General features: G+C 70.5%; 50 protein-coding genes (1 of these 50 running past the window's edge). 18 read left to right on the top strand and 32 right to left on the bottom strand.

Annotation, left to right across the window (positions count from 1 at the left end; genetic code table 11):
- Window positions 1–347, top strand: a 347-nt coding sequence (locus AB0L53_RS51875; RefSeq protein WP_364012063.1) for a cytochrome P450, incomplete at its 5' end; no start/stop codon positions are given.
- Window position 348: 1 nt separating this feature from the next.
- Here AB0L53_RS51875 and AB0L53_RS51870 read toward each other — a convergent pair.
- From AB0L53_RS51870 to AB0L53_RS51850, 5 genes are read right to left on the bottom strand one after another with little or no spacing between them, the layout of a single operon-like run.
- Window positions 349–1,089 (bottom strand): SIS domain-containing protein, encoded by a 741-nt coding sequence (locus AB0L53_RS51870; protein WP_364012060.1) that lies wholly within the window; start codon window positions 1,087–1,089, stop codon window positions 349–351.
- Window positions 1,086–2,303 (bottom strand): hypothetical protein, encoded by a 1,218-nt coding sequence (locus tag AB0L53_RS51865; RefSeq protein ID WP_364012057.1) that lies wholly within the window; start codon window positions 2,301–2,303, stop codon window positions 1,086–1,088. The genes AB0L53_RS51870 and AB0L53_RS51865 overlap by 4 nt, the downstream gene beginning before the upstream one ends.
- Window positions 2,300–3,280, bottom strand: coding sequence for a BadF/BadG/BcrA/BcrD ATPase family protein (locus tag AB0L53_RS51860; protein WP_364012054.1), 981 nt, complete (start codon window positions 3,278–3,280; stop codon window positions 2,300–2,302). The genes AB0L53_RS51865 and AB0L53_RS51860 overlap by 4 nt, the downstream gene beginning before the upstream one ends.
- A gap of 19 nt (window positions 3,281–3,299) precedes the next feature.
- On the bottom strand, window positions 3,300–4,376 hold the full coding sequence (locus AB0L53_RS51855; RefSeq protein ID WP_364012051.1) for an AraC family transcriptional regulator: 1,077 nt from the start codon (window positions 4,374–4,376) through the stop codon (window positions 3,300–3,302).
- A 9-nt stretch (window positions 4,377–4,385) separates the two neighbouring features.
- A complete protein-coding gene (locus AB0L53_RS51850) occupies window positions 4,386–5,189 on the bottom strand; it encodes a fumarylacetoacetate hydrolase family protein (RefSeq protein ID WP_364012048.1) in 804 nt (267 codons plus the stop codon).
- Between the two features lie 163 nt (window positions 5,190–5,352).
- Here AB0L53_RS51850 and AB0L53_RS51845 point away from each other — a divergent pair, with 163 nt between their 5' ends.
- Entirely contained in the window at window positions 5,353–6,654 is a 1,302-nt protein-coding gene (locus AB0L53_RS51845; protein ID WP_364012045.1) for a glutamate-1-semialdehyde 2,1-aminomutase, read from the top strand.
- 36 nt (window positions 6,655–6,690) lie between these two features.
- Here AB0L53_RS51845 and AB0L53_RS51840 read toward each other — a convergent pair whose 3' ends face one another.
- Window positions 6,691–7,809, bottom strand: coding sequence for an alpha/beta hydrolase (locus AB0L53_RS51840; protein WP_364012042.1), 1,119 nt, complete (start codon window positions 7,807–7,809; stop codon window positions 6,691–6,693).
- 133 nt (window positions 7,810–7,942) lie between these two features.
- Here AB0L53_RS51840 and AB0L53_RS51835 point away from each other — a divergent pair, with 133 nt between their 5' ends.
- From AB0L53_RS51835 to AB0L53_RS51810, 6 genes are all read left to right on the top strand, one after another.
- Complete coding sequence (locus AB0L53_RS51835) at window positions 7,943–9,112, top strand: histidine kinase (RefSeq protein ID WP_364012040.1); 1,170 nt, start codon at window positions 7,943–7,945, stop codon at window positions 9,110–9,112.
- The gene (locus AB0L53_RS51830) at window positions 9,109–9,753 is read left to right on the top strand and encodes a response regulator transcription factor (protein ID WP_364012037.1); all 645 of its coding nucleotides are present in this window, start codon (window positions 9,109–9,111) and stop codon (window positions 9,751–9,753) included. Before AB0L53_RS51835 ends, AB0L53_RS51830 begins: the two co-directional genes overlap by 4 nt.
- Before the next feature lie 126 nt (window positions 9,754–9,879).
- Complete coding sequence (locus tag AB0L53_RS51825) at window positions 9,880–10,374, top strand: SRPBCC domain-containing protein (RefSeq protein WP_357942228.1); 495 nt, start codon at window positions 9,880–9,882, stop codon at window positions 10,372–10,374.
- A gap of 118 nt (window positions 10,375–10,492) precedes the next feature.
- On the top strand, window positions 10,493–11,527 hold the full coding sequence (locus AB0L53_RS51820) for a hypothetical protein (protein WP_364012034.1): 1,035 nt from the start codon (window positions 10,493–10,495) through the stop codon (window positions 11,525–11,527).
- Window positions 11,524–12,702 carry a histidine kinase gene (locus AB0L53_RS51815; protein ID WP_364012031.1) on the top strand — a complete coding sequence of 393 codons (1,179 nt, stop codon included), beginning with the start codon at window positions 11,524–11,526 and terminating at the stop codon, window positions 12,700–12,702. Before AB0L53_RS51820 ends, AB0L53_RS51815 begins: the two co-directional genes overlap by 4 nt.
- A complete protein-coding gene (locus AB0L53_RS51810; RefSeq protein WP_364012028.1) occupies window positions 12,699–13,304 on the top strand; it encodes a response regulator transcription factor in 606 nt (201 codons plus the stop codon). The genes AB0L53_RS51815 and AB0L53_RS51810 overlap by 4 nt, the downstream gene beginning before the upstream one ends.
- Window positions 13,305–13,312: 8 nt before the next feature.
- On the opposite strand, the gene AB0L53_RS51805 is transcribed toward AB0L53_RS51810, so the two are convergent.
- Window positions 13,313–13,873, bottom strand: a complete 561-nt coding sequence (locus tag AB0L53_RS51805; protein ID WP_364012025.1) for a helix-turn-helix domain-containing protein — start codon at window positions 13,871–13,873, stop codon at window positions 13,313–13,315.
- Between the two features lie 68 nt (window positions 13,874–13,941).
- On the opposite strand from AB0L53_RS51805, the gene AB0L53_RS51800 reads away from it, so the two are divergent.
- The gene (locus tag AB0L53_RS51800) at window positions 13,942–14,847 is read left to right on the top strand and encodes an alpha/beta hydrolase (RefSeq protein ID WP_364012022.1); all 906 of its coding nucleotides are present in this window, start codon (window positions 13,942–13,944) and stop codon (window positions 14,845–14,847) included.
- 67 nt (window positions 14,848–14,914) lie between these two features.
- Window positions 14,915–15,301 (top strand): nucleotide pyrophosphohydrolase, encoded by a 387-nt coding sequence (locus AB0L53_RS51795; RefSeq protein ID WP_364012019.1) that lies wholly within the window; start codon window positions 14,915–14,917, stop codon window positions 15,299–15,301.
- Here AB0L53_RS51795 and AB0L53_RS51790 read toward each other — a convergent pair.
- Window positions 15,261–15,878, bottom strand: coding sequence for a TetR/AcrR family transcriptional regulator (locus AB0L53_RS51790; RefSeq protein ID WP_364012016.1), 618 nt, complete (start codon window positions 15,876–15,878; stop codon window positions 15,261–15,263). The two genes, AB0L53_RS51795 and AB0L53_RS51790, sit on opposite strands and share 41 nt — an antisense overlap.
- A 75-nt stretch (window positions 15,879–15,953) precedes the next feature.
- On the opposite strand from AB0L53_RS51790, the gene AB0L53_RS51785 reads away from it, so the two are divergent.
- Window positions 15,954–16,376: a hypothetical protein gene (locus tag AB0L53_RS51785; protein WP_364012013.1), complete on the top strand. Its 423-nt coding sequence runs from the start codon at window positions 15,954–15,956 to the stop codon at window positions 16,374–16,376.
- A 2-nt stretch (window positions 16,377–16,378) separates the two neighbouring features.
- On the opposite strand, the gene AB0L53_RS51780 is transcribed toward AB0L53_RS51785, so the two are convergent.
- Window positions 16,379–17,548 (bottom strand): FAD-dependent monooxygenase, encoded by a 1,170-nt coding sequence (locus AB0L53_RS51780; RefSeq protein ID WP_364012010.1) that lies wholly within the window; start codon window positions 17,546–17,548, stop codon window positions 16,379–16,381.
- A gap of 14 nt (window positions 17,549–17,562) precedes the next feature.
- On the bottom strand, window positions 17,563–18,027 hold the full coding sequence (locus AB0L53_RS51775) for an SAM-dependent methyltransferase (RefSeq protein ID WP_364012007.1): 465 nt from the start codon (window positions 18,025–18,027) through the stop codon (window positions 17,563–17,565).
- A 109-nt stretch (window positions 18,028–18,136) separates the two neighbouring features.
- On the opposite strand from AB0L53_RS51775, the gene AB0L53_RS51770 reads away from it, so the two are divergent.
- A complete protein-coding gene (locus AB0L53_RS51770; protein WP_364012004.1) occupies window positions 18,137–21,073 on the top strand; it encodes an AAA family ATPase in 2,937 nt (978 codons plus the stop codon).
- Between the two features lie 72 nt (window positions 21,074–21,145).
- Here AB0L53_RS51770 and AB0L53_RS51765 read toward each other — a convergent pair whose 3' ends face one another.
- Window positions 21,146–22,738 (bottom strand): MFS transporter, encoded by a 1,593-nt coding sequence (locus tag AB0L53_RS51765; protein WP_364012001.1) that lies wholly within the window; start codon window positions 22,736–22,738, stop codon window positions 21,146–21,148.
- Window positions 22,739–22,797: 59 nt separating this feature from the next.
- Here AB0L53_RS51765 and AB0L53_RS51760 point away from each other — a divergent pair, with 59 nt between their 5' ends.
- On the top strand, window positions 22,798–26,010 hold the full coding sequence (locus AB0L53_RS51760; protein ID WP_364011998.1) for a BTAD domain-containing putative transcriptional regulator: 3,213 nt from the start codon (window positions 22,798–22,800) through the stop codon (window positions 26,008–26,010).
- Window positions 26,011–26,058: 48 nt separating this feature from the next.
- Here the strand turns inward: AB0L53_RS51760 and AB0L53_RS51755 are convergent, their stop codons facing one another.
- From AB0L53_RS51755 to AB0L53_RS51745, 3 genes are all read right to left on the bottom strand, one after another.
- Window positions 26,059–27,222 carry a histidine kinase gene (locus AB0L53_RS51755; RefSeq protein ID WP_364011995.1) on the bottom strand — a complete coding sequence of 388 codons (1,164 nt, stop codon included), beginning with the start codon at window positions 27,220–27,222 and terminating at the stop codon, window positions 26,059–26,061.
- Between the two features lie 88 nt (window positions 27,223–27,310).
- Window positions 27,311–28,345, bottom strand: a complete 1,035-nt coding sequence (locus tag AB0L53_RS51750) for an alpha/beta hydrolase-fold protein (protein WP_364011992.1) — start codon at window positions 28,343–28,345, stop codon at window positions 27,311–27,313.
- A gap of 101 nt (window positions 28,346–28,446) precedes the next feature.
- Window positions 28,447–30,483 (bottom strand): transposase, encoded by a 2,037-nt coding sequence (locus AB0L53_RS51745; RefSeq protein ID WP_364011989.1) that lies wholly within the window; start codon window positions 30,481–30,483, stop codon window positions 28,447–28,449.
- A gap of 626 nt (window positions 30,484–31,109) precedes the next feature.
- On the opposite strand from AB0L53_RS51745, the gene AB0L53_RS51740 reads away from it, so the two are divergent.
- Window positions 31,110–31,802 (top strand): helix-turn-helix domain-containing protein, encoded by a 693-nt coding sequence (locus tag AB0L53_RS51740; protein WP_364011986.1) that lies wholly within the window; start codon window positions 31,110–31,112, stop codon window positions 31,800–31,802.
- Window positions 31,803–31,968: 166 nt separating this feature from the next.
- Complete coding sequence (locus AB0L53_RS51735) at window positions 31,969–33,075, top strand: serine hydrolase domain-containing protein (protein WP_364011983.1); 1,107 nt, start codon at window positions 31,969–31,971, stop codon at window positions 33,073–33,075.
- Between the two features lie 16 nt (window positions 33,076–33,091).
- On the opposite strand, the gene AB0L53_RS51730 is transcribed toward AB0L53_RS51735, so the two are convergent.
- From AB0L53_RS51730 to AB0L53_RS51680, 11 genes are all read right to left on the bottom strand, one after another.
- Complete coding sequence (locus AB0L53_RS51730; protein ID WP_364011980.1) at window positions 33,092–33,847, bottom strand: hypothetical protein; 756 nt, start codon at window positions 33,845–33,847, stop codon at window positions 33,092–33,094.
- A 16-nt stretch (window positions 33,848–33,863) separates the two neighbouring features.
- Window positions 33,864–35,573, bottom strand: a complete 1,710-nt coding sequence (locus tag AB0L53_RS51725) for an ABC transporter ATP-binding protein (RefSeq protein ID WP_364011977.1) — start codon at window positions 35,571–35,573, stop codon at window positions 33,864–33,866.
- Window positions 35,570–36,421, bottom strand: coding sequence for an ABC transporter permease (locus AB0L53_RS51720; RefSeq protein WP_357942271.1), 852 nt, complete (start codon window positions 36,419–36,421; stop codon window positions 35,570–35,572). Before AB0L53_RS51720 ends, AB0L53_RS51725 begins: the two co-directional genes overlap by 4 nt.
- Window positions 36,418–37,377 carry an ABC transporter permease gene (locus AB0L53_RS51715; protein ID WP_358536786.1) on the bottom strand — a complete coding sequence of 320 codons (960 nt, stop codon included), beginning with the start codon at window positions 37,375–37,377 and terminating at the stop codon, window positions 36,418–36,420. The genes AB0L53_RS51720 and AB0L53_RS51715 overlap by 4 nt, the downstream gene beginning before the upstream one ends.
- Window positions 37,374–38,993, bottom strand: a complete 1,620-nt coding sequence (locus tag AB0L53_RS51710; protein WP_364011972.1) for an ABC transporter substrate-binding protein — start codon at window positions 38,991–38,993, stop codon at window positions 37,374–37,376. The genes AB0L53_RS51715 and AB0L53_RS51710 overlap by 4 nt, the downstream gene beginning before the upstream one ends.
- A gap of 278 nt (window positions 38,994–39,271) precedes the next feature.
- Window positions 39,272–40,804, bottom strand: a complete 1,533-nt coding sequence (locus tag AB0L53_RS51705) for a multicopper oxidase family protein (protein WP_364011969.1) — start codon at window positions 40,802–40,804, stop codon at window positions 39,272–39,274.
- Window positions 40,805–40,864: 60 nt separating this feature from the next.
- Window positions 40,865–41,224, bottom strand: a complete 360-nt coding sequence (locus tag AB0L53_RS51700; RefSeq protein WP_364011966.1) for a hypothetical protein — start codon at window positions 41,222–41,224, stop codon at window positions 40,865–40,867.
- A 32-nt stretch (window positions 41,225–41,256) separates the two neighbouring features.
- Entirely contained in the window at window positions 41,257–42,975 is a 1,719-nt protein-coding gene (locus tag AB0L53_RS51695) for a VanW family protein (RefSeq protein ID WP_364011963.1), read from the bottom strand.
- A 211-nt stretch (window positions 42,976–43,186) separates the two neighbouring features.
- Entirely contained in the window at window positions 43,187–44,560 is a 1,374-nt protein-coding gene (locus AB0L53_RS51690) for an MFS transporter (RefSeq protein WP_364011960.1), read from the bottom strand.
- A 361-nt stretch (window positions 44,561–44,921) separates the two neighbouring features.
- On the bottom strand, window positions 44,922–45,794 hold the full coding sequence (locus tag AB0L53_RS51685; protein ID WP_364011957.1) for a F510_1955 family glycosylhydrolase: 873 nt from the start codon (window positions 45,792–45,794) through the stop codon (window positions 44,922–44,924).
- A gap of 42 nt (window positions 45,795–45,836) precedes the next feature.
- Window positions 45,837–47,009: an FAD-dependent oxidoreductase gene (locus AB0L53_RS51680; protein ID WP_364011954.1), complete on the bottom strand. Its 1,173-nt coding sequence runs from the start codon at window positions 47,007–47,009 to the stop codon at window positions 45,837–45,839.
- Between the two features lie 77 nt (window positions 47,010–47,086).
- Between AB0L53_RS51680 and AB0L53_RS51675 the strand changes: the two genes are divergently transcribed.
- Complete coding sequence (locus AB0L53_RS51675) at window positions 47,087–47,287, top strand: heavy metal-associated domain-containing protein (protein ID WP_357942286.1); 201 nt, start codon at window positions 47,087–47,089, stop codon at window positions 47,285–47,287.
- A 102-nt stretch (window positions 47,288–47,389) separates the two neighbouring features.
- On the opposite strand, the gene AB0L53_RS51670 is transcribed toward AB0L53_RS51675, so the two are convergent.
- Entirely contained in the window at window positions 47,390–48,502 is a 1,113-nt protein-coding gene (locus tag AB0L53_RS51670) for a hypothetical protein (protein WP_364011950.1), read from the bottom strand.
- A 39-nt stretch (window positions 48,503–48,541) separates the two neighbouring features.
- Window positions 48,542–49,171 (bottom strand): TetR/AcrR family transcriptional regulator, encoded by a 630-nt coding sequence (locus tag AB0L53_RS51665; protein WP_364011948.1) that lies wholly within the window; start codon window positions 49,169–49,171, stop codon window positions 48,542–48,544.
- A 109-nt stretch (window positions 49,172–49,280) separates the two neighbouring features.
- Here AB0L53_RS51665 and AB0L53_RS51660 point away from each other — a divergent pair, with 109 nt between their 5' ends.
- Entirely contained in the window at window positions 49,281–49,970 is a 690-nt protein-coding gene (locus AB0L53_RS51660; RefSeq protein ID WP_364011945.1) for an AraC family transcriptional regulator, read from the top strand.
- A 54-nt stretch (window positions 49,971–50,024) separates the two neighbouring features.
- The gene (locus tag AB0L53_RS51655) at window positions 50,025–51,437 is read left to right on the top strand and encodes a hypothetical protein (protein WP_364011943.1); all 1,413 of its coding nucleotides are present in this window, start codon (window positions 50,025–50,027) and stop codon (window positions 51,435–51,437) included.
- On the opposite strand, the gene AB0L53_RS51650 is transcribed toward AB0L53_RS51655, so the two are convergent.
- From AB0L53_RS51650 to AB0L53_RS51630, 5 genes are all read right to left on the bottom strand, one after another.
- Window positions 51,399–52,541: a HoxN/HupN/NixA family nickel/cobalt transporter gene (locus AB0L53_RS51650; protein ID WP_364011940.1), complete on the bottom strand. Its 1,143-nt coding sequence runs from the start codon at window positions 52,539–52,541 to the stop codon at window positions 51,399–51,401. The genes AB0L53_RS51655 and AB0L53_RS51650 overlap by 39 nt on opposite strands.
- Before the next feature lie 121 nt (window positions 52,542–52,662).
- Window positions 52,663–53,457, bottom strand: a complete 795-nt coding sequence (locus AB0L53_RS51645; RefSeq protein ID WP_357943100.1) for an amino acid ABC transporter ATP-binding protein — start codon at window positions 53,455–53,457, stop codon at window positions 52,663–52,665.
- A 14-nt stretch (window positions 53,458–53,471) separates the two neighbouring features.
- Entirely contained in the window at window positions 53,472–54,119 is a 648-nt protein-coding gene (locus AB0L53_RS51640) for an amino acid ABC transporter permease (RefSeq protein ID WP_364011937.1), read from the bottom strand.
- A 15-nt stretch (window positions 54,120–54,134) separates the two neighbouring features.
- Entirely contained in the window at window positions 54,135–54,968 is an 834-nt protein-coding gene (locus tag AB0L53_RS51635; protein WP_364011934.1) for a transporter substrate-binding domain-containing protein, read from the bottom strand.
- A 253-nt stretch (window positions 54,969–55,221) separates the two neighbouring features.
- On the bottom strand, window positions 55,222–55,459 hold the 3' portion of the coding sequence (locus AB0L53_RS51630) for a methyltransferase domain-containing protein (RefSeq protein ID WP_364011931.1). Its footprint extends 392 nt past the window's final position; the window shows 238 of its 630 coding nt (coding positions 393–630); its start codon lies off the right edge, out of view; the stop codon is at window positions 55,222–55,224.

Raw genomic sequence — 55,459 nt, 5'->3', positions numbered from 1 at the left:
CGATACGGACCGCGCTGGAGGACATCGAGCTCGGCGGGGAACTGGTCAAAGCGGGGCAGACGCTCGTCGTGTCGATACCCGCGGCCAACCGCGACTCGGCGCGCTTCCCTCACCCCGACACGCTCGACCTGCGCCGCCAGGCCACCGGCCACATGGCGTTCGGCCACGGCATCCACCAGTGCCTGGGCCAGCAATTGGCCCGCGTCGAGATGCAGGTCGCGTTCCCGGCGCTGTTCCAGCGGTTCCCGACCCTGCGCCTGGCCGTCCCACCCGAAGAGGTCCCCCTGCGCACCGACATGGCGATTTACGGCGTGCACCGCCTTCCGGTGACCTGGGACGAGCCCTAGTTCAGGCGTCGCCGAGGCGGACGCGGGAGCCGTACACCTCCAGCAGCCTGTCGTTGTACGCGTCCCCGCCGGGTGTGTTGGCGGACCTGAAGACGGGCGGGGCTTGCCCGGCGGCCAGGAAACGGCCGGCCACCTCGGCGACCAGGAGCTGGGCGATCAGCACGCCGGTGAGGTTCGAGACTGGGCAGATGGCGCCGCCGCCGGGCAGGGGCAGGGCCGCGTCCCCGTACGGGGCGCCGTTGTCGATGACCACGTCGGCCAGGTCCGCCAGCCGCTCGTCCACGGAGAGCTCGGCGGTGTGGGCGCGTGAGGTGATGGCGATGACGCGGTGCCCACTCGTCCTGGCCAGGCGGGCCATCTCCACGATGGACGCGTTGCCACCAGAGTTCGAGATGATCACGAAGATGTCCTCCGGCCTGATGTCGGCCAGTTCCCAGATGCGCAGCGCGAGACTCGGCTCACGCTCGATCTTCGGGTCGAGGATGTCCCGCGGCGAGGCGTCACCGTAGTAGGCGACGTCGCGGATGCCGAGCTGATTGGCCGGCACCAGGCCGCCGGCCCGGCCCACGAGCTCGAGCGCGACCGACCTCGAATGACCGGTGCCGAAGGCCTGCAGCACTCCGCCCGCCCGCAGCGCCGCGAAGATCAGGCCGCCGGCCTCTTCGATCACGGACCGCTCCGTGTCGAGCAACCGGTTCACGGCGTTCCGTGCGGTTTCGGCGTACGCGTTCTGGTCGATCAAAATTCCTCCAACAGGTGTCGTGCGGTCTCGGCGAGCAACTCGGCGCTGCCCGGGGCCACCGGGCTGGCCAGCACCTCGTACTCGGTCCGCTGGTAGGCGTCGATGGTGGGCAGGTAGCCGGGATAGCCGTTGACGTAGCCGAGGACGACCACCGGCTCCCGGTGATCCGGGGCACGGAGGCTCTCGGCGACGGCGAGGAACGGCTCACCGGGCAGCCCGACCATGGTTAGCCCGCCTAGGCGGGCGGCGTGCACGGTCACACCGATCAGGGCGGGGGGCGCGCCCCCCGGCCCGCTGCGTGCCCGTACGCCTTCCAGCCTGCTGCGGGCCAGGCGGGTGGCGACCGGGTCGCCCGCGGCCAGCGCCGCCTCGTAGTCGGCGGTAAGCGCCGCTGGGTCGGTCGCCACGGAGGCGGGCTGGAGCGTCAGGCGCCGGTCGGCCGAGGAGATCCGCGAGTCCGCCGACCAGCCCTGGGTCGCGGGCCCGGCGAGCAGTTCGGTGCAGCGATCCGCGACGACCCCGCCGAGTCGGTCCAGCTCGGCCGGGTCCTGACCCCGCCGGGTGTGCCGGGTGCTGATGTCGCCGGCCGCGCCGGTGGCGACCACGACCCACACGTCCTCGCCGAGCCGTTCCCGCAGGCTCCGGCGTACGGCCCCCACCAGGTCGGCACTGGTCAGGCGGTTCGCCGCAGGCAGCACGGTGGGGTGGACGGGTAGCACCACCAGGACTCCGGCGAGCTCATCTGTTCGGATGGCGACCAGGTCGAGCGGCACCGCCGCCTCCGCCGACGGTCTGCTCCGGTCGGCGCCGACCCCGCGCAGCTCGCCGTGGTGCGCCGTGCCCGCGCACGGCTGCTCGCCGTCGATCGCCTGCCGTACGGCGGCTCGGGTCGCCTCGGCGATCCGGTCGAGCCACGGCTCCGGCGTCGGCCCGCCGCCGGGCACGCAGCCGGTCTCGGGTCCCGCGTGCGTATGGCTGGCGGCGAGCCACAGCTCACAGCTCGCCAACTGCCTGGCTCGCCGGGCCAGGTCCTCGTTCACGCAGATGACGTCGGCGGTGGCCAGTGCGAAGCGGCGCTCTCCGTCGAACCAGGTGACCGCGCTGACCTCCAGCGGGTCGAGCCGGCCGGTGGACGGTCCGGGGCGGTCGAGGTAGCCGCCCATCGGAGTGCCGTCCGGCACGGTGAACTCGACTCTGCCGTATCCCACTCTCATCGCCGTACCGTCCTGATCATCGTGTTGTAGCGCCCGGGGTCGTCGGCGGCGGCCAGCAGGGCGGCGCCCGCGAGGCTGTCACCCGTGGGCGGTCGCAGGCGGGCCTGGGGCAGCCGCCGCGCCAGCTCGGCCTCGAACCCGGCACGCAGCACGGGGTCGCGTAACAGACGGCCGGTCCAGGCGACGGGCACCGTGGCGCCCGCCGGGAAACAGCGGGCGGCGGCGGCCACCGTGCTCGCCAGCTCGCGGCCCGCCTCCTCGACGATGGCACGGGCCGTAGGGTCTTCGGTCAGGTCCAGGACGTGCACGGCGAAGCGCGCGACCCGCGCCACCGCGTCCGGAGCCAGGTAGAGCTTCGCGGGGAGTTCGGCGAGGTCGCCGAAGACGGCGCGGGCGCGCTCGGTGAGCGGGCCCGGCGTGGAGCGGCCGTCGAACCCTCGGTAGGCCGCGTCGAGCCCGCGACGGCCGATCCAGAACCCACTACCCGCGTCACCAAAGAGGTAGCCCCAGCCATCCGCCTGCCGGATCTCGCCGCGCACACCCGTGCCCGCGCCTTCGCCCACGCCCACGCCCACGCCCATGGCGATGGCGCCGGTGCCTGCGGCTAGCACCACGCCCGGCCCGCCGGAGAACGCGCCCGCGTGTGAGGTGACCACGTCGGTGGTGATCAGCACGCGCCGGGCCATCGTGAGGAGGCGGGCGGCCAGCTTGTCGGGGTCGTCCAGGATCGTGGTCAACCCCAGGCAGATCGTGTCGACCTCGCCCCAGCCCGCCCCGATCCGGTCGGTCGTACCCCAGTCCGTACCGCTCCGATCAGCGGCCTCGCCCCAAGCCGTCTCGATCCGGGCGAGTACGGACTCGACCGGCGAGCCTGCCGCGTACGACAGGCCGGGGACCTCTCGAACCTCCCGGACCTGTCCGGCCACCGCCAGGCCCAGCCGCAGCCCCGTCTGGCCGCCGTCGATCGCCACATCCATCTTGGGCCTCACTCCCCGGTCACGGTCCGGACTGGAATCTGTTCCGGCGGTACTCCGTCGGAGAGCAGCCGACGTGTCGCCGGAAGGCGGCGCGCAGCGCCTTCGTACTCGGATAGCCGGTGTGCGCGGCGATCACGTCGATGGGCAGGACGGAGGTGGACAGCAGCCTGCGCGCGTGCCGCAGCCGCAGCCCGGTCAGGTGGCGCAGGAACGTCGTCCGCCGCTCCCCGGCGAACAGGTGCGAGATGTAGAACGGGCTCGCGCTCACCGCCCCGGCCACCGTCGCCAGGCGCAGGGCCGGGTCGGTGTAGTGCTCGGCCATGTACGCCTCGGCCAGCGCCAGCACATCCCGGCGGGACGGCGGCGGCATCAGCCGTCCCAGCGTCTCCCGCAGCCAGATGTGCAGGTACGAGCGCTCGTGGATGTCACCGACCATGAGGATGTCCTCGATCGGCAGCCGGGCGCAGGCATCCACCCAGTCCGTCGACCCGTCGGCCAGCCTGGCCCGGTTGGCCACGTCCGCCACGAAGAGCAGCTCACCGATGAGCCAGTTGCGCAGCGTCCGCGGGTCGACGTCACGTTCGCTCGCGCATCTGTCCACCCACCTGGCCAATAACCCGGCCGCGCCGTTGCGATCGCCGGCCCGTACCGTTCTGGCGAGTTCCTGCTCGATCCGTACGGGAGGCGTCAGGGCGGCCGTACCGTGCGGGGGAGGGGGGATCACCCGGTCGCCGCCCAGGACGAGCTTGTAGTCGTTGACCCGCCTGGCGTCCTGTTCCGCCGCTCCGGAGGCCAGGCTCGGCGCGCCCAGGCTGACCGTGGCGGTCCACACCGTCTCGCGGACCATCCGGGCGCGTACCTCCTCGGCCAGTTCGGCCGCGTCGGACATCAGCGCGTCCGGATCGTCGCCGGTCAGCAGGACCAGCCACTCCTCCGGAGGTTGCGGACGGCACATCGCTCCCGGGCGCCCGTTCGCGGCGGCCCGTACCACCTGGTCGGCATACCCGAGTTGGCGGCGCGCCCACGGCCGCCCTCGGGCCTGCTCGGCAGCCATGAAGTCATCGAGATCCACGAGCGCGGCCACGGCATAGGTCATGGCTCTACTTTAGGCGGACCGAAATTGGACCGTATTCACGAGAGTGCCGACTCCGGCCACCGTCGCCCGCATGGTGTCACCGTCCTTGAGCGGGGCGATGCCGGCTATGGTGCCGGTCGCGATCAGATCGCCCGGCATCAGCGTCATGCCATCGGACAGGTCGGCGATCAGCCGGGGCAGGCCGAAGACCATCTGCCCGGTGTTGGCCCGCTGCCTGATCTCGCCTCCCACCTCCAATGTCAGCTCCAGTTTGTGCGGATCGGGCACCTCGTCCACCGTGGCCAGGTACGGACCCACCGGCGCGAAGGTGTCGAACCCCTTCGACTGGTCCCATGGCACGTTCCGGGAGATATTGGCCAGCTGCAGGTCGCGGGCCGTCATGTCGTTGATCACGGTGTAGCCGGCGACCGCCTCCTGCCACCGCTCCGCCGGCAGGTCCCGGGTCACCTTGCCGATGACGACCGCCAGCTCCACCTCGTGTTCCAGGTGACGGGTACGTGCCGGGGCGACCACCGGCTGGTTGTGTCCGGTGAGCGCGGACGGTGGCTTGAAGAACAGCACCGGCTCCGGCGGCACCTCCATGCCGCTCTCCTGCGCGTGCGCGAGGTAGTTCAGGGCCAGACAGCAGATCTTCGTACAGGTGGCCACCGGCGGCTCGAAGAGCACCGCCGATTCGTCGAGTGTCGGGCCGGAGGACCAGCGCCGGTCCACTTCTTCGGTGAGCCGCTCAAGCCCGAGGGAGTCCAGCAGGGCCACGGGGTCGTCGCCCAGGCCGGAGAGGCTGAGCAGTTCGCCGCCGGCGCGCCGGGCCACCAGCTCGACCGGACTGGATGGAGCCCGTCGAATACGTCCGAGAAACATGCCTGCAAGCCCACCAAGCGCCCGCGACCTCCACAAGCACCGAAATTTGCACTCTCGACCCTCTTCTTGTCCTCTTTCTTGTCGCCGGGCGATATGTCGCCGTTTGATGATTCCCATGACCCGGAATCTGGACGTCAGCCGCGACCTGTACGCCACCGCCCAGCGCTTCATCGCGGGCGGCGTCTCCAGCGATGCCCGCCGTACGGCCGGTGTCCCCCTCTACGTCGACCGAGCGGCCGGCGCGCGGATCTGGGACGTGGACGGCAACGTCTACCTCGACTACGTACTCGGCCAGGGCCCCGCGCTGCTCGGCCACTGCCCGGCCCCGGTGGCGGAGGCGGTCGCCGCGCAGGTCGCCCGCGGCATCGTCTACTCGGCCCAGCACGCGGCCGAGGTCCGGGTGGCCGAGCGGGTGTGCGCCATGGTGCCCTCGGCCGAGCGGGTCCGCTTCAACACCGTCGGTTCGGAGGCGGTGCACGCCGCCCTGAGGCTGGCCCGTGGTTACACCGAGAGGTCCAAGATCCTCAAGTTCGAGGGCCACTACCACGGTTGGCTGGACCCTGTCCTGTACAGCGTGCACCCCGCCGTCGACCTGGCGGGTCCCGCCGCCGCGCCGGTCGCCGTGCCGGGTACGGCGGGTCAGCAGCACGGCCACTCCGACGACCTGATCATCTGCCCGTGGAACGACCTCGACGCCCTCACCCGCCTGATGGACCAGCACGCCGGCCAGATCGCCGCCGTCATCACCGAGCCGGTGCTCTGCAACACCGGGGCCATCGAACCCGACCCCGGCTACCTGCGGGCGGTACGCGAGCTCTGCGACCGCCACGGCACCCTGCTGATCTTCGACGAGATCATCACCGGCTTCCGGCTCGCCCCCGGCGGCGCCCAGGAGTATCTCGGCATCACCCCCGACCTCTCGATCTTCGGCAAGGCCATGGCCGGGGGCATGCCGGTGTCCGCGCTGGCCGGCAAGGCGGCCGTCATGGACCACATCTCCGCGGGGAAGGTCGCGCACGCGGGTACCTTCAACAGCCAGCCCGTCGGTATCGCGGCGGCCGAGGCGACGCTGCGCATCCTGGACGAGCGGCGCGAGGAGGTCTACGGCACTCTGTTCGCACGCGGGGAAGCGCTGATGGACGGCCTCAGGGCGGCCGCGGACAAGGCGGGTGTGCCGATGCTCGTGGCCGGGCCGGGGCCGGTCTTCCAGACGTACTTCACCGACGCCCGTGCCGTACGCGACTACCGGGACTTCGCCGCCACCGACCGGGCCATGATGACCCGGCTGCACGCGGCGCTGCTCGAACGAGGAGTCAACATGGTGCCGCGTGGCCTGTGGTTCATGTCCACGGAACACACGGAGGCGGACATCGCCGCCACCGTCGACGCCTTCACCGACGCCCTCGGGGCCCTCTGAGCCCCCCTCGGCGACGATCTCGGGACTCTGCGACCCTCAGCGCCGCGAGGCGGGCTCAGGCCAGAACGTCACTTCGGGGAAGTCCTTCGACGGCTTGTCCAGCAGCGGCTCCCGCTGCTGGCGCAGGTGCTGGGCGAGGAAGGCGCCGACGTACGCCCGGGTGATCGACACGGCGCGCTCACCGTCCAGCGCCGGTGCGGGCAGGCCCACCTGCGGCCTGATCACCGCGTAGTCGGTGAACGAGGCGTGGTCCGTGTCCGCGACCGACAGCCAGCGCTTCCACCCGTTCACCTTCGGCCACCAGTTGACCCACGACACGTCACCGGCGGGCGTGTGGTTCTCCTTGGTGCCCATCATGAGGAGCGGCCCGCGTACCGTACCCGTGGGCTGCTTCGGGTTGTAGCTCCCGTCGAGGTTCACCCCGGCGCGCACCCGCCTGTCGGCGGCCATGAGCTGCGGGGCCGCGTTGCCGCCCGCCGAGAAGCCGACCAGGCCGATCCGCGACCTGTCGACCAGTCGCCCCCAGCCGCTCTTCGCGGTGAGCCGGTCGAGCACGAACGACAGGTCGATCACCCGGCTCTTCGCGATCGCGGCCCCTCTCTCCTCGGTGTTCTCCCCAGCGCACGCGGCGCAGGTCGTGGTCCGCCCGTCGGGGAACGTGGTGGCCACCGACTCATAGGTGTGCTCGACGGCCGCGACCAGGTACCCCTTGCTGGCCAGGTCCTCCGCCAGCGAGGTCATCGTCGCGCGGGGGAAGCTGAAGCCCGGCGACACGAGCACGAGCGGTAGGCCGTGGCCTCGGGGCTTCGCGTTCACCGTGGCGTATGTCCGGGTCTTGGCCAGTGTGTCGGCGGGGACGTTCGGATAGGGCTTGACGATCAGCGCCGACTCCTGCGGCGTCACGTAGGGAGCCGCCCGCGTGCCCGCCTTCGCGGCCGGGTACCACAGGGAGACCATGAGCTGCCGCGGCCCGTCCTGCGGCACCCACGGATCGGGACGATCGGTGTCGACCAGATGCAGGGAGGCCAGCCCGACGGGGTACTTCCCGGTGGGCGCGGGCAACGAGGTGCCCGCGGTCTCGGCTTGTGCTTGTGCCTGTCCGGTCGGCGTCGCCAGCAGGGCCACGCCCAGGGCCACGATCAGGTGTCGTTTCATGCGGCCCAGCCTGGGCCCGCACCCACCGTCCCGGCTTGCCCGGGAAGTCGACCGGCACCCCCTCCTTTCGTAGCGGTCCCGATCGACGATCGGCTCGGGCGGCGGCCCCGCGTCGCCCCATAGGCTGACGAACATGCAGGTGAGCAGACGGATCGAGGGCGGCTTGCCGGTGTTGCTCGGGCCGTCCGTGTTCGTGGTGTCCGCGGTGCCGTTCGATCAGACCGACGGCCTGACGTCGCCGGTGTTCGTCACGACGGCGGCCGCCGCGGGCGTGGCGGCCTGGTGGGCGCGGCGGTCGTGGTGGCCGCTCGCCGTGCTCGGTGCCGTCTTCTACGTGTGGCTGGTGATGTGGCCGCCGCTGATGGTCGCCTCTTACTACGCCGGTACGACCCTGCGCGGCACCCGCGCCATCGCGAGCTACCTGGGCGGCACCGCCGTGGCGCTCGGCGCGGCCGTCGTCGTCGGCGACCTGATCGGCGGACGCCGGGAGATGGTCACGGCGACCCCCGCCAACGTGGCGCTGATGGCCATGGCCCTGGTGGGGCTGCCGTTCGTGTTCGGGCTCTGGACCCGGGCCCGGCGCGACGTGCTGGCCGCCGCCAGAGAGCGGGCCGACCGGCTCGAACGCGAGCAGGTGATGCGGGCCGAGCAGGCCAGGGCCCAGGAACGGGCGCGCATCGCCAGGGAGATGCACGACGTGGTCGCGCACCGGGTCTCGCTGATGGTGCTGCACGCGGGGGCCCTGGAGGTACGGGCCGCCGACGAGCCCACGGCCCGTACGGCGTCCATGATCGGCGACATCGGCCGGGAGGCGCTCGCCAACCTGCGCGAGTTGCTCGGCGTACTGCGCTCGAACCAGCTGCCCGCCGAGCTCAGCCCGCAGCCCACGCTGGCCGACCTCGACCGGCTCCTCGACCAGTCGCGCGCGCTGGGCATCTCGGTACGCAGGCACGACCATGGCCGGCCACGCGCACTCGGCTCGACGGTGGAGCGGACCGCCTACCGGGTGGTTCAGGAGGCACTCACCAACGTGCACAAACACGCCCGCGACGCCCACACCGACGTACACGTGCGCTTCCTGAACGACACACTCCAAGTGGAGATCCTGAACCGTGGCACCGCCGACGGGCCGGGCGCGGAGCAAGCGCTGTCCGGGGCGGAGCGGGCGCTGCCCGGGGCGGGGTGGGGGCTGGCGGGGTTGCGTGAGCGTGTCGAGCTCCTCGGGGGATCGCTGGCGGCGGGCCCCAGACAAGAGGGCGGCTACCGCGTCACCGCCGACATCCCCGTGAGGGCCGCGGCATGATCCGAGTGCTGGTCGTGGACGACGAGGCCCTGGTCAGGTCCGGGTTGCGGATGATCCTGGAGACGGCCGACGACATCGTGGTGGTGGGCGAGGCCAGGGACGGCGAGGAGGCCGTCGGGGCGGCGGCCCGGCTCAGGCCGCACGTGGTGCTCATGGACGTACGGATGCCCGGCACCGACGGCCTGACCGCCGCCGCCCGCGTGCTGGCCGCCCCGGACCCGCCCAAGATCGTCATGCTGACCACGTTCGACCTGGACGAGTACGTCCACGAGGCGCTGCGGCTCGGCGCGGTCGGCTTCCTGCTCAAGGACACGCCGCCGAGAGACCTGACCGCCGCCGTCCGTACGGTGGCCGCCGGCCAGGCCATGCTCTCCCCGTCGGTCACCAGGCGGCTGATCGACGCGTTCGTGGATCGGGCGCCCTCGCGGTCGGACTCGGCCCGCAGGCGGCTCGCCGCGCTCACCGGCCGCGAGGAGGACGTGATCAGGGCCCTCGCCCGCGGCCTGTCGAACGCCGAGATCGGCCGCGACCTGCGCCTCTCGGAGGCGACGGTCAAGGCGCACGTGAGCCGGGTACTGGCCAAACTCGGCCTGACCAACCGCGTCCAGGCCGCCATCCTCGTCCACGACGCCGACCTCTGAACTTGTCTTTCAGTCCTTGCGCGTCCACGCAAAATACACGGGGCGCTAAGTGACATCTGTATCTGTTTGTCCTGGCCGGCTGGGGTGCAGGGTTGGGTTCATCACCCACTTGCCAGGGAGCAGACCATGACTTTGGCCAACGAGAGCGTGCGCATCACGCGTACCTACCCGACCACCCCCGAGCACGTCTGGCGGCTGTGGACCACCCCCGAGGGCATCGCCTCCTGGTGGTCGCCGGACGGCTTCACCGTCGAGGTCGGAAAGCTCGACCTGCGGCCCGGCGGCGACCTCATCTATACGATGACCGCCACGGCGCCGGAGCAGATCGCGTTCATGGAGAGCCACGGGATGCCGCTGAGCACCGAATCCCGCAAGAAGTTCGTCGAGGTGTCGGAGCCGGGCAGGCTCTCCTACACCTCGCTCGCCGACTTCATCCCCGGCGTGGACCCGTACGACTTCCTCACCGTGGTCGAGCTCGAGACCGTCGAGGGCGGCGTCCGCGTCACGATGACGGCGGACGCGATGCACGACGAGGAGTGGACCCAGCGGCTGGCCGCCGGCCGCGCCAACGAGCTCGACAACCTCGGCCGTGTGATCGACGCCGACGAGGCAGGCGCGTAGGCATGGCCAAGCCATGACCCTCCTCCTCTCCCCGGCCAGGCCGCCGCTGGTGGCCGCCACTCGGCCGGGCCACCTACCCTGGTCAGCCGGGACACGTGGACGGGGGGTGGTTCGGCTGGTGGCGTTCTGGCGATCCGACCGCGTCGTCCGGCTGGCTCCGGTCGGCGCGGTCGCCTGCAGCGGCCTGCTGCCCGCGCTGCAGGTCGCGCTGTCGTTCAGCTATCTGGGCAACGACGCCCGCACCGGATTGTGGAGCCTCGCGGCGACCGCGGTGTACCTGCCTCTGCACCTGCGCCACGTCTGGTACGCGGCACGCGCCATCCGGCCCTCGGCCGGCCACTGGACATTCGCGGTGATGGCCGTCATCATCCTCGCCATCACTCCACTGGCCGGGAACATGTGGCCGCGCACCTACGCGAGCCTCGCCGTGTCGGCCGTCCTGGTCCTTCCCGGCCCGTGGTCCTTCGTCGCGTACCTGTCGCTGGTGATCGCGGGGGCACCCGCCGCCCTGCTGCTGGGCCTGCCATGGAACGCCGCGCCGTGGCTCACTCTCTCGGAGCTCTGCGGCAGCGGGGCCGTACTCCTGCTCGTCTGGCTCTCCGCCGCCCTCGTCCGCCTGCGGTCGGCCAGGGAGGTGCTCGCCCAGCGGGCGGTCGCACAGGAGCGGCGCCGCATCGACGACGACCTCCGCCGTACGCTCGGCACCGCCCTGGAGTCCCTCGCGGCCCGCGGCGCACGCACCGCCGACCTGCTGACGACCCCGCTCGACAAGCGGGCTGAGCTGGAGGCGGAGCTGTCCGGGCTCGCCGACGACTCCCGGCGTACGCTCGCCGAGGCCAGACAGCGGGTACGCGGCTACCGCCAGCCGTCCCTCCGAGCCGAACTCGACACGGCCGCCACCCTGCTCGCCGCGGCCGGCATCGAGACCCGCCTGCAGCTGCCCCGCACGGGCATCCCCGACACGATCGCACCGCGGCCCCGGGCGGCCCTGCGCGCGACGGTCACCGGCCTGCTGCGCACCGACGGCGTGAGCACCTGCACGATCACGGCGACCGTCCTGACCAGCGGAGTACGCCTGGAGGTGCGCGCCGACGACACCATCGAAACCATCGACGTGCGGCCCCACATCCATACGTCCGAGGCCCGCCCATGACCCCGCCGGTCGCGCCGCGATGGGTCGTGCGCCACCCCCTCTGGCCGCTGATCGCCCTGCACGTCCTGCTGGCCGTACAGGTCCCCGTCTACACGACCCTCGGCATGGACGGCCCACCCGGCAACCCGGTCGCTGCCACCGTCGCCTGCGCCCTGGCCCTCTGCCTGAGCCTGCGACACAGCCTGGCCGCCTCCAGAGGCGAACGCCCGGCGGGCTGGCCCTGGACCCTGGCGGCGCTCGCCATCCTCGCCAACGTCCCCCTGTGGTGGTTCGGCTCGAACTGGCAGGCCTTCACCACCTTCGCCCTCGCCTCGATCGTGATGCTGCTGCGCGGTCGTCTGATGCTGTTCGCGGTGATCGCGCAGCTCCTGCACAACCCGGCGAAGGAGGTGATCGCCATGCTGCGCGACGACGCCCACACCATCCCCCAGGCACTTCTCCTGGGCGCGTATGCCCTGTTCAGCCTCATCCTGTACGCCGGCACGCTGGTCGGCGGCGCCCGCCTGGTCCGGCTGCTGAACGAGCTGGAGGCCACCCGCACCGAGCTGGCCGCCACCGCCGTCGGCGAGGAACGCATCCGTGTCTCCCGCGACCTGCACGACCTGCTCGGCCAGAGCCTGTCGGCCATCTCCCTCAAAGGCGACCTGGCCCTCCGCCTGCTCGCGAAGGACACCGCCGCCGCCCGCGCCGAGGTCGAGAGCCTGACCGGCGTCGCCAGGGACGCGCTGCGGGATGTACGCGCGATCACCCGCGACGAGCACTCCGTATCGCTGCGCACCGAGATCGACGGCGCCGCGGCCCTGCTCGGCGCCGCCGGCGTCGACACCCGCCTGGACGTGGCCGACCTGCCGCCCCTGTCCGGCCCCGCCCAGAACGCCCTGGCCTGGGCGATCCGCGAAGGCACCACCAACCTGCTACGTCACAGCGACGCCCGCACCTGCGCCATCACCCTCACCCACCACCAGGGCACGGTACGACTGGAGATCGTCAACGACGGCGCCCAGCCTCCTTCCGGGGCAGCCGACCTGACCCGCACCCCATCCCACCTCGCCCCGTCCGGCACCGGGCTCTCCGGGTTGGCCGAGCGGACCCGCGCCGCCTCCGGCACGTGGCTCACCACCGCCCACGACGGCCTGTTCCGGCTGTCGGTAGAAGTCCCCGAGGAGGTCGCGTGATCCGCGTGCTGATCGCCGAGGACATGCACATGATCCGTTCAGCCCTGGTCGCCCTGCTGTCGCTGGAGGACGACATGGAGGTCGTCGCCGAGATCGAACGCGGCGACGAGGTCCTCGCCACCGCCCTCCGCGTCCACCCCGACGTGGCGGTCCTCGACATCGACATGCCCGGACTGGACGGCCTGTCCGCTGCCGAACAACTGTCCGTCCGGCTCCCCGCCTGCCGCACCCTCGTACTCACCGGCCTCAGCCAGCCCGGCAACCTCCTGCGCGCCCTGAAGGTCCACGTCAGGGGCTTCATCGTCAAGGACGCCCCCGCCCAAGCCCTCACCGACGGCATCCGCCGCATAGCCCGCGGCGAACGCGTCATCGACCCCGAACTCGTCGCCGCCGCCCTGGAAACCGGCAGCAGCCCGCTCACCCCTCGCGAGACCGAGGTCCTGCGCGCCGCCGCCACCGGCATCCGCGTCGCCCAGATCGCCACCGATCTTTCGCTGTCGCAGGCCACCGTACGCAACTACCTGTCGAACGCGATCAACAAGGTCGGCGCCCGCAACCGCATCGACGCCATCCGCATCTCCCGCGACGCCGGCTGGCTCTGAACCCCGTCCTACTCACCCTGAGGTTGGTGACTTTCCGGCTGTGGATCCTCGGTCGGAAAGAAGATCGTGCTCAGCAGGTGGTGGCTGCGGTCCGGCGCGGGTTCGTTCCGCAGCCGGGGCATGATGACGCCGACCATGTCGCTGATCATCTCGGTGCGTTCGTCCTGGTTGAGCCAGAGCGGGAACTGCCGGTAGGACACCGAGTCCGCCGTCGGGTCGGCGTTCTCGCGGTCGAGGTAGGCGTTGAACTCCGCGAGCAGGGCCGCCATGGCCGCGGCGAAGCCGTGCCGGTGGTCTTCCAAGGACATCGACGCGGCCGCGTCCTGATCGATCACCGCCCGCGTCCGGCGTAGCCGGTAGTGGCGTTCGACGGCGCCGTGCACCCGCTGCTCGCCCTCCACCTCCAGCACTCCCGCCTCGGCCAGCAGGCCCACGTGCCGGTACACCGTGGTCTTGGGGACGTCGGGCAGGCGAGCGCACAGGTCGGACGTGGTGCGGGTCAGTCCGCCGGACATGGCGTGCACGATGCGCAGCCGGACCGGGTGCAGGAGCAGATCAAGCGTGTCCATCTGGGTACGATCCCATATCTGGTACTGTTCCCAAACTTGGGAAAGCAACGTACAGGAGGGGTTCAGCGATGAAGGACTACCAACCGACGCTTCCACTCGGGCGGTTCTACGAGGTGGGAGGGCGGCGGTTGCCGCTGCATCGATCGGGCGACGGGAGCCCGGCGGTGGTGTTCCTGCCTGGAGCCGGATCGTCCGGCATGGACTTCCTGAACGTCCAGGAGCGGGCCGCCGAGCTCACCACGAGCGTGCTCTACGACCGTGCCGGAACGGGGTGGAGCGACCGGGCCGAGCTGCCGCGCACCTCCACCGAGGTCACCGACGAGCTGCGCGAGCTGCTGCGGGTCGCCGGCGTGCCCGCGCCGTACCTGCTGGTCGGCCATTCCCTCGGCGGCCTGTACGCCCGCCACTACGCGCAGCGCTTCCCCGGCGAGGTGTCGGGCCTGGTCCTGGTCGAACCCGAACACGAGGACTACGACGCGTACATGCCCCCGAAGCTGGTCGAGACCTGGGCCGAATGGGACCCCGACCAGGCGGTTCCCGACGAGCTGCCCGACGAGGTCATCCAGTTCTACCGCGGCCTGTTCACGCAGGTGCTGGCCGACTGGCCGGCGGCCACCCGCGAGCTGCTCGTCGAACGCCATGTCAGCCCGGAATGGATAGGGATCGGCGCCCAGGAGGCGGCGAACCGCTACCAGCTCCACGACGAGGTACGCGGGGCGGGGCGGCTGCCCGACGTGCCGCTGATCGTGCTCACCGCCACGGGTATCGACGCCTTCAAGGAAGCGGTGTCCCAGGGCACCCCCGAATCGCTGCTGCGCGAGGAGATCGACGGCAAGCGGCGACTGTATGACGCGCTGGCCGCATCGGTGTCGCGTGGCGAGAACCGCCTGGTCGACGATGTCGGCCACGCCTCTATCATCTTCCGCCGGCCCGATGCCGTCTTCCAGGCGATCCACGACCTCCTCAACAGGTGACCACGACCTCCATGGCCTCCTCGGCAGGTGACAGCGGGCGCCGCGCGGCCCGCTAAGGTCGTCAGGCGTGACGAACGAGTTGGAGCCACTCGCCGAACGGCAGCGGGAGTTCGCGCGTGCGCGAGACTGGGAGCAGTTCCACACGCCGAAGAACCTCGCCATGGCACTGGCGGGGGAGGCAGGGGAGTTGCTGGCGGAGTTCCAATGGCTCACCCCCGACGAGTCGGCCGATCTCGACCCCGAGGCGCTCGCCCGGGTCCGCTCGGAGCTCGCCGACGTGACGCTCTATCTGGTACGGCTGGCGGACGTGCTCGGCGTCGACCTGGTGGCGGCCGCCAACGCCAAGCTCGACGAGGGCGAACAACGCTATGACGCCGACCTCTACCGCGGCTCCGCCAGAAAGGCACCACCCCTCAACCGGTCTCCTCGCGAGAGCCGGCCTCCTCGCGAGTGAGCGCCGATGCCGTGGCGTCGGCGACGGTCGTGGCGAAGGCGGGCAGGTCGGATCGGTCTTCGAGCAGCAGGAACAGCCAGGCGAACACCGGCCCGAGCAGCAGCGCGTGCACCACGGCCGGTTCGGGCCGCCGCGCCAGCTCGCCCCGCCCGACCGCCCGGTCGAGGATCTCGACCAGGCAGCGCCGTTCGGCGGCGACGAACGTGGCGGCGAACTTGGCCGCCAGAGCCGGATCCGCGTGGACGTCGGCCAGCAGGCCGGGCACCACGCCGGGCGGCGGCGCGGCCAGCTGGTCCACCATGAGGTGGGTCAGAGTGGCGAGGTCGGCGCGGAGTGAGCCCGCGTCGGGAGGCGTGTCGAGCTCCAGGTCGTGCAGCGCCACCGCGAAGATCATCTCCTGCTTGGTGGCGTACCGCCGGTAAATGGCGGCCTTGCCCACGCCCGCCCTGGTCGCGACCGTGTCAACCGTCAGCTGCGCATAGCCGTGCTCGGCGATCAGCTCGCGCGCGGCGGTGGCGATGGCCTTGTCCACCCGGTCGTCCCGGGGGCGGCCCAGGGGCTGCTTTCGTTCCCGCATGGCGGCGAGTATACGGAACTCATAGTTCCGGAAAAGGCTTGCGCGCAGGCGAAAGGAGATCCATGATACGGAACTATGAGTTCCGAAACTGATGTTTCCGTAAGAGGAGTGGTGTGGGCGGGCGGGATCATCATGTTCCTGGCCGCCGCGCACCTGCTGATCACCGGGGTGATCAGCGCCCAGCACCTGCCGGACTGGTTCAGCGGTGCGCTGTGGCTGGGCGCGGACGGGCTCGACAGCCTGCGCGATCCGGCACCGGCGGCGGGCGCCTTCTGGATGGTGTGGGGCAGCTTCGCCGTGCCGCTCGGGCTGGTGGGGGCGTTGGTGTTGCGGTTCGGGCGGCTCGGACAGGTGCCGCCGCCGTACATCGCGATCGGGGTGGCCGTGTGGGGCCTGGTCGCGGCCGTGGTGCTGGAGCCCACGCCGTTCGTACTCGTCGTGATCCCGGCGGGCATGCTGCTCGCCGCCCAGCGCGGGCGCCGGGCGGCGACCGCGTGAGCTCAGTGCCTGTCGGCCGTGGCCAGCTCGGACAGGTTCATCGCCATCGTGTGGTGGACCGCCGGGATCCAGTCCAGGGCGCGCAGCGCCGTGTTGCGCAGGACCCGTAGCGGGGAGTTGCCCACGGTCGCGATCTTCGTCATCTTGTGGGTGAACGCGACCACTTCCTCGGCGACCGGGCGACGCTCCGCTTCGTACTCGTCCAGGACCGTCTCCGGAGCGCCCTCGCGCAGCACCGCGGTGAGCTTCCCGGCCAGGTTGAGCGCGTCCTGGATGCCGGTGTTCATGCCCTGGCCGCCGGCCGGGCTGTGGACGTGGGCGGCGTCTCCGGCCAGGAAGAGCCGGCCCGCCCGGTAGTGGTCGGCCAGCCGGTGGTGGACCCGGAAGCGGGAGCTCCAGACCAGACCGGTGACCGTGGACCGGTGAGCGTGGGGACCGCGGGTGTCGAGCAGCGCCTGGATGTCGGCGACAGTGGGGTGCTCGGGAGCCTCGTCGACCGTCGCGACGATCCGGTGGCGGCCGCCCGGCAGCGGGGCGACCACGGTCACCCCCTCCGGGGCGAAGTACAGCGCCACCTCGTCGGCCGGTCCCGTCCAGTCGAGATGGACGTCGGCCAGGATGAACGACTGGGCATAGGTGTCGCCCGTGAAGGAGATCCCGCTCTGCTCGCGGATCGTGCTGTGCATGCCGTCGGTGCCGACGACGTACGAGGCGCGGATCAGCCCGCCGTCGGAGGTCTTGGCGGTGACGCCTGCGGGCTGCTGCTCGACGATCGAGATCTCGTGCGGGCGATGGACCGTGCCGCCCTGGCTGAGCAGCCGGTTCAGCAGTACCTGCTCGGTGATGTTCTGGGGGACCAGCAGGGTGTACGGGAAGTCGGTCGGCAGCTTGTCGAAGCCCACCGTCAGCAGGACCCGGTCACGGTCGCGGACGGTGAAGCGGGGCACGGTGACACCGGCGGCCACCAGTTCGTCGCTCACGTCTATCGCGCGCAGCACCTCCAGGGTGCGGGCGTGCACGACCGCCGCCCGCGAGGTGTTCGCGCCTTCCGGCGCCTTGTCCACGAGTACGGCGTCCACCCCCTGCCCGGCCAGCGCCGTGGCCAAGGAGAGACCGGCCGGGCCCGCGCCGACGATCAGGACATCCGTACTGGCCGGAAGCTTGGCATTCATGTTGTGGAGTCCCCTCAGTAGTAGTGACGCATCAGTTCGGTCGCCCAGGCCGGCTGTACGACCTCGCCCTGCGGGCCGAACTCCGCCATATAGGGCTTGAGATCGAGGACCGGGCTGCCGTCGATGGCGTCCAGACCGCGTACGCGTACGTCGAGGCCGTCGACGCCGAGCAGGCGACAGCGGGAGACGCCCAGCCGGTTCGGGCGGTTCTTGCCGCGCTGGGCGAAGATGCCCACCAGCGGCCAGTCCGGGTTGCCTCTGGGACGGCGGGCCGAGGTGTTCACCGAAGCGGGGTCCACGAGGTGGAACTGGAACACCACCTCCAGGTGCGAGAACGCCTCCAAACCGGCCAGGGAGTCCGGCGCGAAGCGGCTCCCGTCGAGCCGGATCACGGCCTCCTCGGTGTTCCAGTCGTCGTCGAACGCCTCGGTACGCCCGCCGACGACGGTCCCCACCGGCTGCAGGCTCACATGTTCCATAGCTCAGGACCGTAAGGGCCGCGCCGCCCCGGCCGAATCCGTCACGGTGACCGGTACCTGGGAGGGCGGCTCACGGGATTCGGTCACCGGTTAGGTAGGGTCGGGCAGCATGATCGGCCGACATGCGGAGATCGCCCTCCTGCGGAGGATGATCGCCGAGTCCGGGGCCGGCCAGGGCAACGCCATCGTGGTGTACGGCCAGGCCGGGATCGGCAAATCGGCGCTGCTGGCGGAGGTCGCCCGGACAGCCGGCGGGGACCCGCTGGTGCTCCGCGTCACCGGCGTCGAGGCCGAGGCCGAGCTGCCCTTCGCCGCCCTGCACATGCTGCTGGGGCCGGCCCGGCAGCTCATCACGGAGCTCCCGGCCGCCCAGCGGGACGCCTTGCGCGGCGCGTTCGGCCAGAGCGAGGGCGGGGCCCAGGACCGGTTCCTGGTCGGCCTCGCGGTGCTGACCCTGCTCGCCGACCTCGCCGGCGAACGCCCCCTGCTGTGTCTCGTGGACGACGTGCAGTGGCTGGACCGTGCCTCGGTGGACGCGCTGGTGTTCGCGGCCCGCCGGCTGGGCGCCGAGCGGATCACCATGATCCTGGCCGCTCGCGACGACGGTACGGAGCGGCCCGTCGACGGCGTACCCGAGCTGCGGCTCGCCGGTCTCGCCCGGCCCGACTGCGAGGCGCTGCTGGCCGAGGTGGCGGCCGATCTGGTGCCCGAGGCTCGGGACCGGGTGATCGAGGAGGCCGAGGGGAATCCCTTGGCGCTGCTGGAGTTCGCCGGGACCCTCACTCCCGAGCAGCGGGCCGGCCGGCTGAGCCCGCTGCCCCTGCAACCACCCCGGCTCTCCCTGGCCGGCCGCCTCGAACAGTCGCTGCGCGCCGCGATCCGGCTGCTCCCCGAACGCACCCAGCGGCTGCTCCTGATCGCTGCGGCCGAGGACTCCGGCGACCTGGACCTCGTCCTGCGGGCGGCGCAGAGCTTCGGGGCGGCGGAGGGGTTCGGGACCCGGATGGCGGATGGCGTTGGGGCCGGGGCGGCGGAGGGCTTTGGAGCTCGGACGGCGGAGGGCCTCGGGGCGGGGACGGCGGTGGGCTTCGGGGCCGGGTTGGCCGATCTGGAACCGGCCGAGCGCCGTCAGCTGGTGCGGGTCTCGGAGGATCGGCTGCGATTCCGCCACCCGCTGGTCAAGACCGCCGCGTATCGCGAGGCGCCGCTCGCCCATCGGGTGGCCGCCCATCACGCGCTGGCGCGGGTCCTCGACGGCGACGAGCAGGCCGACCGCCGCGCCTGGCACCTGTCCGCCGCCGCGGTCGGGCCGGACGAGGAGACGTCGGCCGTACTGGCCGCGACCGGGGACCGTGCCCGGCAACGCGGCAGCCACGCCTCGGCCGCCACCGCGTACGAGCGGGCCGCGCAGCTGACCGTCGACCGGCGGCTGCGGGCTCAGTGGCTGGCCGCGGCCGCCGAGGCGGCGATCGGCACCGGGCAGCTGGCCCGCGCGGGCGCCGCCGCCGATCGGGGACGGCGCCTGACCGGGGATCCCGCGGTGCTGGCCCGGCTGGCCGCCGTACGGGCCGCGGTCGACGCCGAACACGGCGGACCGACGCCGGCCGCGCACACTCTGATCGAGGCCGCGGCGGGCATCGCCGGGAACGCGCCGGACGACGCGGCCTCCCTCCTCGCGACCGCCGCGGGTGAGGCCTGGTTCGCGGGCGACCGTGCCGCGCTCGGGCAGATCACGGAGCTCCTGGCCGCTCTCGGCCCGGGGATCGACGACTCCCTCGCGACGGTGGCCGGAGCGGTACGCGGCATGGAGCGGGTGGCCGCGGGAGACCCGGCCGCCGGACTCCCACTCCTGCGCGCCGCCATCGTGCCGTTACGCGCGGTCCTCCCCACAAGCACCGCGACCCTCGGTACAAGCACCGCCGTCCCGCCGCCGCACGCGAGCCTTCCCACACCCGCCGCCGCCGGCCGGGTCATCGGGACGTACGCCGTGTTCAGCGCCCTGATGACCGGCGACGACGACGCCGCCTGTGAGATGGCGGCCGCGCAGGTGGACACCTGCCGCGAACAGGGCCTGATCGGCGCTCTGCCGCACGCCCTCCAACTCCTCTCCCAGGCGCAGATCCTCCACGGCCGGCACGCGGAGGCGGCGGCCTCAGGCGCCGAGGCGTGGCAGATCGCGCATGACACCGGGCAGGCCGGGCGGCTGCGCCACCTGCACGGCATCCTGGCCCGCCTCGCCGCCATAGAAGGCGACGACGAGAGGTGCGTACGGCTCGCCCAGCAGGCCGAGGGCGCCGCCCAGGAACGCAACGGATCCGGCTGGGGCGGCTGCGCGCTGACCCTGCTCGACCTCGTACGCGCTCGGCACGAAGCGGTGGCCGAGCGGATGGCGCGGGTCCTCGACGGACCGCTGGGCCACACCGTGATCGTCACCTTCGCCATAGCCGACTACGTCGAGGCCTGCGCCCGCCTGGGCGAGCCGTCACTGGCCACTGAGGCGTTCGCCCGGTTCGACGCCTGGGCGGCGGCCAGCGGCCAGCCGTGGGCCGACGCCGTCGCGTACCGCTGCCGGGCTCTGCTCGCCCCACCCGGCGAGGCCGAGGTGCACTACACCGCCGCGCTCCAGCGGCACGCCCAGGGCGGGCGGCCGTTCGAGCGGGCCAGGACCGAGTTGCTGTACGGCGAGTGGCTGCGGCGGGGCCGCCGGCGGTCCGATGCCGGAGTGCGGCTGCGTGCCGCGATGGACCGGTTCGCCGCACTGGGCGCGACCCCCTGGGCCGAACGCGCCCGTACGGAACTGGCCGCCACCGGCGCCCGCGCCGACCTGCCGGAGCCCGGCGGCCAAGCCAGACCGCTCGACACGCTGACCCCTCAGGAACTGCAGGTCGTCCGGCTCGCCGCGACGGGCGCCACGAACCGGCAGATCGCCGCCCAGCTCTTCCTCAGCCCGCGGACGGTGGGGTTCCACCTGTACAAGGCGTACCCGAAGCTGGGCGTCTCCTCGCGCACGGACCTGGCGGGAATCGACCTGGGCTGGCCCGCCTGACCGCAGCACCGGAGACACCAGAACACCGGACCGGCTGATCCAGCCGATCCGGTGTCTCATGGGATGAGGGCATCATGCGGCGGTCAGCACCTCAGGCCCGTCCGACGAAGCCCTGTCCGACGAAGCCCCGTCCGCCGTGGCCCCGTCCGCCGTGGCCCCGTCCGCCGGCGCGTCGTGCGCCTGCGCGGCGCGGTCGTGGTGGCGGAGCACGGCGATCGTGACGGCGGCGAGGACGAGGAAGACCACCACACCGACCGCCGCGACCGCGTTCAGCCCGGTGGTGAAGGCGTCCCTGGCGACCTCCAGTACGCCGGGCAGATCCTTGGCGACCGTCACCGCCGCGGTGATGCTGTCACGGGCACCCTCCACCGGCAGCGTGTCCGGCAGCCGGCCACGGTAGACGGCGGTGCCGAGGCTGCCCAGCACGGCCACGCCCACGGCCACCCCGAACTCGCCGGAGGTCTCGCCGAGCGCCGCCGCCGATCCGGCCTTCTCCACCGGGGCGGCCGTCATGATCAGGCCGTTGCCCGCGCCCATCGGCACCGCGATCCCGGCGGAGGCGAGGATCAGACCGGCCACGACCAGCCACGTACCACCGACGCTGGGCACCTGGGTGTGCACGAACAGCCCCACGGCGCCGACCACCAGCCCGCCCGCCATCGCGTACGCCGTCCCGAACCGGCGGGCGAGGACCGGGGCGAGCGTCAGAGCGGCGATCATCACGATGTTCTGCGGCACCAGCCACAGCCCGGCGCTCAGGGGCGACAACCCGGCGACCGTCTGCAGGTACGTCGTGGACATCAGCGTGGTGCCCGCCATGACCACGCCGCCGAGCAGCATGATCCCGAGGGTGGCGGCGAACGCGCGGTTGCCGAACAGGCGCAGGTCGAGCAGCGGGCTGGCCAGACGGCGCTGGCGGCGGACGAACACCACGCCGACGCCCACACCGATCACGACCGTGGCGACGGCCAGCGGGTTGACGCCGTTCCTGGCGACGTCCTTGAGCCCGTAGATGAGCGGCAGGATGGCGGTCAGCGACAGCGCGACGCTGGCCGGGTCGAGCCGTCCGGCGGCCGGGTCGCGATACTCGGGCAGCAGCGCCCGCCCGGTGGCCAGCAGCAGCACCATGAACGGCACACCGAGCAGGAACGCCGAACCCCACCAGAAGTGCTCCAGCAGCAGGCCACCCACCAGCGGGCCGAGCGCCATGCCGACCATGAAGCAGCTGAACCAGATCCCGATCGCGGCGCCCATCTGCTTCGGATCCCGGAACATGTTGCGCAGCAACGCCATCGACGACGGCATCAGGGTGGCCCCCGCGACGCCCAGCAGGGCTCGGGTGGCGATGAGCATCTCGGCGCTGACCGAGAAGGCGGCCAGCACGGACGCGGCACCGAAGCAGGCGGCGCCGATCATCAGGAGCCGGCGGCGGCCGATCCTGTCGCCCAGTGTTCCCATCGTGACCAGGAACCCGGCCAGCATGAACGAATAGATGTCCAGGATCCACAGCTGCTGCGGCGCGCTCGCGCCCAGACCGGCGCTCAGCCGCGGCAGCGCCAGGTAGAGGACGCTCCCGTCAAGGGAGAGAAGCAGGGCCACCGAGGCCAGGACGCCCAGCCCGAGCCATTCCCGTCGTCCGGCGAGGTTGTTGATCGTGTTTCCCATGCCTTCACGGTGCTGGAGCGGCCTTCAGATCCACTTCTCGTCCGCTTAAGGTGGCCCTTATGCGCTTTGGGGTGCTCGGGCCGCTGGCCGTATGGACCGACCAGGGGGAGCCCGTCACGATCCCCGGGCTGAAGGTCCGCGCGCTACTCGCCGACCTGCTGGTGGACGAGGGCCGGCCGGTGTCGACCGACCGGCTCGTGGACGACCTGTGGGCGGGCGAACCGCCGGCCAAGTCCGCGGGCGCGCTCCAGGTGCGGGTCTCGCAGCTGCGGCGCGCGCTGGAGGAGGCCGAGCCGGGTGGCAAGAACCTGATCGTCTCGCGCGCGCCCGGCTACCTGATCAAGGCCGCCGAGGGTACGGTCGACGCCGCGCGGTTCGCCGACCTGCTGGCCCGCGCCGAGACGGCCGAGAGCCCGCGGACCAGGGCGGAGCTGCTGTCCGACGCGCTGGCGCTGTGGCGCGGCCCGGCGTTCGCCGACTTCGCCGACGAGGAGTACACCAGGTCCGCGATCCTCCGGCTGGAGGAGCAGCGGCTGTCCGCCCTGGAACAGCAGGCCGAGGCGCGGCTGGAGCTGGGCGAGCACGGCCTGCTCGTGGGCGAGCTCGGTGACCTGGTGGCCCGCAATCCGCTGAGGGAGCGGCTGCGGGCCGTACACATGCGGGCCCTGTACCGCGCGGGACGGCAGAGCGAGGCGCTGGCCAGCTACGCCGACCTGCGCGAGCGGCTGGCCGAGGAGCTCGGCCTCGACCCCGGGCCCGAGCTGGCCGCGCTGCATCAGGCCATACTGGGCCAGGACCCGGCGCTGAGCAGCCCGGCCGACCGGCCCGTCACGAACCTGCCCGCTTCGCTCAGCGACCTGATCGGCCGGGACGGCGCGCTGGCGGAGGTCCGTACCCTGCTGGAGAGCAACCGGCTCGTCACCCTGACCGGCAGCGGCGGCGTCGGCAAGACCCGGCTGGCGCTGGAGACCGCCACCCGGCTCGCCGACGCGTACGCGGACGGCGCGTGGCTGGTCGAGCTGGCCCCCCTCGACCGGGGGACGCGCTCACCGGACCCCGACGGGCGGGCGGAGGCGGCGGAGCTCGACATCCGGGCGGTGGCGGAGACTGTCGCGGCGGCGCTGGACATCCGGGAGGAGTCCGACGGGACGCCCCTGGACGACCGGCTGGCCGACGCGCTCCGCTCCCGGCAGCTTCTACTCGTCCTCGACAACTGCGAGCACGTGATCGAGCGGGTCGCCGAGCTGGCCGGCCGGTTGCTGCGGGCCGCTCCCGGGCTGCGCGTGCTGGCCACCAGCCGGGAACCGCTGGCGGTGGCCGGTGAGGTGCTGTGGAGCGTGCCGCCGTTGAACGTACCGGCCGGCGCCGACCCCGATGAGGTGGCGCGGTCCGAGGCGGCCCAGCTGTTCGTGGCGCGGGCCGCCGCCTCCGCTCGCGGCTTCACCCTCGACGAGGGCAACGCAGGGGCGGTCGCGCAGCTCTGCCGGCGGCTCGACGGGATCCCGCTGGCTCTGGAGCTGGCCGCGACGCGGGTACGCGCGCTCGGCGTGCACGGGGTGGTGGCCAGGCTCGACGACCGGTTCCGGCTGCTCGCCTCCGGGCAGCGCGGCGCGCCGCCGCGTCAGCAGACGCTGATGGCGGTGATCGACTGGAGCTGGCAGCTGCTCACGGAGCCCGAACGCGTCGTCCTGCGCCGCCTGGCCGTCCACGCCGACGGCTGCACGCTGGAGGCCGCGGAGGAGACCTGCGCGGAGGACGGGCTCGACGTGCTCGACCTGCTCGCGCGGCTGGTCGACCGCTCGCTGGTGGTCGTGGCCGACGGTACGGGGGGCATGCGGTACCGGCTGCTGGAGTCGGTGGCCGAATACTGCCTGGAGCGGCTGGCCGAGGCGGGTGAGCTGGATCGGGTACGACAGGCGCACTCGGCCTATTACACGGCGCTGGCCGTACAGGCTGAGCCGTATCTCTACGGGCACGCCCAGCGGGAGTGGCTGCTGCGGCTGGACGCGGAGGCCGCGAACATGCGGGCGGCGCTCGACGCGGCCGCGGCGGCGGGGGACGCGGCCGGTGCGCTGACGCTGGTGAACGCGCTGGCCTGGTATTGGGTGCTGCGCGGCCGGCTGGCCGAGGGGCGCCGGTCCCTGGAGTCGGCCCTGGCCATCGGGGACGCTGTTCAGGACTTCGGTGTGTCGAGCTCGCCTCGGGCTAGGGCGGGGGCGTGGCGGGCCGGGTTCGCCGTCATGCTCGGGGAGGACGTCGACTGGCGGTCCGCCGTGGATCGGGTGGAGGATCCGGGCGTACGGGCCAGGGCCGAGTGGTTTATCGGCTCGTCGGCGCTCGACATGGTGACCGGGCAGGAATTGGTGACGAGCGCGCTGGCGACGTTCCGGGCCATGGGCGATGAGTGGGGGATCGCCGCGGCCCTGAGCTGCCGGGCGCGGGACGCCTTCACTCGACGGGACTTCGTGGCCCTCGAACGCGACGGTGAGGAGAGTGCGCGGCTGTTCCGGCAGCTCGGCGACCGGTGGGGAGTGCTCCAGGCCACGGAGTGGCTGGGCGGGCTGGCCGAGATGGGAGGCGACGCGGAGCGGGCCAGGCGGCTGTTCGCCGACGGGCTGCGGATGGCGGAGGACCTCGGGCTCTGGCCGGAGGTGGCCGGGCGCACCGCGTGGCTGGGCTGGATGGAACTGGGGGCGGGCGAGTTCGAGCGGGCCATGGAGCTGTGCGGGCGGGCCCTGCACATCGCCTCCGGGCAGGGCCATCGAGAGACCACGATCATGGCCGAGATGGGGCTCGCTTATGCCGAGCGCCGGGCCGGCCACCTCGACCTGGCGGAGCAGCACCTGAACCACCTGCTCGAAGGGATCGCCAGGGGTCCCGGCGTCGAGCCCGCCCTGCACCTGCCGGACACACTCGTCGAGCTCGGCTTCCTCATCGAGCGGCGCGGCGACGTCTCGACCGCCAGGGACCTGCACCTGGAGGCGCTCACGGCGGCGCAACGCATCGGCGACCCGCGCTCGGCGACATGGGCCGTGGAGGGCCTGGCCTCCGCCGTGGCCGCCGGGGGCGCCCACGAACGGGCCGCCCGGTTGCTGGGGCTGGCGGCGGCCGTCCGCGAGCACAACCAGACGCCCGCCGCTCCGTCGGAGGCGGCCGAGATCACGCGGGCCACCGAGGTGGTCGTGGAGGCGTTGGGGGAGGCGGCGTTCGGCATCGCGTACGAGCAGGGCGGCAGGCTGAAACTCGAGGACGCGGCCGACCTAAGCCCGTAAGGCCATCAAGAGCCTGCGAAGCCATCAAGCCCAGCGCCCGGATCGCGCTCAGCGCACGCCCATCGGGATCCGGGCCCGAACCGTGAACCCGCCGCCGGACCGTACCCCGGCGCTCAGCTCACCACCGACCACACTGACGCGCTCCCGTAACCCGACCAGCCCCCGCCCGCTACCACGGCCCAGTCCGGGGCGGCTGGGTCCGTCCGTGGTGATCTCCACGTCCATCCACTCCTTGCCATGGCGCACATAGACCAGCGTGCGCTCGCCCGCGGCGTGCTTCACCGCGTTGGTGAGCGCCTCCTGGACGACCCGGTAGGCGGCCACCTCCGCGGCCTTCTCCATGGCACCCGGCTGTCCGTCCTCGACCAGTTCCACCGGCTGCCCGGCGCCCCGGGTCCGCGCCACCAGATCGGGCAGCCGGCTCACCGACGGCTCGCGGCCTTCGCCGTCCGCGTCCGGCGTACCGTCCAGCGCGCCGAGCAGGTAGCGCAGGTCGGTCAGCGCATGGCGGCCGGTCTCGCTGATCGCCTCCAGGCCGGTCGTGACCCGCTCGGGCTGCCCGGCCAGGAACTGCGCCGCGTCGGCCTGCACCACCATCGCCGTCACGTGGTGGGTGACCACGTCGTGCAGCTCCCGCGCGATCCGGGCGCGCTCCGCCGCGACGACCGCCGCCTCGGTCAGCCGTACCCGCTCCGCCTCTGCGGCGCTCCGCTCCCGTACGACGACACCAGTGGCCCAGCACGCCACCAGGAACAGCAGGAAGGTCGTGTAGTCCAGCGGACGTTCCGGCGACCCCAACTCGTGCAGGGCGACAGCGAGCCCCACATACGCCACCACCGCGACCACGGCCACGGTGAACGACCGACGCCGCAGGTGGGCGCCCACGCTGTACAACGCGACGATCAGCCCGAGCGCCGCGAACGCCGTGGGATAGCGCAGCAGCTGAAACGCCATGAACGCCCCGCCGACCACCGCCAGACACCCGGCGGGCCACCGCCGCCGCATGACCAACGGCAGGCTCTGCGCCAGAATCAGCAGCACTCCCACCGCGTCCAGCGGCAGGTCCGGCAGGTCCGCCAGATCGACGCCCTGATGAGCGATCCCGGGCACGAACGACAACCCGGCCAGCGTCCCCGCCAGCACGACATCCGCCCGCCGACTCCACGGCGCCGCCATCGCCATCAGCCGGAAAGAGGCCGCCAGTCGAGACACGCCCGCCAGCCTAACGGGACCCCGTCCGGCCTGACGCTGTCGCCGACCTCAAGGCGCGAGGCGGGACCTCAGACGAAAGGCGTGGGCCTCAGGGCGAGAGGCGGCGGCTCAGCCAGGCCAGGGCGAGCGGGTAGCGATACTCGATGGCGCCGTGCCCGGCGTCGAAGAGCTCGAAGTAGATCCGCTCATCGGGCACCCCCGCCACCTCCAGCGCCCGCCGGAACGCGGTGGCGCCGAAGTCCAGGAAGTACTCGTCCTTGTTGCCCGCATCCACCCAGATCGCCCGCATCGACCGCAGCGCCTCGGCGTACTCGGGCCGCGCCGCCATGAGCACCGGGTCGCGAGCCAGCCAGCGCTCCCATACCTCGGGTATGACGGCGCCCGTGTCGTCGAATGGCAGGCGGACCGTGCCGTCCTCGTCGGCCGAGTACGCCGCCGCGTAGGCGTACATCTCCAGCAGTTCGAGGTCGCCGTCCCTGGTCCCGGCGATCCTGCTCCGGAAGTCGGACAGGAACTTGTCGTACGAACCGCCGTACATGTCGCGTAGCCGCCGCGCGACGACCGGCAGCCCGAACCGGAAACTGACCTCGAACAGCGAGTCGCCCGCATGAGTGGCCAGCGCCCCGAACACGTCCGGCCGCAGCATGGCGGTGACCATCGCCCCGCCGCCCCCGCTGGACTTGCCGGTGACCGCACGGTGGTCGCGGCCGGCCAGCGTGCGGTAGTGGGCGTCCACCCACGGCACGACCTCGTTGCACAGGTACGAGTGGTAGCGGCCGGTCGCGGGCGAGTCGAGATACTGGCTGCCGCCCAGCGAGGTCCACGCGTCGACGTAGACGACGATCGCGGGCGGCACATCGCCGGCCGAGAACACGCCGTCGGCCAGCTCCGGGTACGTCCGCCGGAACGGCGTCCGGTTGAACCACATGGCGACATGCGCGGTGTAGCCCTGCAGCACATAGATGGTCGGATAACGCCGGTCGGGCTGGTCGTCGTACCCCGGGGGGACGTACACGTACAGGGGCCGCTCATGCGGATCCCCAAGGGGGTTGCCGCGCAGCAGCGCGCTGTCGATGACGTTGTGGTCGAGGCGACCGGCCAGCTCGTCGGACCAGGGCAGCATGGGCTTCCTCTCGTTGGCCGGTGTCAGTCGGCCGAGATGTCGATCCCCGATGGGCACTTGGAGATCAGCGTCTTGAATTCCCTGTTAGTTCCCTGAAGGGATCAGGCAACTCGGACAGGCGTAGCCTGCTTTGGGCCGCTCCCGTGCTTGGCAAGCGTGAGCACGGGGGTGGCTTTGGCGTGGTGGAAGCCGGTCCGATGGTGGGAGTTCCTGACATGTCCTGTCCGGTACGGCTGGTGCCGTCCCGGCTTGGGTGCATGGCCCGCCGGACGCTGTCCACCGCTGGTGGGCGGTGGGGCGGGCACCGTGCGCCGGTCGGGCACACGGCTGGAGGTCATTGCTTGGTCGGCCGGGTTGTTCGCTGAGTGGACGGCCGAGGTGTCGTTCAGGTTGTTGATCGGGTTGTTGAGGGTGCGGGTGGGTCGTTTTGGGGTGGGGCGGTTCTTGGCTCTGTCGCGTGCCGCTGGGCGGGGGTGCAGGTCTGCTCGGGTGCGGCGGGCGCGCCGGGCCGCACGGGTGGGCCTGCGGGTGCGGCGGGCGCGGGCGACGTTGCCCTCCACGATGGCGTGTATGGTGCGCGCGCCGGTGGAGCGGTGGGTGCGGGTGGCGTTTTGGCCGAGTAGGCCGCGGGCGAGGATCCGCTCGGCCGCTGCCCAGTCCCGGTCACAGGATAGGCCGCAGGCCGGGCAGTACGCCCACCTCCAGCCCCGTTCGCCGACCCGGTCGGGGGCCGGGCCATGCGTGAGCACCGACGTGCCGGCTCCGCAGCGGGGGCAGTATCGGGAGGTGCCGCGCGCCGGGACGGTGACCACCGCGATGGAGTGTCTGGCCGCCAGGTGCCGGATCGCCTCGACGATCTTCCCGCGTACCTGCCCCGACAGGCGCGCGTTCACGCTCCCCCGGCGCCCGCGCGCCTCCAGGGTCGCCAGGTCCTCCAGGTAGATGACCGTCGCCCCGGCGCTCACGGCGTGGTCGACCGCCCAGCGTGCCGCCGACCAGGCCAGCGCCTTGTTCAGGTTGCGGATACGGGCGCACAACCGCTCATGCTCAACCCCGATCCGCTGCCAGGCCGCCCTCAACGCGACGTAGCGGGAATCGGCTACGGTGATGCCGGCCAGGAGCCTTTCCAGGTGCCGGTGTTTGGCGGCCAGGTGCTCACGCTCGGCCCGCAACCGGTGCAACTTGGCCGACACACCGCTCGCGTCGTAGGTGAACGGCCGCCCATCACTGATCACTCGGCCATCGGCCAACTCCCCTACCGTGCCAGCCAGGAGGGTGTTGAGGCCCCAGTCGAAGCCGCACCCGACCGTATGACCCGTGGCGGGCGCGACACCGATCGGGATCCGGAACGGCAGGTCAACGCGCACCCGACCCTTGCTCACTCGCGCAGTGGGCGTCAACAACGTCGCCTCCGGTGTGACGGTCGGCGGCAACGCGACCGGCAGCACATGCCACGCCCAGTCCCTGGCCGATGCGGGAAATTCGACCAGCGGAAGCCGCACCCGCAATCGGGCGCTACGACTGCCAGAACGCTCCAAGGTCACCAACTGCCGGTCGGCCGCCGCCAAAACCACCTGCGCCGCAACGTCCGGCGGCTCCTCCAACTCGACCAGATCAGCCGGGAACGCGCCATACTCGTCGTGATAGGCGCGAACCTGCCGGGTCCGGTTCCGGATGTCCGCTGCCGTCACCCCGTCCGGCAGCAGCGCGCGCAGCGCGTCCCATTCCGCGCCGGTGCGCGCACCCGTAGCCTGCGGCCAGGTCGCCACGATCGCCGCCACCAGCCGGCGCCGGTACAGCGCCAGCCGCAAGGCACGGGCGGCCTGCTCTTGGGCGCACCGCAGCACCCGATCGCACACATGTACGCCCGAGGGCGGACCCACGCCCCAGCCCAGCCGACGCAGGGCCATCCAGCCCTTCGACGGCAACACCCGCCCATCCGGCCCCACCCCGGACGCCAAAGCGTCCAGATCAACCGGATTCCACCGGGCGGCCACCAGGCGGGCGGTCAGGTCGCTGGCCAGAGCGGCCAGCCAGGCCACCCGCCGCGCCACAAGCGGCTGAGGAACGACCTCACCACTCGCCTCCACCACCGCCGCATAGGCGGTGCACGAGGCAGTAGCGGTCAGTTCACTCATGCACCGCTCCGTCTCGGGGCAGGCGGAAGGCAAGACGGGCGGAAGGCGGGGTGGGCGGACGGTGACGCACCGCGCTCGGATCGGCCGCCCAGTGAGCACCGCCCGACAGTCGGCGACCACGTGCGGGCGAGGGCGCCGGCCGGGCGGCGGTCGCGACAAGGGCCGGGTGGCGGTCGTGGCAACGGCCGCACCGCACGGTCGGCGCGGCCCGATCGCAGGAGAGCTGGTATGCCCCCATGTCTGTCTGCACCCCCGCCCCCCGGAACACAACATCACGATCGGCAACCGAAAGATTACCATCGGTTGACCCTGGCGGATAGAACAAGTGAACGACAACACTCCGATCTGCCCGCCCGCCAGGCCAGAACCAGCCGCAGCCCATCGCATCGCAAGCCTGCAGACTCAGCAACACCGCAGACAACCGAGCCGACGAGAACCCCGCCAACCCACGACGCGCCCTGCGAACCGATCATCGGCCCGGCCGCCGCCGACCAAGAGGAAACCTCGACAGATCATGGCGGATGTTCAGGTTTTCCTAGCGAATATGCGCAGCGGTTCATACCCTGCCACCTCCGCTTTGCCGTTGCGCGGACGTCCGGGGCGCCGGGGGTCGCTAGGCTTCCTTCGTGGACAGCGCAGAACTGAAGGACCGGGTACGCGAACTGCGAGCCGAAGGCCGCTCTCCCAAGGAGATCGCCCGCACGCTGGGGGTTTCGCCGTCGGTGGTGGCCCCGCTCGTCCGGGCCGTGGCGGCCGAGGGCAGCGCGGCAGCGGGGGAGCCCGAGGTGGCCGGCTGCTGGATCAACGTCGGCTGGAGCAACGGCCTGACCGTCGACCCCGCCCGAGGCTGGATCGACGAGAAGCCGGATGCCCACGGGCTGGACGGCAAGGTGTGCGTGCTGGTGGCCCGGCGGCACAAGTGGGACCGGATGACGGTCTGCGGCTACCTCGCCGACGTCTACTGCACGGGCGTCAAGGACCTGATCGGGCCGGACGTCATTGACGGCCGGCAGCTCAGCAGGTTCCGCGAGTACTTCTTCAGCGACTACGCGGGCTGGCAGGAGGCGCCGATCGAGCTGGCTCAGCATCTCGTTTTCGGCTCGGTCGACTATGCCCGCACGCTGGGCCTGGAGCCGTTCGTGACCTTCGACTCGGCCTCCCACGTCCTGGGCACCTGGGAGGGCGGCCCGTCGGCGATCACTTTCGGCCGCGACGGAAAGCCGTTCTACGTCCCGGGCGAGAATGACGAGGCCGGCAAGATCGTCAGAATCTTGGAGCGCGAAGTAGGCCCGACGGGCTTCGACTCTTCCGTTGGATGATCCGGTGGTCTGGAGAGCCGACCCGGCGTGCTGACTCCGGCCTCGCCCAGCCGTAGCCGAACAGCCGCGGTTTGAAAGCCCCCTCCCTCGTGGAGGGGGCTTTCTTCTGTCTAGCTGTCCTCGATATACCCTCCGTGGGTATATTTGGGAGAAAACTCGTACAGGGGTGAGCGAAGCGGTGTCGGTCGAAGGGTTCGTTGCGGACGGGTACGAAAGGGTGCACGAGGTCTTCCAGGACTTGGTGCGCGATGGCCGGGAGACAGGAGCCGGAGTGTCGGTCTGGCGGGACGGTCGCGAGGTCGTCCGGCTGAGCGGGGGCTGGGCCGACGCTGTTCAGGGCCGCCCATGGCGCGCCGACACCCTGGTGCAGCCGTACTCCCTGTCGAAGTCGTTCGTGACGCTCGCTGCCCTGGTGGCGGTGCGTGACGGCGCGTTGGTCCTGGACGAGCCGGTATCCCGGTATTGGCCGGAGTACGGGGTCAACGGTAAGGAGCGCACCACGTTGCGTCAGGTGCTCACGCACCGGTCGGGGCAGCCTCGGTTCCCGGCCGAAGCCGCGGGCCTGGACCTGCTGGACGACGCGGGGCTGCGGGAAAGCCTGGCGAGGGCGGCGCCGGAGTACGTCCCCGGGACGTCGCTCGGAGAGCATGCGCTGACCTACGGACATCTCGTGGACGGCATCCTGCGCGCCGGCGCCGGGACCACGCTAGGGGAGGTGTTCAACGAGAGGGTGCGGCCCGCGTTGGGGCTGGACGCCTGGTTCGGGGTGCCGGATGACGCGCTGGAGCGCGTCGCCGACCTGGAGTACGCCGACCCGGAATGGCCCAGCCAGTTGCACGCGGCGCCGTGGCTGCGGATCCCCGACGGGACCCTGGACGTCGAGCGGGCGAACTCACGATCGTGGCGGCAGGCGGTGTTCGGCGCTGTCAACCTGCACACCACCGCGACCGCCATGGCCAGGTTCTTCTCCGAGCTGACCAGCGCGGACGGCCCCGTATACGCGCTGCTCGGGCCGGGGTTGCACGCCGACCTCCTGGCTTCCCAGGTCACCGACTTCGATGAGGTCTTCGGCACCAGGATCACCTGGACGTTGGGGTTCGTACGAGACCGCGGCAAGATCGCCAAGGGTGGGATCGGCGGTTCGGCCGCTTGGTGGTCGCTCAAGCACGGGCACGGCTGCGCCTACCTGACGCGACGACTGGACGATCATTCCCGCGCCGCCGCGATCGCCGCGGCGCTGGACGACGACCTGACCGTGGTAGGCGAGGACTGACCAGGCCCTCGCTTCCCTAGTGCGGGACGACGCCCTCGACCAGAGTCCGCCGATAGTTGGCGATGCGCTGGTCCACGCTGTCCAGGCAGCAGCTGGAGCACTTCGTCTCCTCCATGGAGGTGTAGTACAGGCAGCACGTGTCGCGCAGGTAGAACAGTCCCTTCCGGTTGTCTGCCGTGAGCCGGACGACCTTGCCCAGGCGGTCGAGGTCGATGGTGGACGCGGCCGAGAAGGTCTTGTAGGCGCTCTCCAGCTGATCGACGTCCCCGCCGCGTCTGCTGGCGATGCAGAAGGCCGCCGCGCAGCCATGCGCCACGCCGCCATGAAGCTGCCGGAGTCCGGCTCGGGTACGAACCCGCATGGCCCGCGCGAGCGGCAGAAGATGGTCGTCCAGGACCCATTCCACCAGGGTGGTCACGGGGGCTTCCGCGACACGGGGCTCGCGCAGCCCGACTGCCTCGAAGCCGTGGTGGGGAGACAGCCGGATGGCGACGTTCCCGGGACGCATGTCGATCACCACGCCCTCGACGGCCCAGGCCAGCACCGCGGCCGCCGTCACGGTGCCGGCGTACACGGCCATGACCGTGAGCGCGGTCGCGTGATCGGATACCTGGCCGCTCGCCTGGCGCTCGGCTTCGAGAATCCGGCCCAGCTCCGCCGACCGCGGATCCAGCAGCCGGTCACAGGCGATCCAGTCCTCTCCTGGCGCGAGCCCCTGTTCGAGCCGGAACCGTTCGCCGAAGGACTCCAGTCGCGTGAAGACGTCTGTCACTTGCCGTCCTTGTCTTTCATGTCTGAGCCGCTTCGAGCAACTGAACGGTGTACGGGTGGGAAGGGGCGCGGGAGACGTCCTCCGAGGCGCCGTCCTCGACGACGGTGCCGTTGCGCAGCACGACGATTCGGTCACAGGACTGCACCGCCTCACCGAGGTCGTGGGTGACGAACAGGACCGCCAAGCCGCGCTCCGTGGCCAGAGCGCGCAGCGTGGTGGCGATGCCTGCTCGGGTGGAGACGTCCAGCATCGAGGTGGCTTCGTCGGCGATGAGGAGGATGGGGTCGGCGGCGAGTGCTCGCGCGATGGAAACGCGTTGCCGCTGTCCGCCGGACAGCTGGCCCGGGAAGCGCTGCAGGAACTCGGCGGTTTCGGGCAGGCCGGCAGCGGTGATGGCGTCCCGCACCCTTTGCTCCACTTTCCCGCCTTGCTCCACTTTCCCGCCGGCCAGCACCAGCGGTTCGGCTACGAGGCTCGCGACACGCATGCCGGGATGGAGCGCGTCGTACGGGTCCTGGTGCACGAAGCCGATCCGCCGCTGGAGACGGCGAAGCGCCCGGCCACGTCGTGCGGTCAGGTCTTCGCCGGAGATCTCGACCTGGCCCTCGGAGGGGCGGAGCAGGCCGAGGATGATCCTGGCCAGGGTGCTCTTGCCGGATCCGCTCTCGCCGACCAAGCCGACGATCTCCCCGGCGTGGATGTCGAGGTCCACGCCGCGCAGCGCTTCCACCGTTCTCGAACGGGTCCTGTACGCGTGCCGGACCTGGGTGACGCGCACCACCGGCGGTCCCTGGGCATGCTCGGCCCGCGGCACCACCGGATAGGCCGCTTCCTCCGGGTGATGGCAGGCGACCTGCGCCTCGCCGTGTGGACGAAGGCGCGGTTGTTCCGAGGTGCAGCGGTCGGTGGCGAGCGGGCAGCGCGGGGCGAACCTGCAGCCGTCCGGCAGCAGGTCGAGCGCGGGTGCCGAGCCGGGGATGCTGCCCCACGGCACCTGCCGGTCGGCGACCGGTGTGGCGGTGAGCAGGCCGGCGGTGTACGGGTGGGCATGCTCGCGGGACAGTGTGCCGGCGGAGCGGACCTCGGCCAGCCGTCCCGCGTACATCACCGCGGCCCGGTCCGCGTACGGCATGAGCCCGGCCAGGTCGTGCGAGACGATCAGCGTGCTGATGCCGAGCCCGGACAACAGCGCGAGGACCTGCCGCTGGGTGATCGCGTCCAGCCCGGTGGTGGGCTCGTCGGCGATCAGCAGGCGGGGCTCGCCGGCCAGGGCCAGAGCGATCGCGACCCGCTGCCTCTGCCCGCCGGACAGTTCGTGTGGGTAGCGGCGCAGCATGCCGTACTGGAGGCCGACGCGTTCGAGCAGGTCACCGGGCTGCGCCTGGCCGCCGTGCAAGGTGAGCATCTCGGTGAGCTGTGCTTCGATCCGGTGGACGGGGCTCAGGCCGGTCATCGCGCCCTGTGGCACGATCGCCACTTGGCTGCCGCGTATGCCTCGCCAGTCGACGCGGCCGGTCAGCTCGTGCTCGCCGTCGAGCAGGGCGGAGCCGGTCACCGTGGCGGTGCGGGGGAGCAGCCCCAGGAGCGCGCGGACGAGCGAGGTCTTGCCGCAGCCGCTCTCGCCCACCAGCGCCACGATCTCGCTGTCCGCGACGTCGAGGTTGATCCCGTCCACCGCGGTCAGGCCGCCGTAGCCGACTGTGAGCTCGTTCAGCGCCAGGGTCATCGGGCGGCCTCTCTCAGCGCGGGGTTGAGACGCTCCTCGACGGCGGTGCCGATGAGGGCGAGGGCGAGAACGGTGAGCGAGATCGCGGCACCGGGCGGGAGCGCCCACCACAGCCACGCGTCCGACAGGAACACGCCGTTGGTCTGTACCCAGTACAGCGTGGTGCCCCAGCTCGGCGCCGTCGGGTCGCCGAGCCCGAGGAAGGACAGGGTGGCGTCGTAGATGACGGCCCGCATCGCCGTACGCACGAAAACGGGGATGAGCAGCGGGCCGATCAGGTAGGAGCCGTGCCGCAGGAGGAGCCACCAGCGCGGCGCTCCCATGGCGCGGGCCACCTCCAGATGTCCTCGTGACCACGCCGTCAGTACGGCGGCGCGCAGCACCCGGGCGGGGACCGGCCAGAGAATCAGCGCCAAGATCGCCACCCGCATGCCGAACGACTGGCCGAGGAAGGCCGCCGCGAGGATGTAGAGGATCAGCTCGGGCAGCACCAGCATGATGTCGGTGCCGCGCATCAGCGTGGCCGACAGCCAACGTGGCCCGATCCCGGCGGCGCCCCCGACCAGCGCGGCGAGCAGTGTGGTGGCCGCGGCGACGATGAACGCCAGGCTCAACGAGGTGCCCGCGCCCACGATGAGCTGGTCGAGCAGGTTCCTGCCCAGGTCGTCCGTTCCCAAGAGCAGCCCGCCCCCGGGAGGGGCGTACGGCTCCGCGACCCGGGCCCGGCCCGCGTCGTCGGGAAGGGTCGTCCCGAACAGGGCGACTCCGAGGACGACCGTGAGGATCCCTGCTCCGATCAGGCCCTGGACTCCGAGTAGCCGGCGGCGTGGTGCGCGTAGGAACATCATCGGCGGGCCCGGGGGTCGAGGAACGGGTACGTGGCGTCGGCCAGCGCGTTCATGAGCACGACCAGCAGTGTCAGTACCAGGAACGCGCCCTGCATCAGCGGGTAGTCACGGGCCGAGATCGCGCCGAACGTCAGCCGCCCGAGCCCGGGATAGGCGAAGACCGTCTCCACCACGATCGAGCCCGCGGCCAGGAAGCCGATCTCCATCATGAGAATCGTGTGCACGGGAAGCAGCGCCGGACGCAGCGCGTGCCGCCGGACGAGCCGCCCGTACGGTACGCCCCGGGCCTGCGCGTGCTGGATGGGTTCGCTGGTCAGCACGGTCAGCAGAGAAGAGCGGGTGTACAGGAACAGGTAACCGAGGCCGGTCAGCGTCAGCGTACTGACCGGCAGGATCAGGTGCAGCAGCACACCCTGGACGGTCACACCCTCGATTCCCGACACGCCGAAGGTCGGCAGCCACTGGAGCTGCACCCCGAACAGGACGATGAGCAGCATGCCCAGCCAGAACTGGGGGAGCGAGTCCAGCACGATCGCGGTGCTCAGCAGGCCAGAGCCCTTGCCTTCGCGCCTGCGCAGCGCGCCCACCACACCGAGGGTGACCCCGAGCAGCGCGGTCACCACGGTGCTGGTGCCGACCAGCAGCAGCGTCCAGGGGAGCGCCTCACCGAGCGCTTCGGTGACCGGGCGGCCGTCGGACAGCGAGGTGCCCAGGTCGAGGGTGAAGACGCCGGTGAGGTAGTCGAGGAACTGTTCGGGCAGGGGCTTGCCGAAGCCGTACTGGGTGGCGAGCTGGGCGCGTTCGTCGGCGGTGAGCCGGGCCAGCGCCTCAGGGCTGCCGAACAGCTTCAGCGGTCCGCCGGGCAGGGCCCGAGGCAGCGCGAAGTTGAGCGTGAGCGCCACCCCGAGCACCGCCGCGTACTCGCCGAACCGGCCTGCCGTGTATCTCCAGCTCATGAGAGCTGGAAATCGACGAGCGAGAACTTGTTGAGCGCCGCGGAGCCGTTCTGCCACATCCAGCCGCTGTAGACGTCCTTGCGGAAGGCGTAGGCGCCATTGCGGTAGTACAGGGTGAGGAACGGCAGCTGCTCCGCGATCTGGGCCTGAAGCTGCTTGGCCGCCGCCGTCCTGCCCTCCATGGTGGGGGCCGAGGTCAGCGTCCGTATGATCTCGTCCACCTTGTCGTTCTTGAACCCGACCACGTTGAGCGAGCCGTCCTCCGGATCGGAGGCGAGAAGCTGGGCGATCGATCCGCTGCTCAGCATGACGGGCGCGGACCAGCCCCACATCGACATGTCATAGTTGCGGCCCTTGCTCACGTCGTAGTCGGGCCACACCTTGGCGTCCAGGGAGTCGGGGTCGAGCGCGGTCACCTTCACCGCGACGCCCACCGCCTTGAGCATGTCCCGGATCAGCTCCGCGCTGCGCAGCCGGTCGGTGGAGGTGCTCTGGACCAGCAGCTCGTACGACATCGGCTTGCCGCCGAGCACCCGGATCCCGTCGGCGCCCGGCCTGGCGCCCAGGGCGTCGAGCTCCCGTTTGGCCGCCTCGACGTCGTAGAGGGGAGCGAGCTGATCGGGCTTGACGGGCGAATCCGCGTGGATGAAGCCGGGGTTGCCGGGCGTGCCCTGACCCAGCAGCGCGGTTTTGACCAGGTCGGTCACGTCGATCGCCTTGGCCAGCGCGCGGCGTACCTCGGGCTTGTCGAACGGAGCCCGGCCGGTGTTGAAGGCCAGCAGCGTAGAGGCGAACTCGGTGCCCTTCACCACGCCGATGTTCGGCTGCTTCTCCAGTGCGGAGAGCTGTTGCGGCGGGACGATCCTGGTGGACATGTGCACTTCACCGGTCCGCAGGGCCGCGAACTGCGTTGACTCCTCCGGAATGACCACGATCTTCACGGTGTCGGCCTTCGCCTTGCCCATGGGGTACGAGGTGTTGGCCGTCAGGGTGTAGCCGCGGGCGTTGTCATACTTGGTCAGCTTGTACGGACCCGTGCCGATCGCCTTGTCGGTCCCGGCCTCGCTGACCTTCGCCACCGATGACCACACGTGTTCGGGCAGGATCGCCATGTCGGCCAGGATCCGCCGCGGGAACTCGGGGTCGGGCGCTTTGAGCGTCATCGTCACCGTGTCGCCGGACACGGTCACGTTCTCGATCGGGCGTAGGTCGATCGAGGAGTCGCCCTCCATGTGCTTCTTGTAGAAGTCGACGCTGAACGCGACGTCTTCGGCGGTCAGCGGTTTGCCGTCGTGCCAGGTGACGCCCTGGCGGAGTGGCATCGTGAACACCTTGTTGTCGGTGGTCCGCAACTCCCTGGCCAGCAGCGGCGTCACCCCGTCACCTTGGACGACGACCAGCGTGTCGAAGAGCAGCTTCACCAGGTTGTTGCCCGGGTAGCCGGTCTGGTTGGTGAACGGGGTCAAGGTGCCTTCGTCGGAGGAGATGGCGATGGTGAGGCTCTTCGCCGCTGCCGAGGCCTTTCCACTGGCGGGTGGCGCGGTGCCGGTGCCGCAGCCGGCCAGCGCCGTCAGCGCTGCTGCCGTAGCGATCAGACTCAGAAAGCGGCGATGCACAGAAACCTCCGGGGGGTATATGAGGTCGAGACGTCCTGGGTGTCAGGGGCGGCGTTTCAAGCGACTCTATAGGCATTTTCCGTAGATACAAGTGCCAGTTATGTAAACACCGTAATTCGCCGGAGGGGACACCCGTAGTCGGCTGACCTGCGAATACCGTGGGCAGGATGTCGATGCGGCCGCCTGGACGGCGGCCGCATCGATGTCCACCGTTGCGCAGCGGCTCGCTGGCTACGAGGGTTCGTCGTAGGTTGCCCTGAGTTCGATCAGTGGCTCGGTCAGGTTTGCTGGTAGCCGAGCAGCGTCATCATGCCGGACTCGGCGTGGTAGACGTTATGGCAATGGATCATCCAGATGCCCGGGTTGTCGGCCTGGAAGTCGACGTCGAGGGTGCTGTTCGGCAGGACGATCGCCGTGTCCTTGCGGGCGCCGCTCGGCAGGGCGAAGGTGTGGCCGTGCAGGTGCATGGGGTGCCACATCATGGTGCGATTGACGAACGACAGGCGAACCCGTTCCCCGGACCGAATCGGCATGATGGTCTTGGGGTCGTACTTGCGGCCGTTGATCGCCCAGTCGTAGGCCATCATGCTGCCGGTGAGCTCCAGCTTGACGGTGCGGTCCGGCTGCTTGGACGGCAGCCGCGCGGAATCGTCCGCCTGGAGGCCGTCATAGCGGATCACCGTGCCGTCGAGCTCGCGAGGGCGCTGGTCCGCGCGTGGAGTTGAGGACTGCTTGCTGGTACGGATCAGGGCGCGAGCGATGGCGTTCTTGCCTTCGGCCAGCGCGACAATGGGGAAGACGCCGTCCTTGAGGGTGACGAGCACGTCGTAGCGCTCTCCCATGCCGATGAGCAGCGCATCCGTGTCGGTGTGCCGTACGGGGAAGCCGTCGGTGTGGGTGACGGTCAGGCGGTGTTCGGCCAGGGCGACGCGGAAGGCGGTGTCGCCGCCGGCGTTGATCAGGCGGATGCGCAGCCGGGTGCCAGGCTTGGTGGAGAAGGTCGCCGGTTGGGTGGGGACGCGGCCGTTGAGCAGGAAGTGCGGGTAGCGGACGTCGCCCGCGTCGCCGCCGAGCAGCGGGCTCGTCGCGCCCATCAGCATGTGGCCGCCCTTGCCCGGCGAAGGGCTGGACGAGGGATCGCCGCCCATGCCGCCGTGGTTCATACCGCCCATGCCTCGGGAGAGCTCGGCCAGGACGTCCTCCGGGGTTCCGGTGACGCCGTCGAGCCAGTCGTCGAGGACGACGACCCACTCCTCGTCGTAGCCGAGCGGCTCGCGCGGGTCCTCGACGATCATCGGCGCGTACAGGCCGCGGTCGAGCTGGGTGCCGGAGTGCGGGTGGAACCAGTACGTGCCCGGGTCGGGCGCGGTGAACTCATAGACGTACTCCGTGCCCGTTTTGACCGGCTGCTGCGTGACACCCGGAACTCCGTCGGCGTCGTTGCGCAGCGCCAGGCCGTGCCAGTGGATGCTGGTGTCGGCGGGAAGTTGGTTGACCAGGCGGGCGCGAACCGTCTCGCCCGCGTTCACCCGGATCGGCGTGGCGGGGATGCGGCCGTCGTACGCCCAGGTCCGTACGGTCAGGCCGCCGAGGTCGGCCTGGGTTTCGGCGGCGACCAGGCGGAAATCCCTGACAGCGCCCGGGCGGCGGGCCTGCTCGGCGGCCCGCACCTGCGGCCCGGCAGGGGTGACGAAGGAGGGGGAGCCGAAAGAGGGGGAGGGGGTACGGCTCGTGCCGCCACAGGCTGTGAGGACGGCCCCGCCGAGCAGGCCGAGGCCGGTTTTGAGCAGGGTGCGTCGATCGATGGTCATGGTGATGCCTCGCTTGGAAGGTCGTACAGGGAAGGGATCGAGAGCTGGTCCGGGGACGCTCTAGATCCGCAACACGACCGTGCGAGTCGGTGGCGGGCCGCGCAGAACCTGTGACCAGAGCCGCAACCAGCGGCCGGTGCGAGAGGGCGCGCCGGAGGCGCGGCGACGGCGCGACTCCAGCCAGAGCAGGAGCACACCCATGCCGATGATCGCCAAGCACACCCAGCCCGCCATGGTGGGGTGATGGTCGGCAGGAGGCTGTCCGGTGTGGGAGAGGCTGGTGGCCTGCATGGCGGAATGGTGGGTGTCGAGGGACATGCCGGGTTCGCTGAGATGGCCCAGGGAGTGCATCGCCACGACGCCGAGCGCCAAAGCCACGAGCAACATCAGGCGCAAGACCATGCGATGTGCTCGGCTCATGCCTCCAGGATAAGCACCGTCGGCGAGCTTCCTCACTTGCATGCCAAACGCGGCTCGGCGGCGTAGACGGTGTGGAACTTCTGCCTGCGCACTTCCTTGCCGTCTTTCTTGAAGATGCGCCAGACATCGATCGCGAAGCCCTCCGCGCCGCCCATGGGAATGCAGTCCTTGCCGGAGTCGGTGAGGGAGGGGGCGGTCTTGACGTCGTAGCGGGCCGAACTCTGGGCGGTGACGTCGTAGCGTTTGGTGCTCCAGAAGTCCACGGTGATCGACGTGCTCGTGTAGGAGGTCTTGATCAGCACGCCGTACGGGGAGTCGTTGCGCCAGCGGAAGTCCGGCTGCGGATAGGAGACGGTGGACTCACGGCCGGCTGGATAGCGGGTGATGTAGTACTGGTGCGCCATATGTTGCACGTCCTGGAATCCGCCGAAGAACACGGCGTTGAACATCGTGGTGGCGAACTGCGACACTCCGCCGCCGACGTCGTTGACGAACCGGTTGTTCAGGATCATCGGCGCCTCGACGAAGCCGCGCGCCTTGTCGCGCTTGCCGACCAGGCCGTTGAGCGAGAACGTCTCGCCGGGCATGACGACATGGCCGTCCACAATGTCGGCGATGCGGTGGATGTTGGTCACTCGTGGCGCGCAACACGGGTAGCGGGTGGTGAAGGTGCTGACCTTCTCCTTGACCTCCAGCTTCCCGGCTTGCTCGGTGGTCAACCGGGGCCGCGCCTCGGCCACCGGCACCTTCACCACACGTTGGCCGGCCGCCAGGGCGGCGGAGACGGCCCCGCCGAAAGCCTTCGCGTCGATGCCCCGGCCGGGACGGGCGGGGACGACGCGCGGCTTGCCCTTCACGATCTTGAAGGAGGCGTCTTGGGGCTGATGGCTTGCCGGGACGAGTTGTTTCTGCAAGTCAGGGAGGAGTTCTCCGCCGCGGAAGGAGGGGCGCAAGCTGCCTTGGCCGTCGGAGACGAAGCGAAGCCCGGCGGCCAACTGGGCGCGGGTCAGGCCGGCTTTCCTGTCGCCGTTGACCAAGGTCAGCGGACCGGCGACCGCCGCGGTGGCCATGGAGCCCGCGACGCGACGCACCTCGGCCGACGAGATCCGGGGCGGTAGCGTGCGGAGGGGCAGCGCGACCGTAGCGCGGTTTCCCAGGAAGGACTCGCGGACCAGCCGTGCGGCGGCGTCGCGGTCGAGGGCGCGGCCCGACTTGGCGGGGATCACCCGCGGTTCGAGGCCCTGGTAGCGCACGCCGCCCTCGCGAGGCTTGAGGTCGATTGTCTCGGCCAGAACGGCGAGTCGGGTGGTGAGGCGGGATTCGTCGGCCGTGATCCGTGGCTGGAGCTCTCTGTCTTCGCCGAACAACGACCGGACGACTCCGGCCGGGCTGCCCGCACCGGCCAGCGCCGCCTCGAGTGTCGCCGGGATGTCGAACCCCAGCCCGAGCTCGGCGGGGGTCAGCCGTGTCGTCTTGCCTGCCGCGGACAGCGCCATCGGCCGGGTGGCCCGCTTGCCGAGCTCACGCTCCAGCCGGGCGCGAGCGTCCGCCTCCGGCAGGCCGCCGACGTCCACGCCGCCGATGCTGGTGCCGGACGGCACCTGACCCCGCAAGGCGATCGCGGGAACGGCATAAGCCGCGACCATGACGGCGACCGCCGCGACCGCGACGAGTATCCAGCGACGTCGGCGCCTTCCCGCGCGGCCGGTCTTGGGCGCCGTCTGCTGCGCCAGAGCGGCGCGCGGGCTCATCGCAAGGCCCCGCGAGATCGTGGATCGACATGGCACATGGCGCGAAGTCTAACTACCCTACTAGCGCAAGTCGTAGATAGTTAGGAAGCCTGCCATCGCCCTGCTGCCACAGCGACCCCGCTGATCTGACGCTCATGGGGGCGGACGAAGCTCCCGTTCCGGTAATGGCCACGTACATGCGTCGTTGTCTATGCGGTGTTGGTCGGCGAACTCAGACGGTGCGAACGCAGGCGCACTGGCATGCCGCGAGAGTGCCCTCCGCAGCCTCCGCGACTTCCCGCGTGGCGACTTCGGTCCTGGCGGAAGCAACCGCCGCCGCGGCGCGGCCTCCGGCCTCGGCCTTCCTGGCGCGCGCCTGGACCGCCGCTGCCGTACGCCCTCCGACCTCGACCTTCTCGTCGCGCGGCCAGACCGCCAGTGCCGCGACAGCTCCGACTGCCGCCAGGCCCGCCAGCACGGTCCAGGTGATCGTGAAGCCCGCCTGCGTGGCGACCCATCCGGCGATGGGATAGGTGACCAGCCAGGCCAGGTGGGACAGCGAGAACTGGGCGGCGAAGACCTCGGGAATTCCGGTGGGATCGACCGCCCGGCGAAGCACCCGCCCGGTCGGCGTGATGATCAGCGCCATCCCGCCGCCGATCGCCACCCAGATCACCACGGTCGGCAGTGATGCGGCGACGCTCGCCGCGGACATCGTGACCGCCGCGCCGACCGCGAATACCAGCACGGCGGCGCCGATCAGCATCACGAACCGGTCCGCCACCCGGTCCAGGACGCGCGGGAGGATGAGGGCCACGAGCAGCGTCCCCGTTCCGGACGCGGCGAGCACCCAGGCCACGTCGGATTGGGCTCCGCCGAGAACGTCGCGGACGTAGTTCACGGTGTTGACGACCACGATGGAGCCGACGGCGGCTACTACGAGGTTCAGCGCCATGACGCCGCGCAGACTCGGGGTGGCCGCGAACGTGCGGATCCCCGCCACGGCCCGGTCCCAGGCGTTCGTGTGCGAACTGGGGCGCGCGTTGGGGATGCGCGTGGACAGAACCAGCAGCGCGGACACGGCGAACCCCACGGAGGTGCCGATGAACAGCAGGTTGAACGACATGAAGGTGAGCGCCACAGCCGAGAGCACGGGGCTCAACAGGCTCTCCATGGTGTAGGCCACCTGCGAGGCGGACAAAGCGCGGGTGTAGTCGGCCTCCTTGGTCACGATGTCGGGGATGACGGCCTGAAACGTCGGGGTGAATGCCGCCGACGCGGTCTGGAGAATCCCGATCAGGACGTAGATGTGCCACACCTCGGTGACGAACGGCAGCGCGATCACCACCAGAGCGCGCACCACGTCGAGGATCGTGAGAAACCAACGTCTGGGCAGCCGATCGACGTACGCGGCCGCGAGCGGTGCGACGACCACGTACGCGACCATCTTGATCGTCAGCGCGGTGGCGAGAACCGCACCGGCACGCGGACCCGCGAGCTCGTACGCGAGCAGCCCCAGCGCGACGGTAGCCAAACCGGTGCCGAACAACGCGATGACTTGAGCGCTGAACAGCCGCCGGTAGTCGCGAATCGCGAACAATCCCATGTCCGTCTCCTCCCGGGCAACCGCAGTCACCATCAAGCTATATACCCCTGGGGGGTATTCACATCAAGATTGTTTTATACTGGGTTGGGGTATATGTCAACCCATGAATTTGAGCTCGGCAATCTCCTCCTCCGCACCGGCCGTAGGGCTGCGCCAGCTCGGTGAGATTCCCCCGACCTGCCCGACTTCTCCGACACCGACGACCGGGAGGAGGAAAGGACGTAAGGCCGCTCCGGTCAGACAGCCCGGTGTTACTGCTCGGTGCGCGGCCGGTCGGCCACTGCGCTCGTGGGGGCGGCGGGCGCGGAGGAAGAGATGCGGGATAGCGCGCTCTGGCCCGTGGAAGGAGGCGGGCGGTGGGTCAGTTCGCGGGGGCGAAGGCTGTGGTGAAGGTCTTGCCGCCGTCCTTGGACTCCAGGATGGTGCCGTCTTCCAGGGCGGCCAGCAGGCGTTGACGGTCCACGGCCGTGAACGCGGTGGCCTGGCCGGGTAGCTTGCCGACGGCGGTCCAGGTCTTGCCGGCGTCCTGGCTGGTGTGGATGCGGCCGTCGGCCCCTGCGCCCACGATCAGGCCGGTGACCAGGACGTCCACATGGCTGAGCAGCGGGGCCGTCGTCACCTCGACGAAGTTCCCGCCGCCGTCCTCGCTCACCTTCAGGCCTTCCGGGGTGGTGGCGTACAGGCGGGTGGGCTCGTTGGCGCTCACGCCCAGGTCGAGGATCTTGTCCTTGGCGCCTTGCGTCCAGGTGGCGCCGCCGTCTCCGCTGCGCCAGACCTTCGAGGTCTGGCTGTCGAAGGCGTACAGGCTCTCGCCGGCGAGTTGGAGGGAGTGGAAGTCGGCGGAGCCGTCCTGCGAGATCGTCTTCCAGGTGAGCCCCGCGTCGGTGGAGCGGACCAGTCCGAGGTGCGGCGGACGATCCGAGGAGACGTCCTCGGCAGCGGGATGGCCGCTGGCCAGGAAGGTCTTGGGGCCGGTGATCGTGAAGCCCATGTGGTCCTGGTCCCGGTCGGCGACGCGGGCGACGGTGGTCGAGGAGGTGACCGTGAACAGCCCGTAATGCCCGGCGACGTAGAGGACGCCATCGGCCGGATCGACGCCGACGCCGTGGACGTGGCCGACCCCGAGGTCCGGCGACCCGCTCGTTCCGCCGTGCTCTGGAGCCGCCTGTCCGCACGCGACCAGGGCGAAGCTCAGTGCGGCTGCCGAAAGCAGCCGCCGACCCACATGTTGCATGGCCAAATACTACTATTGGCTATCGTAGATAGCGTCCTTGGGTCACACGACAGCGTCCAGGTGGTCACCCGCGGCGGTGGCGCGCTTGAGGCGGATCAGGTCCTTGGGGGCATTGACGGCGACGGCGCCGACGAGCACACCGTTCCTGGCGAAGGCGATTGCGAATCGGTCCTCGTCCGGCTCCCCGGCTACCAGGCGGCTCTCGTCGGCCAGGTGCGGCAGTCCGGCGGTCTGGATGCGGGCGCCGTGCATGTGAGTGGCGAAGGAGGGGAGGTCGGCGTACGGCTTGGCGTTCTCCGGGCCGGCCAGGAGGTTGAGGGCGGCGAGGGCGCCCTGGTCGTTGGCGTTCGCCCAGTGCTCGACGCGTACGAGTTCGCCGCCGAACAGGCCGTGCGGCCAGCGCGCGACGTCGCCCGCCGCCACCACGTTGTCGGCGGCGTACAGGGTCGCGTCGCACACCACGCCGTCACTCAGTGTCAGGCCGCTGCTCTCCAGCCAGTCGGTGTTCGGGGTGACGCCCATGCCCGCGATGACCAGGTCGGCGGGCAGCGTCCGGCCGTTGCCCAACCGCACGCCCGTCACCCGGCCGTTGCCCTCGAAACCGGTCACGCGCGTGTCGCCGACCAGCTCGACGCCGTTGTCGCGGTGGTGGCGTGCGAGCCAGCGCGCCGCTTCGGCGCCCAGGACATTCGTCATGGGGTGAGGGGAGGCGTCGACGAGGGTGACGCCCAGGCCGAGGGCGCGGGCGGTCGAGGCCACCTCGCCGCCGATGAAACCGCCGCCGATGACCACGACACGCTCGTGCCCGGCCTGTAGCTCGGCGCGCAGGGCCAAGGCGTCTTCGATGGTGCGAAGGGTGCGGACGCCGTCGGGGTGGTCGGGCAGGCGGCGCGGGCGGGCCCCCGTGGCGATGACGAGCCCGTCATAGCCGAGCTCGGTGTCGTCGTCCAAGGTGAGGCGCCGGGCGGAGGTGTCCAGGCGCACCGCTTGGCGGCCCTTCAGCCACTGGTCGCCGAGCTCCTCGGCGCCGGGCAGGGTGATCTCTTCGTCGCCCCTCAGCATGCTCTTGGACAGGGGCGGGCGGTTGTAGGGCAGGTGGCGCTCGGCACCGATCAGGGTGATGTCGCCCGCGAAGCCCTCCCGCCTGAGCGTCTGCACGGCACGCAGGCCGGCCAGGGAGGCACCGACGACGGCAACGGTGTTCAGCGTTCTCATGGTCGCGGACTATACCTATAGGGGGTATATGATGCAAAATACCCCCAGGGGGCTTAACTGAACCAAGAGGAGATGTCATGAGCAGCACGTACAAGGTGAGCGGAATGACCTGCGGCGGATGCGCGGGCAAGGTGAAGTCGGAGATCTCCAAGGTGGACGGGGTCACCGACGTTGAGGTGGACCTGACCAGCGGCACGGTCACCGTGGCCGGAACCGCCGAAGAGGCCCTGGTTCGCGATGCCGTCGAAGAGGCGGGCTACGAACTGACCGCCGTTTGATCGGACCGTCCGCGGCTCGTTGGCGAACGGCATCCTGCCGGGTTCCGTACCTCTCCTTGGCGGCACCCGGCAGGATGCTACGAGGCGGCCGGTCTCAATTGGTCACCGCCAGCGGACGAAGGCCACCATGATGCCCATCGCGCTGTCATAGGCGGCCGGCTCGTTGTACTGGGTGTGCACGCGGATCCGGTCGCCGAGAGAGAAGGACAGGTTCGGTTCGCAGGGGCTGAAGTCCGATACCGATCCCATGTATGCCATCAGCGGTGCGTTGGGATGCCCGTCCGTGGTCACAGTGTTCGCGCTCGCCGGATGCCCGTCCGTACCGGCTCCCGGTCCCGTCGGCACGTCCATGGAGTCCGGCGCGTACCCCGCGACTGACGTGCAGAAGTAGCGGTTCTTGGTCGCGTTCTCCAGGGACACGCTGATGCTGTGGTCGTGGGCGTGGCCGCCGACCGCCACCAGGGTCCCGGCGCGCGCCGCGATCGTGGTCCAGTGGGAGTCGGAGTAGCCGGCCGGGATGGAGCGCTCGGAGTCGCCGCACTGGTCGATGTCCAGCCAGACCGGGTCGACCCGGGTGGCGTTCGGGACCCAGCTGAAGGTGTACTTGAACTCGACGGTGATCGGCCGCTCGGTCATGTTCATCAGGTCGTAGATGAGACCCCACTTGTCACCGGCCTTGACGTAGTAGCCGTTGTTGCCGGTGGTGTAGAGGGTGTTGAGCGTGCGTTCGTTGCCGGCCGCGAAGAAGCGTTCGTTGCCGCCTTGGAGCAGGCCGAGGCGGTTGATCGAGTCTCCCAGGCCGGGTGGGCAGGTGGCGTCCCAGCGGCTGAAGTTGACGTTGACGGCGTGGTGGAGCATGCCGCCGGTGTCCATGTTGACGCCGGTGTTCGTCCCGGCGAAGACGAGGTCGGGCATGATGCCGGTGATGTAGCAGTTCTCGCACGGCTTGGCGATCTTCATGCTGCGGCAGCTGGTGATGATGCCGATGAGCGGGTTGCAGTTGCCGTCGAGCGCGATCTCGTTCTTGATCTCGCCCACCTTGCCGCCGGACATGGCGGGAATGGTGATGGGGCCCCAGCGGACGGTCGTGACGTTCTGACCGGCGGGCGGATTCCAGGCGGGGGGCTCGTACGACGCCGCGCCGACCCTGACGGGCGCGGACATCACCACCAGGAGGAGCGCGCTGACCAGCACGACGAGGGTGCGATTTCGCATGTGCGTCTCCCTTGTTTCAGCCAGGAAGTATGAGCCTGCTCAGCGGTTGCCGTTCAGGCCGAAGGCGACGAAATCGGAGAGGAACTGCTTGATCTGCCGGCGGGAGTACCGGTCGGGGTGCTCCAGCCAGAGGGCGGCGATGTGCTGGTTCAGGGCGAGCATGGCCTGCGCGAGAAGGTCCGGGTCGTCGCGGCGGATCGCCCCTTCACTCATCGCCGTCTCCAGGATGGGCCGCAGGTCGCTCGCATGTTGCTCGAAGGCCCACGTGGACAGCGGGCCGATGGTGGTCTCGATGTTGCCGGCGTTGCGGAAGTGCAGGAAGCCCGGGCCGGTGTCGGTGACGAAGTCGAGGTAGGCGTCCAGGGCCCGGTCGAGGCGGTCCTGCGCGGTGCCTTCTGCGTCGTATGCCTCGCGCAGCCGTGCCTGCAGCCGTTCGGTGTGCTGGATGACGAGCTGGACGAACAGGTCGGCCTTGTTGTCGAAGTACAGGTAGAACGTGCCGACCGACAGCCCGGCACGCCGGACGAGGTCCTCGATGCGTAGGGCCGGCCAGCCATCTGAGGCGATGATCTCCCCCGCGGCAGCGAGCAACCGCCGCTGGACCTCGGGGTTCTCAGTGGCCAGCCGCCGTCGTCCGCGCCGCTCGCGGCGCACAGGTTTGATGTCCATAGCGTGAGAATGAGTCGGTGAATTGGTTTTAATTCACCAACTTACGATGGTCAATCCCCTTCGGTGGGATTGCTGCGCCTGACCGTTCCTACTATCTATCATCGTAGTAATGTCTGATATGGCGTCATGGACGGGAGCGGTGTGGCTGAGGCCGGGCGCTTTGGTGTACATCGGCAGGCTCGGCGACGCGCACGCTCACGCGCATGCCGCCGTGCAACTGCTTGTCGTCAGCTCCGGCCGCGTCATCCTCACCGACGAGCGGGCAGCCGAGAGGAGCGTGTCGGCAGTGGCGATACCCGCCGGTGTCCCGCACGCCATGCGCGCCGAGGACGCGTTCGGAGCGTCCGTCTATCTCGATCCGGCTCTTCTGGAGAACGACGGGGCGAGCCTGGTGGCCGGCCTGCTGGCGCTTCCGGTTGATGAGAAGTTCGCCGATGCGGCGCTGGCGTTGCTGAGCGAGGTGCGCGCCGCCTCTCCGGATCGGGTGGTCCGGCAGGTGATGGAGCTGGTCGGGCGGGGCATCGCCGGTCCTTTGCGGCTGCGCGACCTGGCGGCGCGGGTGGCCCTCTCTCCCAGCAGGCTGGGGCATCTGTTCAGTGAGCAATGGGGGTTGCCGTTCACGGCGTACGTACGGTGGGCGCGGCTGCGCGCGGCGATGGACACCGTACGCGCAGGCGGCTCGCTGACAGATGCCGCGCACGCCGCCGGGTTCACCGACAGCGCCCATCTGACCCGGGTGACGCATGCCATGTTCGGACTGGCACCCTCGGTGCTGGCTCGCGGGATGAGCTGGGAGTGAAGGACAGCCGCTCCGTACAAGCAATCGAGGAGGCAGCAGGGCCAGGCTGACGGCATGACTGATGACATGCCGGACGACGGAGCGCCACAGCGCCTTTCTCCCGCTGCGGTCGTCCTCGTGGTGGCGGCCGGCTTTACCTCGCTGTTCGCCACGTATTGGGACGATGCCTGGCACACCGATATCGGCAGGGACGACGCGCTGATACCGCCGCACCTGCTGCTGTATGGAGCGGTGGCCGTCGTGGGGCTGACAGTGGCGGGCTGGGGTCTGCTCACACTGTGGCGTACGCGATCGCTGATCGCCGTGCTGAGACAACCTCCGCTGCTCATCGCCGCTGTCGGCGGCGTGGCCACGCTGGCTTCCGCGCCCGTCGACGCACTCTGGCACGACGCCTTCGGCCGGGATTCGGTGCTGTGGAGCCCGAGCCACATGCTGACCGTGTTCAGCACACTGGCCCTGATCGGCGGGGTGCTCGCGGGCATGCGGCCGGACAGCCCTCGACCGCTGTGGTGGGCCGGCGGGGCATTGCTGCTGGGCAGCGCTGTCACGTCGGTGATGGAGTTCGAGACGGACGTGCCGCAGTTCTCCGAGGTGCTGTACTTCCCTGTGCTGCTGGTCTGCTCGATGTACGCGGCCGTGCTGCTGCGGGCGCTGGCACCGCGCCGGCATCTCGTGGCGGGAGCGGTCGGCGTCTACGTGCTCGCGCGGCTGGTGATCACCGGGCTGCTGCCGGCCCTCGGGCGTACCAGCCCCGACCTTCCCCTGGCCGTCGTCGGTCTGGTGGCGATCGACCTACCGTGGCGGCGGCCCGTGACCGCTTACGCGGCAGGAGCGGCGGGCACCGCCGTCACTTCCTACCTGTCCTCCGTGCTGGGTATCGGCAGTGTCAGTCCCGACGCCGTGCTCGTGCCCGCGTTGGTGGTGGCCGCCCTCGGCGCGGTTGTGATCTTGGGCGAGCGCCGGATGCGCGGCGCGGTCGCGGTCGTCGCGCTGCTGCTGCCGCTCGGTCTGACCGTCCTGGATCCACAGCCTGCTTCGGCGCACGATCCCGGACAGGGGCAGGTCGTCGCTACGGCCGTGCTGACCGGCACCTCGGACGGCTCTGGGGGGATGACGCTCACGGTCGAGGGGTGTAAGGGTATGACGCCGCTCAGAGTGGTCGCTCGCCGGGCCGGAGAGGAGATCGCCGGTCCGCTTGGTTCGACACCTGGTGGATGCCGTGGCCAGGTACGGGTCGACCAGGCGGGCCGGTGGTTCCTGTACGCGGAGATGCGTTATCGGGGCGGCGTGGTCGAGGCCTGGCTACCCATTGACCGCGAGGTCGTGCGGCAGAGACGTGACATCTACCTTCCAGCAGGTCAGGCGGTAGTGACCGGCGGGCAGATCGCAGCGGGCGTCGGCTTGTATCTGGCCGGGCTGGTCATGCTGTCACTGACCGTGTACCTGGCCGGACGAAGCCGCGCGTGATGTCGATCGGAGATCGGCTTCGGCGGTCACCGGTTGGGCGTACCGCTGTTCGAGCTTGGCGAGCTTCCAGTACGCGACACTGCCCAGCCAGGTCAGGAGGAAGACGCCGACGATCCCGTACCCGATCGTGTTGAGGTCGATGGCGGCAAGAGCGGCCCACGGCTGACGGTCGGCCAGGCCGAGTTGGTCGGCGAGGATACCGAGCAGTTCGACGGTGCCGACGGCGAAGGCGACGAAGATGGACAGGCCGGTGGTGGAGAGGTTGTAGTAGATCTTGCGGAGCGGGTTGCTGAAGGCCCAGTTGTAGGCGTGGGCCATGAACGCGCCGTCGAGGGTGTCCCACAGCGACATGCCCGCGGCGAAGATCAACGGCAGCGAGATGATGGCCAGCGGAGGGAGTTGACCGCCCGCGGCCGCTCCGGCGGAGACGCCGATCAGGCCGACCTGGGTGGCGGTGTCGAAGCCGAGCCCGAACAGCAGGCCGACCGGGTAGATGTGCCAGCTGGCGCTGATCAGCCGGGTGTAGCGGCCTTTGAGCAGGCGGTTCAGCAGGCCGCGTTCGGCCAGCAGGCGTTCGAGCCGCTCCGGTTCGTAGGCGCCTTGGCGTACCTGTCGCCACATCTTCCAGATGCCGGCGAAGATGACCAGGTTCAGCCCGGCCACCAGGTAGAGGAAGGCGCCTGAGACGGTCGTGCCGATGATGCCACCGATGTCGGCGAACGAGCTCTGGAACCGCACGGCCGCCTGCGTGGCGAACGCGACCGCCACCGACAGTGCCAGCACGACGGTGGAGTGGCCGAGCGAGAAGAACAGCCCCACGCCCTGCGAGGGCCGGCCCTTCTGCAGCAGGAGCCGGGTGGTGTCGTCGATGGCGGCGATGTGGTCGGCGTCGAAGGCATGGCGCATGCCGAGCAGATAGACGATCCCGGCGGCGGAGGCGAAGACGAGTTGGCCGCGGCCGTCGGTCAGGTTGTGGTAGGCGGGCTGGGCGTTGTAGTAGGCGAACAGCCCGAACCCCGCGACGTGGAGAGCGGCGACCACGCCGAGCAGGGGGACCAGGCGTAGGACGTCGGTCCGGGTGAATCGTCGGCTGCTGGTCTGCATGGGAGCCCTTCATCGCTTTTGCACAAATCTAGCAACTGCCGAATATTTGCTACTAGATGGCATAGCAGATGAAGCGGTGTTCGCGGTGCCCGGGGTCAGCTCCCGGGCACCGCGAGGTCGATTACGTTCGCTCCACGTTCTCGAGTGAAGGGCGGCCGTTGTGCGAAGGGCCGATGAGGCGCAGGAACGCCTGTACGCGGGGATGTGCGGGCGCGGTGAAGAAGCGCTGCGGGGGAGCCTCTTCGATGACGTTCCCGCCGTCCATGAACACCACCCGGTCGGCCACATCGCGGGCGAAGGCGGTCTCGTGCGTCACGATGACCATGGTCATCCCGTTTCCGGCCAGGTCACGGATGACCTGCAGGACCTCGGCGTGCAATTCGGGGTCCAGCGCGGAGGTGGGCTCGTCGAACAGGATGACCTGCGGCTCCATCGCCAGTGCCCGGGCGATGGCGACGCGCTGCTTCTGGCCGCCGGACAGCGTGGCGGGGTAGCAGTCGCACTTGTCGCCGAGGCCCACCAGCGCGAGCAGCCGCCGGGCGAGCTCGGTCGCCTCGGCGCGGGGCACGTTCCGTACGGAGATCGGGCCTTCCATGACGTTCTGCAGCGCCGTCAGGTGCGGGAAGAGATTGAACTGCTGGAACACCATCGCCGAATGCCGACGGATCTCGCGGATCCGGGCGGCCCTGGCGCGACGCCCGCCCTGGCGCGTGCCGCAGTCGACGTGGTTGCCGCACAGGCGGACGGTGCCGGAGTCGGGCTCTTCCAGAAGGTTGAGGCAGCGGATCAGGGTGGTCTTGCCGGAGCCGGACGGCCCCATGACCACCACGACCTCGCCCGGCCGCACGTCGAGGTCGATGCCCTTGAGCACCTCGTTGTCGCCGAAGCGCTTGGTCAGCCCGCGCACGCTCACGATGGGTTCTGAGCTGGTCATGCGTAGGCCTTTCTCATCCGGCGTTCGAGAGCCTGCTGGCCGACCTGCAGGAGGGTGTTGATCAGCCAGTACATGAGTCCGACGATCAGCAGCGCGTCCATGTAGCGGAAGGTGGAGGTGCCGATGCCCTCGGCCACCCTGGTCAGCTCCACCACCGTGACCGCGGAGGCCAGGGAGGTGTCCTTCATCAGGGCGATGAACCGGCTGCCCACGGGCGGCAGGGCGATCCTGATGGCCTGGGGGAAGATGACGCGGCGCAGCGTCTTCCCGTACGGCATGGCCATCGAGGCCGCCGCCTCCCACTGTCCCTTGTCGACGCCGAGGATGCCCGCGCGGAAGTTCTCACTGAGGTAGGCGGCGGTGAACAGGGTGAAGGCGATGATCGCCGACGGGATGGGCGGAATCTCCAGGCCGATCTGCGGCAGTCCGAAGTAGATGATCATGATCTGGATCAGCAGCGGCGTGCCGCGGAAGACCGAGACGTACGCGGTCGCCACGGCGGAGAGGACGCGGTTGCCGGAGATCTTCGCCAGCACGATCGCGGCCCCGAGGACGCTGCCCAGGATGAAGGAGACCACACCGAGGAGAAGGGTGATCACCATGCCGGTGAGGAGATCGGGAAAGGAGTCGACCAGTAGATCCATGAGTACCTTCCCTGCTCAGCTCGCCGGAACCTTGGCCAGTTCCTGCGTCATGTCGAGACCGCCCAGCCACTTGCGGGAGATGGCGGTCAGGGTGCCGTCAGCGATCATGTCGTTGAGCGCCTTGTCGACGGCCTGCTTGAAGCTCGCCGAGCCCTTTGCGAAGGAGATCCCGTTGACCTCCGATTCGAGCAGCGGCCCTGCGGGCTTGACCTTCAGGTTGTTCTTCGCCGCCAGGAACGCCCCTTGGAACCGTGACGCCAGCACGGCGTCGGCCCGCCCCCGCGCCACCTCGGTCAGCCCGAGTGTGGCGTTGTCGTAGGTCTTGATGTCGGCGTCGGCGATGCTCTTCTTGGCGAAGGCCGCCTGCGTGGTCCCGGCCGTCACCGCGATCTTCTTGCCCTGGAGGTCGGTCAGCCCCGTGATGTCGGAATTGGCGTCGGCCACGAAGATCGAGATCCCGTTGACCTGGTACGGGCGGGAGAAGTCCACCTGCTTGGCACGTTCCGGGGTGATGGTCTGGCCGGCGACGACGGCGTCGAACCGGCCGGCCTGAACGCCGGCGATGAAACTCTGGTAGTTGGAGGCGACGAACTCGACCTTGGCGATGCCGAGCCGCTTGGCGAGCTCGTTGGCCACGTCGACGTCGTAGCCCGCGGGCTTGCCGCCGTCCAGGAAGTTCCACGGCGGATTGGCCTGCGTCTGGGCCACCCGGAGGGTGCCGGACTCCTTGACCCGCCGCAGGAGGTCGGCGGCGTCCGCGGAGCTGTGGCCGCACGCCGACAGGGTGATCGTCAAGGCGGTGGACAGGCCTGCCGCCAGGAGGGGTTGAATACGTATCTTTTTCGCCACAGTGGGCTCCTTGTCACGCAGCAGTCGCCCGGCTCTGAACCCCCGCGAACCGTGGACATCCCCAGGTTGGGGCTTATATGTCCATGGCGTATACGGTGGGCCATTATGTCCGAAGCGTCAAGTACCCCCCTGGGGTAATTTTCCAAACCTCCTGCTCGGAAGGGGGTAGTTGACGGCTTCTGCGAGCGATCGCTGGTGAAGGTGCCAAATTTACGGACATCCCGGTGTCCGCCGTCTCATAGCCGTACGTTGGTCACCCGGGAGGTTTCCGGGCGGCCAGCCGTTCGACGATGCCGAGCTTGAACCGGTCATGACGTTCAACGGTCAGGCCGTGATCAGGTAGCCGCTCGATGGGGCGGCGCAGGAAGTGCTCGCCTCCCAGGGGCACGGTCACCAGTTCGATCAGGCGTTGAGCCACCCGGACCGGCCACCCTGACGCGGCCACATGGTCACCGAGCAGCAGAACGCCGCCGGGCCGGAGTACGCGCACC

The sequence above is a fragment of the Nonomuraea sp. NPDC052129 genome (assembly GCF_040680095.1).
Taxonomy (GTDB): Bacteria; Actinomycetota; Actinomycetes; order Streptosporangiales; family Streptosporangiaceae; genus Nonomuraea.
This window is presented reverse-complemented; position numbering and strand designations above follow the sequence as displayed.

Excerpts from the sequence above, each read along its gene's own strand:
- AB0L53_RS51865 (WP_364012057.1), bottom strand. The coding sequence starts at position 2,303 with ATGAGAGTGGGATACGGCAGAGTCGAGTTCACCGTGCCGGACGGCACT.
- AB0L53_RS51860 (WP_364012054.1), bottom strand. The coding sequence starts at position 3,280 with ATGGATGTGGCGATCGACGGCGGCCAGACGGGGCTGCGGCTGGGCCTG.
- AB0L53_RS51855 (WP_364012051.1), bottom strand. The coding sequence starts at position 4,376 with ATGACCTATGCCGTGGCCGCGCTCGTGGATCTCGATGACTTCATGGCT.
- AB0L53_RS51845 (WP_364012045.1), top strand. The coding sequence starts at position 5,353 with ATGACCCGGAATCTGGACGTCAGCCGCGACCTGTACGCCACCGCCCAG.
- AB0L53_RS51840 (WP_364012042.1), bottom strand. The coding sequence starts at position 7,809 with ATGAAACGACACCTGATCGTGGCCCTGGGCGTGGCCCTGCTGGCGACG.
- AB0L53_RS51835 (WP_364012040.1), top strand. The coding sequence starts at position 7,943 with ATGCAGGTGAGCAGACGGATCGAGGGCGGCTTGCCGGTGTTGCTCGGG.
- AB0L53_RS51830 (WP_364012037.1), top strand. The coding sequence starts at position 9,109 with ATGATCCGAGTGCTGGTCGTGGACGACGAGGCCCTGGTCAGGTCCGGG.
- AB0L53_RS51825 (WP_357942228.1), top strand. The coding sequence starts at position 9,880 with ATGACTTTGGCCAACGAGAGCGTGCGCATCACGCGTACCTACCCGACC.
- AB0L53_RS51815 (WP_364012031.1), top strand. The coding sequence starts at position 11,524 with ATGACCCCGCCGGTCGCGCCGCGATGGGTCGTGCGCCACCCCCTCTGG.
- AB0L53_RS51805 (WP_364012025.1), bottom strand. The coding sequence starts at position 13,873 with ATGGACACGCTTGATCTGCTCCTGCACCCGGTCCGGCTGCGCATCGTG.
- AB0L53_RS51800 (WP_364012022.1), top strand. The coding sequence starts at position 13,942 with ATGAAGGACTACCAACCGACGCTTCCACTCGGGCGGTTCTACGAGGTG.
- AB0L53_RS51790 (WP_364012016.1), bottom strand. The coding sequence starts at position 15,878 with ATGCGGGAACGAAAGCAGCCCCTGGGCCGCCCCCGGGACGACCGGGTG.
- AB0L53_RS51785 (WP_364012013.1), top strand. The coding sequence starts at position 15,954 with ATGAGTTCCGAAACTGATGTTTCCGTAAGAGGAGTGGTGTGGGCGGGC.
- AB0L53_RS51780 (WP_364012010.1), bottom strand. The coding sequence starts at position 17,548 with ATGAATGCCAAGCTTCCGGCCAGTACGGATGTCCTGATCGTCGGCGCG.
- AB0L53_RS51775 (WP_364012007.1), bottom strand. The coding sequence starts at position 18,027 with ATGGAACATGTGAGCCTGCAGCCGGTGGGGACCGTCGTCGGCGGGCGT.
- AB0L53_RS51770 (WP_364012004.1), top strand. The coding sequence starts at position 18,137 with ATGATCGGCCGACATGCGGAGATCGCCCTCCTGCGGAGGATGATCGCC.
- AB0L53_RS51765 (WP_364012001.1), bottom strand. The coding sequence starts at position 22,738 with ATGGGAAACACGATCAACAACCTCGCCGGACGACGGGAATGGCTCGGG.
- AB0L53_RS51760 (WP_364011998.1), top strand. The coding sequence starts at position 22,798 with ATGCGCTTTGGGGTGCTCGGGCCGCTGGCCGTATGGACCGACCAGGGG.
- AB0L53_RS51750 (WP_364011992.1), bottom strand. The coding sequence starts at position 28,345 with ATGCTGCCCTGGTCCGACGAGCTGGCCGGTCGCCTCGACCACAACGTC.
- AB0L53_RS51745 (WP_364011989.1), bottom strand. The coding sequence starts at position 30,483 with ATGAGTGAACTGACCGCTACTGCCTCGTGCACCGCCTATGCGGCGGTG.
- AB0L53_RS51725 (WP_364011977.1), bottom strand. The coding sequence starts at position 35,573 with ATGACCCTGGCGCTGAACGAGCTCACAGTCGGCTACGGCGGCCTGACC.
- AB0L53_RS51720 (WP_357942271.1), bottom strand. The coding sequence starts at position 36,421 with ATGATGTTCCTACGCGCACCACGCCGCCGGCTACTCGGAGTCCAGGGC.
- AB0L53_RS51715 (WP_358536786.1), bottom strand. The coding sequence starts at position 37,377 with ATGAGCTGGAGATACACGGCAGGCCGGTTCGGCGAGTACGCGGCGGTG.
- AB0L53_RS51705 (WP_364011969.1), bottom strand. The coding sequence starts at position 40,804 with ATGACCATCGATCGACGCACCCTGCTCAAAACCGGCCTCGGCCTGCTC.
- AB0L53_RS51700 (WP_364011966.1), bottom strand. The coding sequence starts at position 41,224 with ATGAGCCGAGCACATCGCATGGTCTTGCGCCTGATGTTGCTCGTGGCT.
- AB0L53_RS51695 (WP_364011963.1), bottom strand. The coding sequence starts at position 42,975 with ATGAGCCCGCGCGCCGCTCTGGCGCAGCAGACGGCGCCCAAGACCGGC.
- AB0L53_RS51690 (WP_364011960.1), bottom strand. The coding sequence starts at position 44,560 with ATGGGATTGTTCGCGATTCGCGACTACCGGCGGCTGTTCAGCGCTCAA.
- AB0L53_RS51685 (WP_364011957.1), bottom strand. The coding sequence starts at position 45,794 with ATGCAACATGTGGGTCGGCGGCTGCTTTCGGCAGCCGCACTGAGCTTC.
- AB0L53_RS51680 (WP_364011954.1), bottom strand. The coding sequence starts at position 47,009 with ATGAGAACGCTGAACACCGTTGCCGTCGTCGGTGCCTCCCTGGCCGGC.
- AB0L53_RS51675 (WP_357942286.1), top strand. The coding sequence starts at position 47,087 with ATGAGCAGCACGTACAAGGTGAGCGGAATGACCTGCGGCGGATGCGCG.
- AB0L53_RS51670 (WP_364011950.1), bottom strand. The coding sequence starts at position 48,502 with ATGCGAAATCGCACCCTCGTCGTGCTGGTCAGCGCGCTCCTCCTGGTG.
- AB0L53_RS51665 (WP_364011948.1), bottom strand. The coding sequence starts at position 49,171 with ATGGACATCAAACCTGTGCGCCGCGAGCGGCGCGGACGACGGCGGCTG.
- AB0L53_RS51660 (WP_364011945.1), top strand. The coding sequence starts at position 49,281 with ATGTCTGATATGGCGTCATGGACGGGAGCGGTGTGGCTGAGGCCGGGC.
- AB0L53_RS51655 (WP_364011943.1), top strand. The coding sequence starts at position 50,025 with ATGACTGATGACATGCCGGACGACGGAGCGCCACAGCGCCTTTCTCCC.
- AB0L53_RS51650 (WP_364011940.1), bottom strand. The coding sequence starts at position 52,541 with ATGCAGACCAGCAGCCGACGATTCACCCGGACCGACGTCCTACGCCTG.
- AB0L53_RS51640 (WP_364011937.1), bottom strand. The coding sequence starts at position 54,119 with ATGGATCTACTGGTCGACTCCTTTCCCGATCTCCTCACCGGCATGGTG.